This is a genomic window from Clostridium sp. C105KSO13, from assembly GCF_001517425.1.
In the GTDB taxonomy this organism is placed as follows: domain Bacteria; phylum Bacillota; class Clostridia; order Lachnospirales; family Lachnospiraceae; genus Muricomes.
Map to the genome: position 1 here is coordinate 1 of NZ_FBWL01000151.1, position 47160 is coordinate 47160.

60 protein-coding genes, 10 tRNA genes and 1 pseudogene are annotated in these 47160 nt (G+C 42.0%); 7 read left to right on the top strand and 64 right to left on the bottom strand.

Features of this window, described 5'->3' with window-relative positions; genetic code table 11:
* Positions 1 to 344: 344 nt before the first annotated feature.
* From BN3456_RS03530 to BN3456_RS03540, 3 genes are all read left to right on the top strand, one after another.
* Entirely contained in the window at positions 345 to 626 is a 282-nt protein-coding gene (locus tag BN3456_RS03530; RefSeq protein WP_089982770.1) for a hypothetical protein, read from the top strand.
* A gap of 247 nt (positions 627 to 873) precedes the next feature.
* Positions 874 to 1167, top strand: coding sequence for a hypothetical protein (locus BN3456_RS03535; RefSeq protein ID WP_089982771.1), 294 nt, complete (start codon positions 874 to 876; stop codon positions 1165 to 1167).
* Between the two features lie 8 nt (positions 1168 to 1175).
* Positions 1176 to 1670, top strand: a complete 495-nt coding sequence (locus BN3456_RS03540; RefSeq protein ID WP_089982772.1) for a site-specific integrase — start codon at positions 1176 to 1178, stop codon at positions 1668 to 1670.
* Positions 1671 to 1760: 90 nt separating this feature from the next.
* On the opposite strand, the gene BN3456_RS03545 is transcribed toward BN3456_RS03540, so the two are convergent.
* The 14 genes from BN3456_RS03545 to glf all read right to left on the bottom strand — a co-directional run bounded on the left by BN3456_RS03545 (position 1761) and on the right by glf (position 8463).
* Positions 1761 to 1841 (bottom strand) — tRNA-Leu (locus BN3456_RS03545).
* A 78-nt stretch (positions 1842 to 1919) separates the two neighbouring features.
* A tRNA-Lys gene (locus tag BN3456_RS03550) sits at positions 1920 to 1992 on the bottom strand.
* Positions 1993 to 2029: 37 nt separating this feature from the next.
* Positions 2030 to 2101, bottom strand: a tRNA-Gln gene (locus BN3456_RS03555).
* A 51-nt stretch (positions 2102 to 2152) separates the two neighbouring features.
* Positions 2153 to 2226, bottom strand: a tRNA-His gene (locus BN3456_RS03560).
* Positions 2227 to 2231: 5 nt separating this feature from the next.
* Positions 2232 to 2305 (bottom strand) — tRNA-Arg (locus tag BN3456_RS03565).
* Between the two features lie 53 nt (positions 2306 to 2358).
* Positions 2359 to 2429, bottom strand: a tRNA-Gly gene (locus tag BN3456_RS03570).
* 4 nt (positions 2430 to 2433) lie between these two features.
* Positions 2434 to 2508: transfer RNA gene (locus BN3456_RS03575), tRNA-Pro, on the bottom strand.
* A 120-nt stretch (positions 2509 to 2628) separates the two neighbouring features.
* Positions 2629 to 3111 carry a metallophosphoesterase gene (locus BN3456_RS03580; protein ID WP_089982773.1) on the bottom strand — a complete coding sequence of 161 codons (483 nt, stop codon included), beginning with the start codon at positions 3109 to 3111 and terminating at the stop codon, positions 2629 to 2631.
* 17 nt (positions 3112 to 3128) lie between these two features.
* Positions 3129 to 3737: an RdgB/HAM1 family non-canonical purine NTP pyrophosphatase gene (gene rdgB, locus BN3456_RS03585; RefSeq protein ID WP_089982828.1), complete on the bottom strand. Its 609-nt coding sequence runs from the start codon at positions 3735 to 3737 to the stop codon at positions 3129 to 3131.
* 5 nt (positions 3738 to 3742) lie between these two features.
* On the bottom strand, positions 3743 to 4897 hold the full coding sequence (locus BN3456_RS03590) for a THUMP domain-containing class I SAM-dependent RNA methyltransferase (RefSeq protein WP_089982774.1): 1155 nt from the start codon (positions 4895 to 4897) through the stop codon (positions 3743 to 3745).
* A gap of 274 nt (positions 4898 to 5171) precedes the next feature.
* Positions 5172 to 5384 carry a hypothetical protein gene (locus BN3456_RS03595; protein WP_089982775.1) on the bottom strand — a complete coding sequence of 71 codons (213 nt, stop codon included), beginning with the start codon at positions 5382 to 5384 and terminating at the stop codon, positions 5172 to 5174.
* Positions 5385 to 5659: 275 nt separating this feature from the next.
* Positions 5660 to 6130, bottom strand: coding sequence for a DUF1700 domain-containing protein (locus tag BN3456_RS03600; protein WP_089982776.1), 471 nt, complete (start codon positions 6128 to 6130; stop codon positions 5660 to 5662).
* 416 nt (positions 6131 to 6546) lie between these two features.
* Entirely contained in the window at positions 6547 to 7227 is a 681-nt protein-coding gene (locus BN3456_RS03610) for a hypothetical protein (RefSeq protein WP_141654491.1), read from the bottom strand.
* 138 nt (positions 7228 to 7365) lie between these two features.
* Positions 7366 to 8463: a UDP-galactopyranose mutase gene (gene glf, locus BN3456_RS03615; protein WP_089982779.1), complete on the bottom strand. Its 1098-nt coding sequence runs from the start codon at positions 8461 to 8463 to the stop codon at positions 7366 to 7368.
* A gap of 231 nt (positions 8464 to 8694) precedes the next feature.
* Between glf and BN3456_RS03620 the strand changes: the two genes are divergently transcribed.
* Both BN3456_RS03620 and BN3456_RS03625 read left to right on the top strand, forming a co-directional pair.
* Entirely contained in the window at positions 8695 to 9927 is a 1233-nt protein-coding gene (locus BN3456_RS03620) for a 6-phosphofructokinase (RefSeq protein WP_089982780.1), read from the top strand.
* 99 nt (positions 9928 to 10026) lie between these two features.
* Positions 10027 to 10100: transfer RNA gene (locus BN3456_RS03625), tRNA-Arg, on the top strand.
* Between the two features lie 156 nt (positions 10101 to 10256).
* Here BN3456_RS03625 and trpS read toward each other — a convergent pair.
* From trpS to BN3456_RS03670, 10 genes and pseudogenes are all read right to left on the bottom strand, one after another.
* On the bottom strand, positions 10257 to 11345 hold the full coding sequence (gene trpS, locus BN3456_RS03630; RefSeq protein WP_089982781.1) for a tryptophan--tRNA ligase: 1089 nt from the start codon (positions 11343 to 11345) through the stop codon (positions 10257 to 10259).
* A 119-nt stretch (positions 11346 to 11464) separates the two neighbouring features.
* The gene (locus BN3456_RS03635; RefSeq protein ID WP_089982782.1) at positions 11465 to 12148 is read right to left on the bottom strand and encodes a phosphatase PAP2 family protein; all 684 of its coding nucleotides are present in this window, start codon (positions 12146 to 12148) and stop codon (positions 11465 to 11467) included.
* A 102-nt stretch (positions 12149 to 12250) separates the two neighbouring features.
* A complete protein-coding gene (locus BN3456_RS03640; RefSeq protein ID WP_089982783.1) occupies positions 12251 to 12856 on the bottom strand; it encodes a TetR/AcrR family transcriptional regulator in 606 nt (201 codons plus the stop codon).
* Between the two features lie 96 nt (positions 12857 to 12952).
* The gene (gene mutY / locus BN3456_RS16545) at positions 12953 to 14026 is read right to left on the bottom strand and encodes an A/G-specific adenine glycosylase (protein WP_347457765.1); all 1074 of its coding nucleotides are present in this window, start codon (positions 14024 to 14026) and stop codon (positions 12953 to 12955) included.
* Positions 14018 to 14689: pseudogene (gene sfsA, locus BN3456_RS16550) on the bottom strand (DNA/RNA nuclease SfsA); the annotation flags it as partial. The gene mutY and the pseudogene sfsA, both read right to left, overlap by 9 nt.
* Positions 14690 to 14702: 13 nt before the next feature.
* Positions 14703 to 15449, bottom strand: a complete 747-nt coding sequence (locus BN3456_RS03650) for an amino acid ABC transporter ATP-binding protein (RefSeq protein WP_089982785.1) — start codon at positions 15447 to 15449, stop codon at positions 14703 to 14705.
* Complete coding sequence (locus BN3456_RS03655) at positions 15439 to 16131, bottom strand: amino acid ABC transporter permease (RefSeq protein ID WP_089982786.1); 693 nt, start codon at positions 16129 to 16131, stop codon at positions 15439 to 15441. Before BN3456_RS03655 ends, BN3456_RS03650 begins: the two co-directional genes overlap by 11 nt.
* A 14-nt stretch (positions 16132 to 16145) precedes the next feature.
* On the bottom strand, positions 16146 to 16925 hold the full coding sequence (locus tag BN3456_RS03660; RefSeq protein ID WP_089982787.1) for a transporter substrate-binding domain-containing protein: 780 nt from the start codon (positions 16923 to 16925) through the stop codon (positions 16146 to 16148).
* A gap of 158 nt (positions 16926 to 17083) precedes the next feature.
* Positions 17084 to 17911: an undecaprenyl-diphosphate phosphatase gene (locus tag BN3456_RS03665; RefSeq protein ID WP_089982788.1), complete on the bottom strand. Its 828-nt coding sequence runs from the start codon at positions 17909 to 17911 to the stop codon at positions 17084 to 17086.
* A gap of 13 nt (positions 17912 to 17924) precedes the next feature.
* Positions 17925 to 18755: a Cof-type HAD-IIB family hydrolase gene (locus BN3456_RS03670; protein ID WP_089982789.1), complete on the bottom strand. Its 831-nt coding sequence runs from the start codon at positions 18753 to 18755 to the stop codon at positions 17925 to 17927.
* Between the two features lie 135 nt (positions 18756 to 18890).
* Here BN3456_RS03670 and BN3456_RS03675 point away from each other — a divergent pair, with 135 nt between their 5' ends.
* Positions 18891 to 20000, top strand: coding sequence for a coiled-coil domain-containing protein (locus BN3456_RS03675; RefSeq protein ID WP_089982829.1), 1110 nt, complete (start codon positions 18891 to 18893; stop codon positions 19998 to 20000).
* 92 nt (positions 20001 to 20092) lie between these two features.
* Here BN3456_RS03675 and adhE read toward each other — a convergent pair whose 3' ends face one another.
* The 39 genes from adhE to BN3456_RS03870 all read right to left on the bottom strand — a co-directional run bounded on the left by adhE (position 20093) and on the right by BN3456_RS03870 (position 45891).
* Positions 20093 to 22711 carry a bifunctional acetaldehyde-CoA/alcohol dehydrogenase gene (gene adhE, locus BN3456_RS03680; RefSeq protein ID WP_089982790.1) on the bottom strand — a complete coding sequence of 873 codons (2619 nt, stop codon included), beginning with the start codon at positions 22709 to 22711 and terminating at the stop codon, positions 20093 to 20095.
* A gap of 280 nt (positions 22712 to 22991) precedes the next feature.
* Complete coding sequence (locus BN3456_RS03685) at positions 22992 to 23522, bottom strand: bL17 family ribosomal protein (protein ID WP_089982791.1); 531 nt, start codon at positions 23520 to 23522, stop codon at positions 22992 to 22994.
* Between the two features lie 125 nt (positions 23523 to 23647).
* Positions 23648 to 24607: a DNA-directed RNA polymerase subunit alpha gene (locus BN3456_RS03690; protein WP_089982792.1), complete on the bottom strand. Its 960-nt coding sequence runs from the start codon at positions 24605 to 24607 to the stop codon at positions 23648 to 23650.
* An 85-nt stretch (positions 24608 to 24692) separates the two neighbouring features.
* Positions 24693 to 25286 (bottom strand): 30S ribosomal protein S4, encoded by a 594-nt coding sequence (gene rpsD, locus BN3456_RS03695; RefSeq protein ID WP_089982793.1) that lies wholly within the window; start codon positions 25284 to 25286, stop codon positions 24693 to 24695.
* A gap of 100 nt (positions 25287 to 25386) precedes the next feature.
* Positions 25387 to 25782, bottom strand: a complete 396-nt coding sequence (gene rpsK / locus BN3456_RS03700; RefSeq protein WP_089982794.1) for a 30S ribosomal protein S11 — start codon at positions 25780 to 25782, stop codon at positions 25387 to 25389.
* Between the two features lie 40 nt (positions 25783 to 25822).
* Positions 25823 to 26191, bottom strand: coding sequence for a 30S ribosomal protein S13 (gene rpsM, locus BN3456_RS03705; protein WP_089982795.1), 369 nt, complete (start codon positions 26189 to 26191; stop codon positions 25823 to 25825).
* Between the two features lie 317 nt (positions 26192 to 26508).
* On the bottom strand, positions 26509 to 26622 hold the full coding sequence (gene rpmJ / locus BN3456_RS03710; RefSeq protein ID WP_089982796.1) for a 50S ribosomal protein L36: 114 nt from the start codon (positions 26620 to 26622) through the stop codon (positions 26509 to 26511).
* A 119-nt stretch (positions 26623 to 26741) separates the two neighbouring features.
* Entirely contained in the window at positions 26742 to 26960 is a 219-nt protein-coding gene (gene infA / locus BN3456_RS03715) for a translation initiation factor IF-1 (protein ID WP_089982797.1), read from the bottom strand.
* A gap of 128 nt (positions 26961 to 27088) precedes the next feature.
* Positions 27089 to 27733 carry an adenylate kinase gene (locus tag BN3456_RS03720; RefSeq protein ID WP_089982798.1) on the bottom strand — a complete coding sequence of 215 codons (645 nt, stop codon included), beginning with the start codon at positions 27731 to 27733 and terminating at the stop codon, positions 27089 to 27091.
* Between the two features lie 79 nt (positions 27734 to 27812).
* A complete protein-coding gene (gene secY / locus BN3456_RS03725) occupies positions 27813 to 29165 on the bottom strand; it encodes a preprotein translocase subunit SecY (RefSeq protein ID WP_089982799.1) in 1353 nt (450 codons plus the stop codon).
* Complete coding sequence (gene rplO / locus BN3456_RS03730) at positions 29165 to 29605, bottom strand: 50S ribosomal protein L15 (protein WP_089982800.1); 441 nt, start codon at positions 29603 to 29605, stop codon at positions 29165 to 29167. Before rplO ends, secY begins: the two co-directional genes overlap by 1 nt.
* Before the next feature lie 26 nt (positions 29606 to 29631).
* Entirely contained in the window at positions 29632 to 29811 is a 180-nt protein-coding gene (gene rpmD / locus BN3456_RS03735) for a 50S ribosomal protein L30 (protein ID WP_089982801.1), read from the bottom strand.
* A 16-nt stretch (positions 29812 to 29827) separates the two neighbouring features.
* Positions 29828 to 30337, bottom strand: coding sequence for a 30S ribosomal protein S5 (rpsE, locus tag BN3456_RS03740; RefSeq protein ID WP_089982802.1), 510 nt, complete (start codon positions 30335 to 30337; stop codon positions 29828 to 29830).
* 15 nt (positions 30338 to 30352) lie between these two features.
* Entirely contained in the window at positions 30353 to 30721 is a 369-nt protein-coding gene (rplR, locus tag BN3456_RS03745) for a 50S ribosomal protein L18 (RefSeq protein ID WP_089982803.1), read from the bottom strand.
* A 17-nt stretch (positions 30722 to 30738) separates the two neighbouring features.
* Entirely contained in the window at positions 30739 to 31281 is a 543-nt protein-coding gene (gene rplF / locus BN3456_RS03750) for a 50S ribosomal protein L6 (protein WP_089982804.1), read from the bottom strand.
* 58 nt (positions 31282 to 31339) lie between these two features.
* Positions 31340 to 31741, bottom strand: a complete 402-nt coding sequence (gene rpsH / locus BN3456_RS03755; RefSeq protein WP_089982805.1) for a 30S ribosomal protein S8 — start codon at positions 31739 to 31741, stop codon at positions 31340 to 31342.
* Between the two features lie 46 nt (positions 31742 to 31787).
* Positions 31788 to 31973 carry a type Z 30S ribosomal protein S14 gene (locus tag BN3456_RS03760; protein WP_089982806.1) on the bottom strand — a complete coding sequence of 62 codons (186 nt, stop codon included), beginning with the start codon at positions 31971 to 31973 and terminating at the stop codon, positions 31788 to 31790.
* A 13-nt stretch (positions 31974 to 31986) separates the two neighbouring features.
* Positions 31987 to 32526 (bottom strand): 50S ribosomal protein L5, encoded by a 540-nt coding sequence (gene rplE, locus BN3456_RS03765; protein WP_089982807.1) that lies wholly within the window; start codon positions 32524 to 32526, stop codon positions 31987 to 31989.
* A gap of 23 nt (positions 32527 to 32549) precedes the next feature.
* Entirely contained in the window at positions 32550 to 32861 is a 312-nt protein-coding gene (gene rplX / locus BN3456_RS03770; RefSeq protein ID WP_089982808.1) for a 50S ribosomal protein L24, read from the bottom strand.
* A 13-nt stretch (positions 32862 to 32874) separates the two neighbouring features.
* Positions 32875 to 33243 (bottom strand): 50S ribosomal protein L14, encoded by a 369-nt coding sequence (gene rplN, locus BN3456_RS03775; RefSeq protein ID WP_089982809.1) that lies wholly within the window; start codon positions 33241 to 33243, stop codon positions 32875 to 32877.
* A 70-nt stretch (positions 33244 to 33313) separates the two neighbouring features.
* Entirely contained in the window at positions 33314 to 33571 is a 258-nt protein-coding gene (rpsQ, locus tag BN3456_RS03780) for a 30S ribosomal protein S17 (protein ID WP_089982810.1), read from the bottom strand.
* 126 nt (positions 33572 to 33697) lie between these two features.
* Positions 33698 to 33898 carry a 50S ribosomal protein L29 gene (gene rpmC / locus BN3456_RS03785; protein WP_089982811.1) on the bottom strand — a complete coding sequence of 67 codons (201 nt, stop codon included), beginning with the start codon at positions 33896 to 33898 and terminating at the stop codon, positions 33698 to 33700.
* On the bottom strand, positions 33888 to 34325 hold the full coding sequence (rplP, locus tag BN3456_RS03790; protein WP_089982812.1) for a 50S ribosomal protein L16: 438 nt from the start codon (positions 34323 to 34325) through the stop codon (positions 33888 to 33890). The genes rpmC and rplP overlap by 11 nt, the downstream gene beginning before the upstream one ends.
* The gene (gene rpsC, locus BN3456_RS03795; protein WP_089982813.1) at positions 34325 to 34981 is read right to left on the bottom strand and encodes a 30S ribosomal protein S3; all 657 of its coding nucleotides are present in this window, start codon (positions 34979 to 34981) and stop codon (positions 34325 to 34327) included. The genes rplP and rpsC overlap by 1 nt, the downstream gene beginning before the upstream one ends.
* A gap of 11 nt (positions 34982 to 34992) precedes the next feature.
* Positions 34993 to 35379: a 50S ribosomal protein L22 gene (rplV, locus tag BN3456_RS03800; RefSeq protein WP_089982814.1), complete on the bottom strand. Its 387-nt coding sequence runs from the start codon at positions 35377 to 35379 to the stop codon at positions 34993 to 34995.
* 33 nt (positions 35380 to 35412) lie between these two features.
* Complete coding sequence (gene rpsS / locus BN3456_RS03805) at positions 35413 to 35694, bottom strand: 30S ribosomal protein S19 (RefSeq protein ID WP_089982815.1); 282 nt, start codon at positions 35692 to 35694, stop codon at positions 35413 to 35415.
* A 26-nt stretch (positions 35695 to 35720) separates the two neighbouring features.
* Positions 35721 to 36563, bottom strand: coding sequence for a 50S ribosomal protein L2 (gene rplB / locus BN3456_RS03810; protein ID WP_089982816.1), 843 nt, complete (start codon positions 36561 to 36563; stop codon positions 35721 to 35723).
* A 117-nt stretch (positions 36564 to 36680) separates the two neighbouring features.
* The gene (gene rplW, locus BN3456_RS03815; RefSeq protein WP_089982817.1) at positions 36681 to 36980 is read right to left on the bottom strand and encodes a 50S ribosomal protein L23; all 300 of its coding nucleotides are present in this window, start codon (positions 36978 to 36980) and stop codon (positions 36681 to 36683) included.
* A complete protein-coding gene (gene rplD, locus BN3456_RS03820) occupies positions 36980 to 37600 on the bottom strand; it encodes a 50S ribosomal protein L4 (protein ID WP_089982818.1) in 621 nt (206 codons plus the stop codon). Before rplD ends, rplW begins: the two co-directional genes overlap by 1 nt.
* Positions 37601 to 37631: 31 nt before the next feature.
* Positions 37632 to 38312 (bottom strand): 50S ribosomal protein L3, encoded by a 681-nt coding sequence (gene rplC / locus BN3456_RS03825; RefSeq protein ID WP_089982819.1) that lies wholly within the window; start codon positions 38310 to 38312, stop codon positions 37632 to 37634.
* 80 nt (positions 38313 to 38392) lie between these two features.
* Complete coding sequence (gene rpsJ / locus BN3456_RS03830) at positions 38393 to 38710, bottom strand: 30S ribosomal protein S10 (protein WP_004607300.1); 318 nt, start codon at positions 38708 to 38710, stop codon at positions 38393 to 38395.
* 702 nt (positions 38711 to 39412) lie between these two features.
* Positions 39413 to 39877 (bottom strand): glycine/sarcosine/betaine reductase component B subunit, encoded by a 465-nt coding sequence (locus BN3456_RS03835; protein WP_089982820.1) that lies wholly within the window; start codon positions 39875 to 39877, stop codon positions 39413 to 39415.
* A gap of 21 nt (positions 39878 to 39898) precedes the next feature.
* Positions 39899 to 40666, bottom strand: a complete 768-nt coding sequence (gene prdD / locus BN3456_RS03840) for a proline reductase cluster protein PrdD (protein WP_089982821.1) — start codon at positions 40664 to 40666, stop codon at positions 39899 to 39901.
* Positions 40667 to 40787: 121 nt separating this feature from the next.
* A complete protein-coding gene (gene prdB, locus BN3456_RS03845) occupies positions 40788 to 41513 on the bottom strand; it encodes a D-proline reductase (dithiol) protein PrdB (RefSeq protein WP_089982822.1) in 726 nt (241 codons plus the stop codon).
* On the bottom strand, positions 41510 to 41809 hold the full coding sequence (locus BN3456_RS03850; protein WP_089982823.1) for a CBO2463/CBO2479 domain-containing protein: 300 nt from the start codon (positions 41807 to 41809) through the stop codon (positions 41510 to 41512). The genes prdB and BN3456_RS03850 overlap by 4 nt, the downstream gene beginning before the upstream one ends.
* Positions 41810 to 43693 carry a D-proline reductase (dithiol) proprotein PrdA gene (gene prdA, locus BN3456_RS03855; protein ID WP_089982824.1) on the bottom strand — a complete coding sequence of 628 codons (1884 nt, stop codon included), beginning with the start codon at positions 43691 to 43693 and terminating at the stop codon, positions 41810 to 41812.
* 92 nt (positions 43694 to 43785) lie between these two features.
* A complete protein-coding gene (prdC, locus tag BN3456_RS03860) occupies positions 43786 to 45111 on the bottom strand; it encodes a proline reductase-associated electron transfer protein PrdC (protein WP_089982825.1) in 1326 nt (441 codons plus the stop codon).
* 81 nt (positions 45112 to 45192) lie between these two features.
* Positions 45193 to 45290: transfer RNA gene (locus BN3456_RS03865), tRNA-Sec, on the bottom strand.
* Between the two features lie 503 nt (positions 45291 to 45793).
* Positions 45794 to 45891: transfer RNA gene (locus BN3456_RS03870), tRNA-Sec, on the bottom strand.
* Positions 45892 to 46112: 221 nt separating this feature from the next.
* Between BN3456_RS03870 and BN3456_RS03875 the strand changes: the two genes are divergently transcribed.
* Entirely contained in the window at positions 46113 to 46700 is a 588-nt protein-coding gene (locus BN3456_RS03875) for a TetR/AcrR family transcriptional regulator (protein ID WP_089982826.1), read from the top strand.
* Between the two features lie 88 nt (positions 46701 to 46788).
* Here the strand turns inward: BN3456_RS03875 and BN3456_RS03880 are convergent, their stop codons facing one another.
* Entirely contained in the window at positions 46789 to 47025 is a 237-nt protein-coding gene (locus tag BN3456_RS03880; RefSeq protein WP_089982827.1) for a DUF3343 domain-containing protein, read from the bottom strand.
* Between the last annotated feature and the right edge of the window lie 135 nt (positions 47026 to 47160).

A 47160-nucleotide genomic window follows, 5' to 3' on the forward strand; every position in this document is an offset into this window, starting at 1 on the left:
AAAGAGTTATCCACCTCTTCTCCTGAATGTATTTACAGCATCCACATCAGGTGATTTTGAAAAAAATAAATTTCGTCATTTTAACGAAGAGATTTTTTGGGGTTTATGCGGGTGTGAACAGTAACATGTGGATAAAACTGCGGAAACTCAAGGTATATTTTCATTGACAATTTCATACACTGAGGTATATAATGAATACACAAAGAAGACAAAGCTCCCAGGCAGCTGGCGAGTAGTATTCATTATTAAGACCTCGTAGAAATGCGAGGTCTTTTACGTTACACAATAAAGACCGCCCCTGCGCCAACAGGAACGGAACTTTAAACCAAAAGGAGGATTGTAAAATGTTAGATGAAAAAGATTTACAGGCAATCGCCAGGCTAATGGATGCCAGCGAATCAAGAATTACAACGAAAATTGATGAAACAGAAAATCTGCTGCTAGATGAAATTGGCAGGACACAGTCATACCTTGAAAAACAGATTTCGGAAGTCAAGAAGAATATCGATGAACTAAATCAGTATTACAGGATTACAAAACTTGAAAATGACAATACTGCCCTCCTGCTGAAAATGATAGAATCTCTTCAAAAGGATGTGGAGGAATTAAAGAAAAAAACGGCATAATAAAAAAACCGCCCCTGACGGCAATCAGAAGCGGCTCAACATATCCGAAGATATGCATACCTATGACAAGGGTATTGTATCATCTTCGGGGCAACTAAGCAACCAGAACGCTCGTTTGCTTTAGGGGCTATTTTTATACTCAAAAATAAGGAGGATGAACTATGTGGGTAGAGGAAACCAAAAATGGAAAGTACAAAGCAGTAGAGCGCTACACAGACTATCTGACAGGCAAGCAGAGGAAAGTTACGTGACAAAGGAGAAAACCACTGCACAGAGCCGGAAAGTGGCTCAAAAGACACTGGAAGCAAAAATTGAGAAGGCCTTAGAGGAAAAGCCTAAGAAAAACTACACTCTTAATGAACTGGTAGGCGCGTACATGGCAGACCAAAAAGTAACAGTTAAAATGTCCACCTACCATCGAAACTATTTCGCCACCAAAACTCTAATGAGCATACTGGGGAAAGACACCCTGGTGAACCGGTTATCTGCGAAATATGTAAGGGAAAAACTATTAAAAACAGGTAAAAGGCTGGAACTCTGATCGAGCACTTGGTAAGATTAAAAGCCCTTATCCGCTGGGGATATCACAACGATCTGGTTTCCGACATATCTTTTTTAGATAAGTTAGAGCCCTGGAAGGATATTCCACACCGGGAAAAAATACAGAATAAATTTCTGGAATCCGATGAGTTAAAGGATGTATGCAAAAAAATTAAACTTCATATGCTCCAGCAGCGTCTTGCATATGGGTATACCGATTCCGGTTTGTTTTTATGCGATATAGACGGAGAGCATGTAAGCTACTATGCTTACAATAAATATCTGCGTGAAAACTCACAGAAAACATTAGGACACAAAACAACTGCCCACACACTACGGCATACACACGCATCCTTGCTTATGGAGCAAGGAGTAAATATCGGCACTATATCTCGTAGACTGGGGCATGAAAACAGCCAGGTAACCAAAGAGATATATTTGCATATTACCGGGAAGTTAAAAGAAAAAGACAATGAAGAAATTGCAAAGGCAAGAATTATGTAGTCTGCCCCTTTTCTGGCCCTTTTTCTAAAATGGTAGAAAGAAAAAGTGCTACAAGCCCCATAAAATGGGCAAGTAGCACAAATGGTAAAATGCGGATGACAGGACTTGAACCTGCACGTCGTGGACACTAGATCCTAAGTCTAGCGCGTCTGCCAATTCCGCCACATCCGCATATTTTCTTTACTGCAGTTTCCGCTGCAAGGTATAACATGATAAAAAATTAGAACAAGTGCTTCAAACTTGTTCCAGTGAGCGTGCGGGGATTCGAACCCCGGACAACTTGATTAAAAGTCAAGTGCTCTACCACCTGAGCTACACGCCCTTATAATATCTGGTTCCCCGTATTCTGTACAGGTAAACTGGGCTAGCTGGATTCGAACCAGCGAATGCAGGAGTCAAAGTCCTGTGCCTTACCGCTTGGCGATAGCCCATTAAAGACTTATGTCCGACACTGCGTTGCCAATAGTCAAAAATAAAAAGAGGGTGGGTAATGGGACTCGAACCCATGATATCCAGAACCACAATCTGGCGCGCTAACCAACTGCACCATACCCACCACAACGAGCCTGGGGGGATTCGAACCCCCGACCTACGGCTTAGAAGGCCGTTGCTCTATCCAGCTGAGCTACAGACTCTTATTGCAGCTTATCCCCTGCTCTTAATTCCTGCAATTTACAGACTGCAAGAAAGCGGGTGATGGGAATCGAACCCACGTATCTAGCTTGGAAGGCTAGTGTTCTACCATTGAACTACACCCGCAGTATCGGGGTGACAGGATTTGAACCTGCGACCTCCTGGTCCCAAACCAGGCGCTCTAGCCAAGCTGAGCCACACCCCGATATTCAATGTGTCATTTCTCCGTGACACAATAGTTATTATATAACAGGCTTGTCTCTGTGTCAATATTTATTTTTTCTTTTTGCAGCATATCTTTTTGCAGCGTTTTTGCAGCATTGTATCAGTCCAGATAGCATTGTTTAATATGGAGCTTTTCATCCTCGTCCACTTCCATAAGCATATAAGTCCCTTTGCGCCCCTCCTGCCTTGGGTATGAGAGGCTGCCGGGATTCAGGGCGATGATATCTTTATCCTCCCGAAAAAAGGGTTTATGTGTATGGCCAAACATAACAATATCATCCTGGCGCGCTTTACCCTCTTCCACAATGTATTCTGAATTCAAGGAGACATAATATCCGTGACCGTGGGTAATAAAAACCTTATATCTTCCTATGTAAAACTCTTCTTCTTTTGGAAATTCCGAAAAAAAGTCATTATTTCCCCGCACGATATGCTTCTCACAGCTTATCACCGCATTCAGATATGCCTCTGAGCCCTCCACATCTCCGAGATGGATAAACATGTCCATATCCGGGACCAGCTTAAGTACTTTATCCAGATTTTTGAGACTTCCATGTGTATCACTTACTATTAAAACCTTCATGTATTTATCTTCCCTGTTTACAGTTTAGTATATTTCTCTTTCATAATTTCACGCATTGCACTAAGCGCCTTTCCCCGATGACTGATTTCATTCTTCTTATCCGGATCCATCTGTGCAGTGGTACAGCCATATTCCGGCAAACAGAAAATTGGATCATAGCCAAACCCATGGCTGCCAGCTATATCCTGTGCAATGATTCCCTCTATTGTCCCTCTGACGGTCTCCACCGTCCCGTCCGGAAATACGGCAGCTACAGCGCACACAAAACGTGCTGTTCTCTTATCCTCCGGTACACCTTCCAATTTGTCAAGCAATGCTCGATTCTTAATATCATATGAAGTACTCTCTCCCATAAATCTGGCAGAATAAACCCCGGGCGCCTTATGCAGATAATCAATTTCAAGTCCTGAGTCATCAGCCAGCACAATATCATCGGGCAGCATTTTTGAAACTGCTTGAGCTTTAATTACTGCATTCTGCTCAAACGTATTTCCGTCTTCTACAATATCTATATCAATACCGGCTTCTTTCATAGAATAGACCGGAATGCCCAAATCTGCAAAAATCATATGGATTTCTTTCATTTTATTCTGATTGCCCGTTGCAAAAATTATTCTTTTTCCCATTTTTTTCATCCCTGCTTCTTATGTCTGGGAGGTTTGGGTCCCATAAACTGATAAAAATATGTCTTAATCATTCCATTATAGATTTTTCGGTTCTTATCTGCTTTCCTTCCAAAATACCGCTCTGCATCTTCATAGCTAGTTATCATATATGCAGACCAGCTATCCAAATTACGATAGCTTTCGCCAAACTCGCGGTACAGCTGGGGCAGCGCCTGCTTTTCCTCCAGCCGCTCTCCATATGGTGGATTCGTAATAATAAAACCATATTTTCCGGGATGTCTGAGATTCTCCACCGCACGCTGCTGGAAATGTATCATATGCTCAACGCCGGCTTCTTCTGCATTCTTCCTGGCAGTCTTCACGACCTCGGCATCTGCGTCATATCCTTGTATATCTACTTCTACTGTATCGTCAATCAGGGCATTCGCCTCATCCACTGTTTTATACCATGTACTCTTCGAAATCAGATTTTCCCAGTCTTCCGCCAGAAAAGAACGATTCATTCCAGGTGCTATATTAGCTGCCATCATAGCCGCCTCGATCGGAAATGTACCACTTCCGCAAAATGGATCTACCAGAGCACGATTTGCCCTCCATGGTGTCAGCATAATTAAGGCTGCAGCAAGAGTCTCCGTAATCGGAGCCTTGCCGGACAACTGGCGATATCCTCGCTTATGCAAAGATACACCGGAGGTGTCAATTCCCACCGTAACTATATCTTTCATCAAAAATACTCTGACAGGATATGACGCCCCGGTCTCCTCGAACCAGGACATATGATAACGAGACTTCATCCGCTCCACCATAGCTTTTTTCATAATAGACTGTATATCAGAGGTACTAAACAGCTTGCTTTTGACTGATGCCGCCTTTGCAACCCAGAACTTCCCGTCTTTCGGAATATAATTTTCCCAGGCCACAGCCCGTGTATTTTCAAACAGTTCATCAAAAGTGGCTGCCTTAAAACTTGCCACCTTCAGCAAAATTCTCTCTGCAGTGCGCAAGAAAATATTTGCCCTGGGGATAGACTGCTCGTCCCCATAAAAAGTAACTCTTCCATCTTCCACCTGTGCAATCTCGTATCCCAGATCCAAAATTTCCCGTTTTAAAACGGCCTCCAGTCCAAAATGGCAAGGTGCAATTAATTCTATTTTATCCATAAAATCTCCTATATTTTTAACGTTGTCATGCCGCTCCTCTATTCGTACGATTTATGTATCCATATGATGTAAGCCTCAAAAGATATTTTGCTCCCTGATACGTACGGATTGTTACGCACTATGGCTCCCACAATCCTATAACCTTTTGATCCTCGCATTATACATAGTACTATAAATTCGGAGCGCAGTAAAGTTGAATTTTACTGCGCCCCGAATTGAAATTAACGTGTACCAAAATAAGTTGTGCCATTTTATATATGGCTTCTCTGACTAATTAATAGTTGTTTTTCTCGTTGTAAGAATTCATATTCTGGCTGTTCTGGCTGTTTCTGTTATTGTTAGATGTTGAGTTGTTTGTAGAACTCTTAGTTGAATTTCTGTTTGCATTTTTGTTTCTGCTCTGTTCATCAGAATAAGATGAATATGAGCTGTTTGTGTTGTTTGAAGAGTTGTTTGAAGAATTATTTGTGTTATTATTCTTTGTCATGAGTGTCCCTCCTGAGAAAATTTTATTTGGTACACTTATATTGTTGCTTTCTCTTCAGCTTTTTATTCATGTTTTATAAAACTTATGGTTTATTTTTCAAACATTTTTTATATTTTTGCTTGCTTTTTCCAATTTGATATATTATACTTAGTGATGTAGGAAGGTTACTTTCTACAACCCCTTATTAATTATTTATACTCCCCTCAAAAGACCGATGGCTCCCCCATCGGTCTTTTACGTCTGGATAATTTATTCATTTACCGTACACGTTCTGGTCATCGGTACCTGTTGCCCAGTATCCGTACAATTATCATTATAATCAGCAGAGGTACAAGTATCGGGGCCAGAAAACTGACCACACCGGTTATTATAGCAACTATTCCAATAACTATCATAATGATGACCAGAGTCCAGAGCAGTTTTTTCCACCAGGTGTCAGCCGTAAATATATGGAAGCCCGAATGTTTCGCTTCTGTGGAGCCTCTCTCATTATTATAGCCGGTATAGCTTTGTCTGTCAGCTCCATTTACCTCGGACTGATCCGTGCCATTCTGGGCATCTATGACCGTACGTGCAAGCACCCATGGGTCTCCCAGCATCTGAAGTACCTCTTCTTCACTTTTCCCTTTGCTTATTTCGTCAGTAATATATTGATCATAATACCCTACATTCTCCTGGACGATACTGCCAGACAGATCATTTTCCAGTGCCCGGCGCAATTCCCGTAGAAATTCACTTCGCGTCATCCTGCCTCTCCTCCTCAAAATATGTGAAATTTACCTGTATAAATATCCATAATGCTGAAGTTTTATAAATACATCCCATCTAAGATATTCGAGTTCTGCACTTAGAATAACACAATCTGTAGTGTATTCCAACTACAGGGTTCTTAATTTTTTCTAATTTTTTCGTTCACAATTTATTCATTTATCATTCAAAAAACCTTCATTTTCTACTCATTCTTTCTTCATTTCTATTGAATATACTAAATATATCAAATGAAAAGGAAAATCATTTGATACTTCAAAAGGCAACAGATGTAATACTTTTTGAATAAACTTTTTCATAATACATGCCGGGAATCCGAAAGGGTTACCCGGCATCCTCCCTTTTAAGGTATTTTTCCGATAAATCTCTATATTATCTATATTATCTTCTTTCCTCACATACTCACTGCGAATACAATTGCCAGCAGCAATGCAACTATCAGTACGATAAGTATTATCCTTTTTTTCTGCTTTTCATAATTTTTATGGTGGCTTTTAGGTAGTTCTTTCTTAACCTGTTTCAGACTGTCAAATTTCTTCCTTGAATTTTCGCCCAGACATTTTTTGATGACTCCGGACAGAATGTACTCCTCCATTTTAGAAAGTAAAATATAGGATTCTGTGCGCGCCAATATGAATTGTATCGTTTTTCCGAAACCGTAAAAATCAAGGGACGTCTTTGTGCTCTCCCTGATGTGGATAATTGGTTTAACAAAATGCTCACGCATGGCGGGCCTCTGCATGTTCTTAAGAACAAATCCATTGCTTCCGGCACTTAAATCGAGAAGCAATATCTTTTCTTCCTCCGTAACGAGAACGCTGTACGGATTGATATATCTATAACACTGTTCTTTTTTGCATCTATGGTATTTTTCTAACTCATCGGCCAGCAGGTTAAACCAATTGAATACTATCTCTTTGGTAATTCCCTGTCTGTCATCCAGCCTGTGTACCAGAAGTCTTCCCCGCACACAGTCCATGACAACACGGCTCTTACCGTCATATTCCATAAATTTGAGAACCTCATACTTTTTCCCTGTAATCAATATTCTCCTTTCTGCAGTATTTTTATTCATTGAATTACTTATCAGAACTGATACCGAAGCAGCTCACGAGAAGACAAAAAGACTTATCAGAATAATTGTATCTTACTTGATTTACAAAAGAAATGCAAGAGCTTTCTTTTTTTGCTCCGGCATTTCCTCAGTCTGTATTTATATTTGATCCAGTCTGGTCAGAGCCGCTTCTACGACCTTGTCCATATCATAATATTTATAATTGCCCAGTCTTCCACCGAAAATCACATTCTTCTCTCCTTCTGCCAGCTCTTTATATCTGGCGAACAACTCATTGTTCTTCTCGTCATTCACCGGATAATATGGATCCATGCCCACTTCCCATTCAGAAGAATATTCTCTGGAAATCACTGTTTTTTCCTGTTTTCCAAACTCAAAGTGTTTATGCTCAATAATTCTTGTATAAGGAACTTTTCTCTCTGTATAGTTCACAACTGCGTTACCCTGATAGTTATCGCAGTCAAGCACCTCTGTCTCAAATCTTACCGAGCGGTACTCAAGTGCGCCCAGTTGATAGCCAAAGTATTCATCTATCATTCCGGTAAATATAATATTTTCCGCAATATCTGCATTTTTCTTTCTAAAATCAAAGAAATCCACCCCTGCCCTCACTTCTATGCCGGCAAGCATCTTTTCAACCACTGCAGTATAGCCCCCAATAGGGATTCCCTGATACCTGTCATTAAAATAATTATTGTCATATGTAAACCGAAACGGCAGCCTTTTAATAATGAATGCAGGAAGATCCTTGCAGTCTCTTCCCCATTGCTTTTCCGTATATCCTTTAATCAGCTTTTCATAGACATCCTTTCCCGCAAGAGACAATGCCTGCTCCTCCAGATTTGCAGGTGTGTCAGCCTTTGTCTCAGCCACCTGCTTTGCGATAATGTCTTTTGCCTCCTGCGGAGTACGAATCCCCCACATTTTACTAAATGTATTCATATTGAAAGGAAGGTTATACAGTTCATCTTTATAAACCGCTATGGGGGAATTAATGTAATTGTTAAATTCAGTGAACTGATTCATATATTTCCACACTTTTTTATTTGACGTATGGAAAATATGAGCTCCGTATTTATGTACATGAATGCCTTCTACATCCTCACAGTAAATATTCCCCGCTATGTGATCACGCCTGTCAATTACTAGGCACTTCTTTCCTCTTCTATTTAATTCATTGGCCATGACCGCACCATATAATCCGGCACCAACTATCAGATAATCATACTGATGCATTCCCTTATCCTCCTGATTTTTTATTATGCCCAGTATTATAACATTTTTAAAACAGCCTGTACATAGATGCAGGAGGAAACCATATTATTAAGCCTCTTTTTGACTATTTTTGTCATATTGTATGGTTTTGTGTACTTTCACCCAATTTTCAATTTTATTGTTTACATTCTGTGCAAAATGCACTAAAATATTGGTATGAATTAATTTAAGTTTGAGACGGAGGTAACAGACATGAAGAGAAATATTATCGTCGGACAATCCGGAGGGCCTACAGCCGCCATTAACTCAAGCCTCGCTGGTGTGTACCGCACAGCCAGGGACCGCGGCGCCGGTAAGGTTTTCGGTATGCTGCACGGAGTTCAGGGGTTATTACAGGAGAGGTATATTGATCTGTCCGATTTTATCATCACCGAACTGGATGCCGAGTTACTTAAAAGAACTCCCGCTGCATTCCTGGGTTCCTGCCGCTACAAACTTCCAGGCATTCATGAGAACAGAGAAGTTTATGAAAAGATATTTAATACCTTAGACAAACTTGATATTGAGGCATTTATTTACATTGGCGGAAATGATTCCATGGACACCATCAAGAAACTTTCTGATTATGGGATTGTCACCGGACATCCAACTAGATTTATAGGTTGTCCAAAAACTATAGACAACGATCTTGCCCTCACCGATCATACGCCGGGCTTTGGTAGTGCAGCGAAGTATATCGGCACTTCCGTCAAGGAAATTATACGTGACAGTTTCTGTCTGGAGTATGAAAAGGGCCTTGTATCTATTGTGGAGATTATGGGGCGCAACGCAGGCTGGCTGACTGGTGCGGCGGCTCTGGCGAAGGGGGAAGACTGTGCCGGCCCCGATTTGATCTATCTTCCCGAACTCCCCTTCGACATAGAGACCTTTGGGCTCAAAGTCCAGGACCTTCTGTCACGAAAGCCGTCTGTGGTTGTGGCTGTATCGGAAGGCGTACGTCTCGCCGACGGACGCTATGTATGTGAGCTGGGGGCCAGTCTTGACTTTGTAGACGCATTCGGACACAAGCAGCTTTCCGGTACGGCAAATTACCTTGCTAGCTACATTGCAGGGGAAATTGGCTGTAAGACGCGTACCATCGAACTCAGCAGTCTGCAGCGTTCCGCATCCCACTGTGCCTCCCGGGTAGATATTCTGGAAGCTTACCAGGTCGGTGGTGCAGCAGTAAAAGCAGCCGACGAAGGAGACTCGGGCAAGATGGTAATATTGAACCGCCTCTCGGATGATCCTTATCAGAGCGGTACCGAGTTGAAAGATGTTCATAAAATTGCAAATGATGAAAAACTGGTTCCGAGAGGATGGGTAAATGATGATGGAAACTACGTAACCGATGCCTTTGTCAATTATGTCCGCCCCCTTATCCAGGGCGATGTATCTCCAATCATGGTGGACGGTATTCCCCGGCATCTGTTCCGCCCGCTTTAACTCACTCATTTTAACATTAGATTTTTTTATCAAACATATTGACAAGCTTTCCATTATATTATATAATTACTTTTGCTGCGAACGATATAGTTCCAGCATGTGCGCGTAGCTCAGCTGGATAGAGCGTCTGGCTACGGACCAGAAGGCCGGGAGTTCGAATCTTCTCGCGCACGTCAAGAAGAATGCACTTTCTTAGTATAAGAGAGTGCATTTTTTATTATATAATTACTTAAAACCACTCCGGAAAAGTGAACTACACGCAAGAGAAAACAAGTCGGACAGCAATATGAAGTAATCGTATTGCTGTCCACCTATTTTGATCTCTCTGCTTATTCTTCCCGGAACCTTTCTGCCTGTGCATTAATCAATTGCATATCTTCAAAGTAATTGATCTTCATTGCCCCTTTTACTTCCCGAAGGGTTTCAGCAGCCACAGCTTCTGCCTTCTCACTGCCTTTTTTTAATATTTCATATACAAAAGGTATATCTTTCTGGTACTCTTTTCTTCTTTTTCTAATTGGTTCCAATTCTGCCTGAAGTACAGAGTTCAGAAAACGCTTCACCTTCATATCACCGAGTCCACCGCGTTTATAATGCTCCTTCAACTCATCCAAATTCTTGTAATCCGGCAAAAACTCTTCAAAGTACTGCGGTCTGCAAAATGCATCCAGATAGATAAACACTGTATTTCCCTCCAGCTTACCAGGATCTTCAACCTTGATATGGGTCGGATCCGTAAACATACTGAAAACCTTTTGTTTTACAGAATCCGAATCATCAGACAGATAGATACAGTTATGCAAAGATTTGCTCATTTTGGCTTTCCCATCTGTTCCAGGCAGCCTCTGGCATGCTTCATTATCCGGAAGCAATATCTCAGGCTCTACAAGAGTCTCCCCATAAACCGAGTTGAATTTTCGAACAATCTCTTTTGTCTGTTCCAGCATTGGAAGCTGGTCTTCCCCCACCGGCACTGTCGTGGCCTTAAAGGCCGTGATATCGGCAGCCTGACTGATAGGATAAGTGAAAAAGCCGACCGGGATGCTGGCTTCAAAGTTCCGCATCTGAATCTCTGTCTTCACAGTAGGATTACGTTGGAGCCGGGAAACGGTGACCAAGTTCATATAATAAAATGAAAGTTCACACAGTTCCGGTATCTGGGACTGTATAAACAGTGTTGACTTCTCCGGATCCAGTCCGCAGGCCAGGTAATCCAAAGCCACCTCTATTATATTCTGGCGTACTTTTTCCGGATTGTCTGCATTGTCTGTCAACGCCTGTGCATCCGCTATCATGATAAATATATCATCAAACTCTCCGGTATTCTGCAGTTCTACTCTCCGCTTTAAAGAACCCACATAATGACCTACATGTAATCTCCCTGTAGGCCTGTCTCCTGTCAATATAATCTTTCCCATAACTTTTGTATGTTTCCTCCTAATTCATTGTCTTTCCTAATATTACGATGTAAGGTACAAAAGGTATTTTGCACCCTGATACCTGTGGATTGCTATGACCTTTTGCGCATGGTATCATATTATCTGCCCCAGGAGGCTATTTCCTGTCTCGCTGTCTTTGGGACCTTTTTCTTATTTGCTTCATATACAAACTGGTAAAGCGTATATGCCATCAATCCACCTGCCATCACATCTATAACAGAGTGCTGCTTCAAAAACATTGTGGCTAAAATAATCAAGACTGTCAGGGCATAAGCACTCCAGCTGATAAACTTATGCTTTTGCAAAGCTTCACTGTCCCTGATTGCAATACAGGCGCTTATAGAGTTAAACACATGCAGACTTGGGAGAACATTCGTAGGAGTATCTGCAAGATAAAGTGCCTTTACCAGATTCGTAAAAATATTATTCCGCGGGAAATACGACGGGCGCAGATTAACACCGTTTGGAATCAGAGTGGATATAATCAGGAAAATAGTCATCCCAGTAAACATTAGCTTTGCCAGTTTATAAAATCCTTCTACATCAGTGAAGAAGAAATATAAAAAAATAGCGGCAATAAAAATAAACCACAGCAGATATGGAACAATAAAGTATTCTACAAATGGTATCTTATCATCTATTGCAATATGAATCACGTGGTAGTTTGATGTTACATGCTTTTCAAGATACATAAACCAGGGCATATAAATCAGGATATATCCAAATACCCATGCATGTTTATACTTCTTTATGAGACCGGCAGCTTTCTCTTTAAGACTCATACGGGTTTCTCCCTTTTCGAATACAAATCTATTATAACTCTCTCGATTATAGCACGAATGAGGTCTCTCAACAATATGCTTTAGAAAACCTTAACAAAGTTTTCACTTAAAAATTACGCTGTCCAGATACTTTCCTAATGACCGCCTCATATTCCCCTCAAAATCGGTTTCTCCGCCGTGCAGACACCACTCAAATACATTTCCGATTACAATCATCCGTATATCTGTAGTGAATTTTTCTATCTCTACATTCAAGTGAATAATATGTTCCTGGACTGCCCTTTCCACATAAGTCTGCACCGTTACAATGGGGTAAGGGCGTTCTGTACGGCTGTCAGGATTTAATGCCTGGTTTTTCGTATCATAGTAAGCAGACATAAATTCTACACCCAGATCACGGCAATACCGGACATAATTCAAATATACATATATGATTGCCGTCTTTGCCCCGTCTGCACTGTCCGGGAGATCCAGCAAGTCAGGATTAATGCCGGGCTGTTCCTCAATATAATAGGATAGCAGATCATCCTTAGTCTTAAAATGATGATAAAAGCTGCCGTTAGACACCCCTGCTTCCTCGCAGATATTCTTTATGGAAAGTTCTGCATAGCCTTTTTTCCTCAAGATTGTTTTTGCTGCCAGGAATATCCGTTCTTTTGTCTCCCGTGACTTCTGCTGCTGCCTTGATAATTCCGTCTTTTTTCCCATAGCTGCATGCTCCTTCTATCCGGTTAATCTTCGATTCAGTATATCACAAACCTTCTGATCATACAACAAAACAGAGCGAACTCTAAAACAAGTTTGTTACTGTTTCAAAGCCGCTCCCCTGTAAGCCTCAAATGCAGAGGGTATAGAATACTTTTCCTCTATTTCTGATCTGGGCGCAAATATCATGTTAGAACTACAGTTTTTTTCCAGTTCATCTATTTTTATCTCATACCCTATCATATGCCACTCTATGTGACTGAAAACATGCTTTGCACCTTTCGTCTTTTTTATATGAAGAGGTGACAATCCGATAGAATGGCAGTACTCTATCACTTCTTTTTTGTTTAGATGCCCTTCCAGATTGGGCAGTTCATACAAGCCGGCGAGAAGCCCCTTCGATGGGCGTTTCTTTATCGCCACAGTGTTTTCGTCTTTCAAAATCAAAACTGTTCTTTTCTCAATTTTTCTTGCTTTTGGCTTTGTCCTCACAGGCAGTTCCTTTTCTATGCCCAGAAGCCTTGCACGGCAGAGATGAGCGACAGGACATTCCTCACATTTTGGGCCTCTGCCCGGCAGGCAGACCATGGCTCCAAGTTCAATCAGTCCCTGATTAAAATCTGAGGCCGCAGCAGGGGGTATCACTTCCTCCACTTCTGCCTCTATCCGTGTCCTGACTCCCGCCTTCATAATATCATCCGGGCTGGCTGTGAGTCTTGATACTACCCGCAGTACATTGCCGTCAACAGCAGCTTTTGCCATGCCATAGGCAAAAGAACTGACAGCCCCTGCTGTATAATTGCCAATACCCTTAAGAGAACGTATCTCCTCATAAGTATGTGGGAATTCCCCTTGATAATCAATCATAATCTGCCGGGCAGCCTTCTGCATATTTCTGACCCTGTTATAATATCCAAGTCCTTCCCACAGCTTCAGCAGCTTATCCTCCTGGATTTCTGCAAGGTCACTAACAGTGGGCAGTTCTTTTAAAAACCTTTCATAGTAAGGTTTGACAGCTTCTACCTTTGTCTGCTGCAGCATAATTTCAGAAACCCAGATGTGATACGCACTTGTATCATGCCTCCAGGGTAAATCCCTCTTATTTGTCCGGTACCAGCTGACAACTGGATCTGCTGCCTCTTTAAGAATGGGACTGCCCAGCACTACAGGCACCGCCTGGTTCAGCTCAATGCTGTCCGATGTCACATTGCAGTCATAGGCCAGAACTCTGACCCCTGCCTTTCTTGCTTTCTTCAAAGCTTCACCAAATGCGGGATGCGTATCTACATTAGGTGTGAAATAACGGACCCCTTTCATCTGTACAACAAATATCACATAGGCACCGTAGCCCTCTTTTACCGCACTGCCCAGCTCTTCTACATGTTTTACAGCACGTTCACTGGGAGCATCGGGAAAACGGACAACCCTATTCTCCTCTAAAGTTACACCTTTTACTTCAACAAAAATTTTTCTTCCCTGAGCTTCTACATAGAAATCAAATCTGGAGTTCTTGTAGGTCGTCTCAGGCCTTACGTAAGGTTCATGGCCAAATAAGTTTCCCGCCTCGATCCATTCCTGAACAACCTTATTCGGAATCTGGGAGTCCATGTTAATCAGACGCGCTCCCTTTTCCACCGCAATTAGATCCCAGCCAGTCTTTCGTGCTGGATTATCACTCCTTTGTACATAAATAACAGCTCCCGGTATAAGCAGTTCTGCACATCGCCCAGTGTTTTTCACATGTATAATTTCACGTTTGCCGTTCAATTTGGCATATGCAATAAATCTGTTCGGGCGTTCCAGAAATATTGCTTTTTCTATTCTTTCATATTTCATCAGTTATTCTCTGCTACAATATTTTTGATAAAAATTCTCTTAATCTTGGTTCTCTCGGATTGCCAAAAAATTCTTCCGGTGTTCCCTGTTCCTTAATCTTCCCTTCATCCATAAAAATAACCCTTGAGGCCACTTCTTTTGCAAACCCCATCTCATGGGTCACCACAACCATTGTCATTCCGTCCCTGGCCAGCTTTTTCATCAGCTCCAGCACCTCACCGACCATTTCCGGATCAAGTGCAGAGGTTGGTTCGTCAAACAGCATAACCTCAGGATTCATTGCCAGTGATCGTATAATTGCAATACGCTGCTTTTGCCCCCCCGACAGCTGAGATGGGTAAGCATTTGCCTTTTCCTCCAATCCCACCAGCTTCAGCAGTTCCATAGCATGCTTCTCGGCCTCTTCTTTGCTCTTTTTCAAGAGCTTGATGGGGGCCAGTGTAATGTTCTCCAGTATGGTTTTGTGAGGAAACAGGTTGAAGTGCTGAAATACCATCCCCATTTTTCTGCGGTGCAGGTCTATATCCGTCTCCTTGCTTGTGATATCAACACCCTCAAAAAATACATGTCCCTTTGTGGGCATTTCAAGCAGATTCAGAGAGCGGAGGAAAGTTGATTTTCCGGAGCCGGACGGCCCAACGATAACAACAACCTCCCCTTTGCGGATTTCCTCGGAAACCCCGTCCAATGCATGAAGCCTGCTGTTATAAACTTTATATAAATCTTCCACTTTTATTAATACTTCTCCATTAGTGGTCACTGCTTCTCAGCCTCCTCTCCAGTATATTTACAAGCTTTGTAAATATCATTACCATGACAAGGTAAATCAGTGCTACAGCTATAAGAGGCATAAAAGCATCCCAAGTCTGACTTCGGATAATATCTCCGCCCTTTGTGAGATCCTGCAGTGCAATATAGCCGGAAACAGAGGTTTCCTTTAGAAGCACAATAAACTCATTGCCCAGGGCCGGCAGGACATTCTTGAATGCCTGAGGCATGATAATGTATATCATAGTCTGCACGTAGTTGAAACCAAGACTGCGCCCCGCCTCGAACTGCCCACTATCTACGGCCATGATACCGGAACGGAAAATCTCAGCAACATAGGCTCCCGAATTCAGACCAAAGGCCATGATTGCCACCACAACCTTGCTGATATCCGTACTGCTAAAAATAACGAAATAAATAATCATTAATTGTACAACAACCGGGGTACCCCTGATAACAGTAAGATACACCTTGCACAGAGCATTAAGTATTTTCAATTTTCCCGTCTTATCATAGGTGGAACGTACGATTGCAATCAGAAATCCAAGTACAATACCTATAATAACCGCAAAGAAGGTCACTTCTAAAGTGACCCCCAGCCCGGCCAGAATATACTCCCAGCGGTCTTTTTCTATAAAATTCCCATAAAACTTATCCTGCAATGTCTGCAACATTCTTTTATCCTCTTCTACTGATCACTGTCGCTGTTAATGTATTTTGCTACAATTTCATCCAGTTTTCCGGAATCTTTTAAGTCCGCCAGTGCATCGTTAATCTTGTTCTTTAATTCGTCATTGCCTTTCTTCACAGCGATAGCATATTCTTCTTCTGTAAATGCTTCATCCAGGATTTTCAGCCCCTCCGCTTCTTTTACAAACTTCTTGGCGGGCTCTCCATCGATGATGACTGCATCAACTTTACCCTGCTGCATTGCCTGCACAGCCTCAAAACCTTTATTGTAGCGCTCTACAGAGGCATCTTCAATGTCATCCGCATAGATATCGCCTGTTGTTCCCAACTGCACACCGATCTTCTTACCTGCCAGATCATCGGGCCCTGCAATTTTGCTGTCTTCTTTAACAATGATTACCTGGGTAGCTTTTGCATAGGTGTTTGTGAAATCAACATTTTTTACACGATCCTCTGTCACCGTCATGCCTGCAGCCCCAATATCCGCCTTCTTGCTGGACACCGCTGTGATGATAGAATCAAACGCCATGTCCTCAATTTTCAGTGTCATACCAAGCTCTTCAGCTACAGCTGCTGCAATATCAGCATCGATACCCACTACCTCTTTTCCTTCATAATATTCATAGGGCGGAAACTCCGCATTGGTAGCCATGACTAATGTATCTTCTTTCTTATTTCCACTGTCTGCCGAATTGCTGTCCTCTTTCTTAGAACCACATGCCGCCAGGGAAAATACGCATGCTGTCGCCAATAGTAAACTCAAAACTTTCTTCTTCATCTTTCTATTCCTCCAAACTTATCTTGTCTTTGCATATTCATACACAATACCTTTATATTTTATCATATTTTCTTTAAAAAACAAGGGGTTATACACATTTTTATGCATATTTTTTGTTTTCATATGCATACGCTGACAGGACTCGCATGGCTGAACTATTATGCAAACAGTGCACTCATACCAAAATAGAGGAGAACAATGATTCCCATTACAATTCTATAGTATCCAAATGCCTTAAAATCATGTCCTTTGATATACTGCATCAGGAACTTAATAGCAAATATGGCTACCGCAAAGGAAACTGCACAGCCAAGCAGAAGGAGAAAACTTTCCATACCTGTAAAGTGAAAACCAAATTTTACAATTTTTAATAAACTTGCTCCAAACATAACAGGAATGGCGAGGAAAAATGTAAACTCTGCAGCTACAGCTCTCGATGCACCGATTAGCAGTCCGCCTATAATGGTTGCGCCGGACCGGGAGGTTCCCGGAATCAGGGCGAGCACTTGAAATCCTCCGATCATCAGGGCCATAGGGATTGTAAGATCTGACAGCCTCCTCACCGACGGCCTTACATGTTCGTTGCGCTTTTCTACCACAATAAATATGACACCATAGAGTATCAGCATAATTGCTACAACTACATAATTCATCAAGTATGCATCAAGAAGGTCATCAAACAGCAGGCCTATGACCGCAGCGGGTACAGCCGCTGCTATAACCTTCACCCATAGTTGCAGCGTAAGTTTCTTCTGTTTATCTGTCTTGGTTCTTGAAAATGGATTCAACTTGTGGAAATATATCACAACAACAGCAAGAATTGCTCCCAGCTGGATCACCACATTAAACATGGACATGAAATCATCACTCATCTTGAGTTTTACAAACTCTTCTACCAGTATTAGATGTCCCGTACTGCTGATTGGCAGCCATTCGGTAATCCCCTCCACAATTCCCAGTATAATTACTTTTAAAGCTTCTAACATACTTCTCCTCCTTTTAGCTTAGTGCGAACTGCTCGATCGCCTTTGCTGCTCCTTCTTCTATATTCGATAAAGTTATGTAATCCGCAGCGTTTTTCACTTCTTCCTCTGCATTTCCCATGGCGACTCCCAGACCGGCCTCCTTGAGCATGTCGATATCATTGTCTCTGTCCCCACATGCCATAATCTCTTCCCGTCTGATGCCAAGCATCTTTCCCAGTTCCACAAGTGCTGTACCCTTGTTCACCCCGGATGCATTAATCTCTATATTATACCCCAGAGAGGTGACCAATACGATGCCTTCCTGCTTTTCCAGTTCCGCCCATGCCGCCTTTTGTTCCTCACTGTCCGCAAAAATGGCCTGGACTTTATCCATATCCTTATTCTCATGCTCAATCAATGCCATAATACTTTGTACAGGCTTCCTGCTCTTAAGTACATACTCCCACATGTTTGGGTCATGATGATAGTGACCTATGTTTCTCAGTTTCTGCTCTGGGGCATAGCCCTGGCCATCAAAATATACCTCTTGTAATGTATCATATTTTCTGAATGTTTCCAATGCTTTCTTTCCCCTTTCTATCGGAAGAAGCCTTTCAATCAGCGGCTTGTTTTCTTTTATATCCATCACCCTCGCCCCATTGGACGTAATAGCATAGCGGATATCGGGGTAGAACCTTAGTTCTTCCGGTATCCCTGTAAGAGGCCTGCCGGTGGCCGCCAGTACAATAATCCCCCGTTCTATAGCGTGATTTAAAATCCGCCTTGTATATGGAAGAATTTCTTTCTTTTCATTTAAAAGTGTGCCATCCAAATCCAGCCCTATCATTTTTATCTGATGCTTCATGAATTGCCAATCCTCCTGCTTTATGTAAAACCATTCTTTATAAAAATTTTCTAACTTATTCTATCAAAATTTGCTTAATAAAGCAATTTATAGTATAATAGCAAAGCACAACTATTAAGAAAGGAATTAATGATTATGAAATTGCGCTTAAAACGTGGAGGACAAGTCCTTGTTTCTCTTGCCTGCTCTCTCGCATTAGTGCTTTCCGTAGTTCCGGTTCACGCCGAAGACAAGAAGAGTCTGGAAAGCAAAACTTCTGATTTAAAGGGTCAGCTTGCAGGCATCAATAATGAGCTTCTCTCCATAAGTGATGAGATTTCCACGAATGAAATGCAGGTCGAAGTTACCAATGGCGAAATTCAAAGGACAAAAGATTCCTTAGCCGAGGCAGAGGCGAACGAAGCAAAGCAATATGAGGATATGAAGTCCCGTATTAAGTATATGTATGAGACCGGCAACTCCAGCTTGCTGGAGATACTTTTTTCAGCGGAGGATATGTCAGACTTCCTGAATAAAGCTGACTTTATACAAAATATCAGCGATTATGACCGGGACATGCTTCTTGAACTACAAAAAATCCAGAAAAAAATTTCTGATCAGAAAGATACCTTGGAAGCTCAGCAGGACTCTATGCAGCAGCTCCAGGCAAACCTCAAAAAACGACAGGCTGAGTTAGTTAAAAAGGCAGCGGCCACATCCACGGATCTGAGCGCTTACAATACAAAGTTAGAAAAGCTCCGTGCCGAAGAAGCCGCAAGGCTCGCAGCGGAGGCAGAAGCCGCAGCAACAGCGCAGGCAAAGGCCCAGGAAGCCGCAGCTGTGAATGTACCTGCGAATACCTCCGGAGGCAGTTCGGGCGGTACTGTTGTCAATACAGATGGCACAAGCATATCCGGAAGCGAACTGGATGTATTTGCCGCAATATTAGACTGTGAGGCAATGCATGACTACAATTCTATGCTGGCTGTGGCAACGGTCATTATGAATCGAGTACAGAGTCCTTCATTTCCAGGTTCGGTTTCAGATGTGGTTTACGCCAGCGGACAATTTGAACCTGTATGGACCGGACGTCTTGAATCCGTACTATCAAATGGTCCCAGCAACCTTGCGTATACCGTGGCTCAGGACGCAATCAATGGAACTCGTCTGGCGGAAGTAGCTGACTGTTACTATTTCCTCTATGCAGGAGCAACAGACAGACCGGGAGTGAACATTGGAAATAATCTTTTCTTCCCAAGCTGGTAGGCAGGACAAGCTTGTTAAAAAATGAGGATATCGCAAAGAGCAATATCCTCATTTTTATTTACTGATTTGGCTTTTAATTGATACTCCATTAATTATTTTCCGTAATAACACTTCAAATAAATCTCTTTTATCTCTTTCAACAATGGATACCTGGGATTAGCTCCGGTACACTGATCGTTAAATGCCTGCTCCACCATGTCATCCACCGTATCAAGGAAGTATTTTTCATCAACGCCATACTCCTTGATGGACTTTTTAATCCCTATCTTTTCCTTCAATGTTTCCAGCTTCCCAATAAAGTCTTCAAACACTTCATTATCATCCCTGCCTGTGCAGCCTGCAAATCGACCCAGCTCAGCATATCTTGCCAAAGCATCCGGGTATGGATACTGAGAGAAAGTTCCCATCTTCGCCGGAACTTCTGCTGCATTATATCTCATAACTTCTGTAAGCAGGACCGCATTTGCAACACCGTGGGGCAGATGATGAAAAGCACCCAGTTTATGTGCCATGGAATGGTTAACTCCCAGGAACGCATTTGCAAATGCCATACCCGCCATACAGGATGCATCGGCCATCTTTTCGCGGGCAATCGGATCGTCTGCTCCGTTGTCATAGGCAGAAGGCAGATAGTCGAATACTGTCTTTACAGCCTTCATTGACAGTGGCTGAGTAAAATCTGTAGCCATAATGGAAACATAGGACTCAATTGCATGAGTCATAACATCAATACCGGAAGCACTGGTCAATCCTTTGGGCTGTGTCATCATATTGTCAACGTCCACAATTGCCATATTGGGAAGAAGTTCATAGTCCGCCAGGGGCCATTTTACGCCTGTATCTGCGTCCGTAATGATTGCAAACGGTGTCACCTCAGAGCCTGTTCCCGCAGAAGTAGGAATCGCTACAAAATATGCCTTCTCGCCCATTTTCGGGAAAGTAAATACTCTTTTCCGAATATCCATAAAATCCATGGCCAAATCTTCAAAGTTTACCTCCGGATGTTCATACATAAGCCACATAATCTTTCCTGCATCCATTGCAGAACCGCCGCCTAGGGCAATGATTGTATCCGGTTCGAAAGCCGAAAGCATCTCTGCTCCTTTTCTTGCACACTGAAGAGTCGGATCAGGCGCAACCTCAAAGAAGCATGAATGCTGAATTCCCATCTCATCCAGTTTTGCCTCAACAGCATCTACATAACCGTTCTTGTACAAGAAGGAATCTGTTATGATAAAAGCTTTCTTTTTATGCATAATCGTTCCAAGTTCGTCAAGTGCTACCGGCATACAGCCTTTTTTAAAGTAAACTTTCTCTGGTACTCTAAACCAAAGCATATTTTCTCTCCTCTCGGCAACTGTCTTTATATTCAGCAAATGCTTCACCCCTACGTTCTCCGACACAGAGTTACCGCCCCAGGAACCGCAGCCAAGTGTAAGAGAAGGAATCATTTTAAAGTTGTAGAGGTCGCCGATACCGCCCTGGGAAGAAGGGGTATTGACCAATACACGTCCGGTCTTCATCGCCTCTGCATGCCTTGCCATCTTTTCCTTTTGACTCGGGTGTACATAAAGAGAAGATGTGTGTCCATACCCGCCATCAGCTACAAGCTTCTCCGCCTTATGTAAGGCCTCGTCAAAAGTTTTTGCTTTGTACATCGCAAGAACAGGGGATAGCTTTTCATGAGCAAATTCTTCTGAAGGCTCTACAGATTCCACTTCACCGATTAAAATCTTTGTATCTGCAGGAACCTCCACCCCCGCCATTTTTGCAATAGCATATGCCGACATTCCCGGGATTTTTGAATTAAGTGCACCATCAATGATAATCGTCTTGCGCACCTTATCAAGCTCATCTCCCTTTTTTAGAAAATAGCACCCACGATAAGCAAATTCCTTCTTCACTTCCTCGTATATGCTTTCAAGCACCGTTACAGACTGTTCGGAAGCACATATCATACCATTGTCAAATGTCTTAGAATGAATGATTGAACTGACAGCTACTTTTATGTCCGCAGTATCATCAATAATAACAGGTGTATTCCCTGAGCCTACCCCCAGTGCAGGTTTCCCTGATGAATATGCCGATTTTACCATCCCGGGTCCGCCTGTGGCAAGAATAACATCTGACTCCTGCATAACCTGCGTTGTAAGGTTAAGTGACGGTTCATCTATCCATCCGATGATTCCTTCCGGTGCCCCCGCTTTTACCGCAGCATCCAGGACAACTTTAGCTGCCTCAATAGTACACTTTTTTGCAGCCGGATGAGGACTGATAATGATGGCATTTCTTGTTTTCAAACTAATCAATGTCTTAAAAATAGCCGTTGAAGTAGGGTTCGTAGTAGGAATAACTGCCGCAATCAGCCCGAGAGGTTCTGCAATTTTTTTTATTCCATACGCCGGGTCCTCCTCAATAACACCACAGGTCTTCGTATGCCTATATGCATTATAAATATACTCAGCCGCATAATGATTCTTAATCACCTTATCTTCCACAACCCCACGCTGTGTCTCTTCCACTGCCAGTTTAGCAAGGGGAATACGCTGTTTATTCGCTGCCATAGCTGCTTCAAAGAAAATCTTATCTACCTGCTCCTGGTTATATGTGGCAAATACCTTCTGTGCATTTCGCATTGCCCGCATCTTGGCTTCAAGGGTTTCTGCGCTGTTCACAATATCAGGTACAACTGTCTTATCCTTTTTTACCATTTCTGTTTTTCCTCCTGTTGTTGAATTATGTTTTTGTTTCATTCCTGACATGTGAATAGTTTAACTTATTGTGAATTATTTGTCAATAAATTAACGTTATATATTTAACGTTAATTTATTGACATTCTTTGTAAAAAATGCACATAATAGAGGACTTAATAGGGGACTGACCCTTTTGAGCACCGTTTTCAGAATTGTTTTACAATTAAAAAACAGAAAACGTAAATGTGGTCGATAACCATATTTTCGTTTCCTGTTTTTCTATAAAATATTAATAAATTTATACTAATTCAATGAGCACTTCAAGCGCAGCATCACCCTTACGCTGTCCAATTTTTACGATTCGAGTATATCCGCCGTTGCGATCAGCATATTTCGGAGCAATCTCAGAAAATAATTTGTCAACCAAATCAATTTCTTTCATATTTTTCTTCTTTCCTTTAGCCGGAACTTCCATTACCGGATAAAGAACTTTTATCATTTCTCTTCTTGTATGAAGTCTGCTCGGTGCATCTTTCTTGATTGTTTTGTCAACTTCATCATATACAGTAACTTTCTTACCGTCAACGATTTCTTTGACTCTTTTTCCATCCTTATCTTTGCGTGCAACTTTTGCTTTTACAGTTACTTCTTCAAAGTTGTCCTTTTCCCGTACTGCTGCGGCAATTAGTCCTTCTGTAATTTTGCGGATTTCTTTTGCCTTAGCCTCTGTAGTAACAATCTTGCCGTTGCTCAGCAGTGCAGTTACTTGATTTCTGAGCAGAGCTTTTCTCTGGCTGGATGTTCTGCCAAGTTTTCTATATTTTGCCATTGTTTTAATCCTCCATTGTGAAACATTTGGTTATGCATCTTCGGGCTTATTAATCAAATGCCCTGTCATGCGCATCGGGCTTACTGACAGGAAAATTCAATAAATAATTCACAGGCAGGCGACGCTTACTCATCACCCTGATTCAGTTCAAGGTTCAATTCCTTTAACTTAGCCAATACTTCTTCTAATGACTTGCGTCCAAGATTACGCACCTTCATCATGTCTTCCGGTGTTTTATTCGTTAGTTCCTCTACGGTGTTAATACCAGCTCTCTTCAGACAGTTATAAGAACGGACAGAAAGTTCAAGTTCATCAATACTCATTTCCAAAACTTTTTCTTTCTCGTCATCTTCCTTCTCAATCATCACTTCCGCAGCCTGGGCTACTTCTGATAAATCGATAAACAGCTTCAAATGCTCACTGAGCACTTTTGCCGCCAGACTGACAGCCTCATCAGGAATCAATGTGCCTTTTGTCCATACATCTAATGTAAGTTTGTCATAGTCTGTAATCTGTCCCACACGTGTGTTCTGAATTGTGAGATTCACACGTTCTACTGGTGTATAAATAGAATCAATCGGAATAACACCAATCGGCAAGTCTTCATTTTTGTTCTTGTCTGCGCTTACGTATCCTCTGCCTTTTGTAATGGTAAGCTCCATGTACAGTTTGCTGTCCTTACCGCCGCTTAAAGTGGCAATGACCTGGTCAGGATTCATAATCTCAATATCGGAATCCGCTTGGATGTCAGCACCTGTCACAACGCCTTCACCGTCAAATTCGATATATGCAGTCTTTACTTCGTCTGATTCTGATGTATTCTTGATTGCCAGTGATTTCAGATTCATGATAATCTCGGTTACATCTTCTTTTACACCCGGAATGGAACTAAACTCATGCAGAACTCCCTCAATCTTAACAGAACTGATTGCAGCTCCTGGAAGAGAAGAAAGCATGATTCTCCTCAAGGAATTTCCAAGAGTTGTTCCATATCCTCTCTCCAGAGGCTCCACAACAAACTGTCCATACTTTTTATCTTCTGAAATTTCAGTAATTTCAATATTAGGTTTATTAAAATCAAACACTACACAGACCCTCCTTATGGGTTAAAATATGTTGAGGGGTACTCATGTTAAATGTCAAGCTTAAACCAGCTAAATCCATCAGGGATTATTTAGAATATAACTCGACGATTAACACTTCATCAACAGGCACATCAATTACCTCTCTCTTGGGAAGTTCTTTTACTGTAGCTTTTAGATTTTCAGCATCTACTTCCAACCAGTCGGGAATCATATTTCCGCCTGTTACTTCGAGAATATCTTTGTACCTCTGACTTCCTTTGTGCTTTTCTTTGATTTCAATTGTATCTCCGGCTTTTACAAGGTAAGACGGAATATTCACCTGCTTGCCGTTTACCATCACATGCTTGTGATCAACGATCTGCCTTGCTTCTTTTCTTGTTCTTGCGAATCCCATACGGAACATTACATTGTCCAGTCTGCTCTCCAGAAGAATCATCAGGTTCTCACCTGTCATACCTTCCATCTTTTTTGCTTTTGCATAATAGTTTCTGAAAGGTTTTTCCAGTACACCATAGATAAATTTAGCTTTCTGTTTCTCACGTAACTGCAAACCATACTCGCTCATTTTTCTATTTGATCTTTTTAACTGTCTGTTAGATTTTTTACTAATTCCTAAATAGATTGGATCCATACCTAAGGAACGGCATCTTTTAAGAACCGGAACTCTATTTACTGCCATATTTAGCTTCCTCCTAATTATTATCCGCGGAATTTTTACCCTCGGGTACAGCATCCGCGCCTTACGTTTCTCATGGTAAATGTCCAAAACACCTCAGAGACTAAACTCTTCTGCGCTTCGGGGGACGACATCCATTGTGCGGTACCGGCGTTACGTCTCTGATGCTTGTTACATCAATGCCGTTTGCCTGAAGGGCACGGATTGCTGCTTCTCTTCCTGAACCAGGTCCCTTTACAAAAACATCTACGGTCTTCAGACCATGAACTAATGCTGCCTTTGCTGCTGTCTCAGCTGCCATCTGTGCTGCATATGGAGTAGATTTCCTTGAACCTCTAAATCCCAGACCACCCGCACTTGCCCATGAAAGAGCATTTCCCTGTGCATCTGTCAATGTAACAATTGTATTGTTAAAAGATGACTGGATATGTGCTTGTCCTCGTTCAACGTTTTTCTTGACACGTTTTTTTGTCACTTTTTTGGTAACTTTCTTAGCCATTTAAACTAACCTACTTTCTCAAATTATCAATTAATATTTCCTATTTTTTCTTGTTAGCTACAGTTCTCTTCGGACCCTTGCATGTTCTTGCATTAGTCTTTGTCTTCTGACCACGCACCGGAAGACCTTTTCTATGACGTATTCCACGGTAGCAGCCAATTTCCTTCAGTCTCTTAATATTCAGCTGAATCTCTCTTCTCAGATCACCTTCTACAGTCTGAGTCTCATCAATTACCTCGCTGATTTTCTTTACATCTTCACTAGTTAAATCTCTCACACGAGTATCAGGATTCACTCCTGCCTCTGCAAGAATACGGTTTGAACTTGTTCTGCCTATTCCATAGATATAAGTCAAACCGATTTCTACACGTTTGTCTCTTGGTAAGTCTACACCTGCAATACGAGCCATGTGTCTTTCCTCCATTTCAAATCTGTTGTTATATTGTCCCTAACTGGGATGTCCTTCAGCTTCCGGAAAGGTGCTTCCTTCCTCCTGGTGAACATCCAGACATACATTCATGTATGCCCTTTCCCGACCTGCGTAAATACTCTAAAAAATGCCGGGTATTACAAGCAATATACAGGATAAAAACCCACCACTCTCGGTACCTGCCGCTTCAGCAGTATGGTGTATCCTTACTGTATATTAAACAGCCCCACACACCTCCTGGTGTATCGCGCTGTCAGCCGCCTAATTCATACACAAGCTATTCATCGAGCTATATATTAACCCTGTCTTTGTTTGTGTTTCGGATTCTCACAGATTACTCTGACGCTTCCTTTTCTTCTAATAACCTTGCATTTTTCACAAATTGGTTTTACTGATGATCTAACCTTCATGTCAAATCCTCCTTCCATCCTTTGCTCAGCCGTATGTTACGAACTGATTTTGGGCACACCTATCCAAAAACAGCCATTCCATAGTATAACACTATACTTTAATAAATGTCAATACCTTTTTACTTATCTCTCCAAACAATTCTGCCTTTGCTCAAGTCATATGGGGACATTTCCAATGTCACCTTGTCTCCCGGCAAAATCTTAATGAAATTCATACGAAGTTTTCCGCTGATATGTGCCAATACAATATGGCCATTTTCCAATTTTACCTTAAACATTGCATTTGGCAGCTTTTCAGCCACTATCCCTTCAATTTCAATCACGTCAGTTTTCGACATACTTAATCCTCCTGCGGATGCTTTCCTTTTTTTTGGCAGATGGTTATATTTCCAGCATCTGCCAAATATATATATTCATAATTAACAACAATTATAACATCTATACAATATTTATCAGACTATTTCTGCTATTCTCCCAATATCCTCACAGTCTCAGAAAAAACATCGTCTATGTCCATAGTTCCGTCTACCTCTTTGAGAATCCCTGCAGATTTATAGTAATCAATAAGAGGCTGTGTCTGTTCATGATAAACATCCAGACGTTTCTTTACTGTATCCGGTTTATCATCATCTCTCAAAATCAGGGTGCCTTTGCACTTATCACAGACACCTTCCTTTTTTGACGGTGCATACACCATATGGTATGTCGCACCGCAATCCACACATGCACGTCTTCCCGACATACGTTTGATGATGTTTTCATCAGGCACATCAACATCAATTGCGTAGTCTACTTTCTGTTCCAGCTTCTCAAGTTCTTTATCCAGCGCTTCGGCCTGGGGAATTGTTCTGGGAAATCCATCCAGCACATACCCTGAGTTGCAGTCTGCCTGATTCACTCTGTCAACAACAAGGTCAACAACAAGGTCATCCGGCACCAGCAGTCCCTGATCCATGTATGTTTTGGCTTTCTGTCCCAGCTCTGTATTGTTTTTAATATTTGCCCTGAATATATCTCCTGTAGAAATATGTGGCACTTTATATTTTTCTGCAATCTTCTTTGCCTGGGTTCCTTTACCTGCTCCTGGGGCGCCCAACATAATTATCTTCATATGTGTTCCTCCATATAGTACATTAACCCGCCTGTTTCATCTGTGAAAGATGAAACTCAAGCGAGCTAAGTAATTTAAATTAATAGCCAAGGTAACTGTTTTTCATACTGCTTCCCTTATTGTTCAAAAATCCTGTGTAATTTCGTACAAGCATCTGTGACTCGACCTGCTTTAGCGTATCCAGAACAACACCTACAATAATAATCAAAGATGTACCGCCGAAAGATACGTTCGCATTGAACACACCATTGAAGAAGAACGGAATTATCTGTACAATGACAAGTCCGCATGCACCAATAAATATGATATAATTCAATATTTTCTGCAAATAATCAACTGTCGGCCTGCCCGGACGGATTCCGGGAATAAAACCGCCGCTCTTTTTCATATTGTTTGCCACTTCCATAGGATTGAATGTAATAGATGTATAGAAATATGCAAAAAATATACTCAGTACAATATACACAATCAAGCCAAGTGAATAAATCGGGTTATCCGGATCACACCAGTTATTAGAGCTCATTCCTTTTAAAATCTGGCTTCCAATTCCTGTGCCGCCGCCCTTTCCTAAGAAAGATGCAATGACCACTGGAAACTGCATCAGTGAAGATGCAAAAATAACCGGAATTACACCTGCGGTATTAACTTTTAGGGGAATATGCGTGGATTGTCCCCCATAAGTTCTTCTTCCCTGCACTTTCTGTGAATATTGAACAGCAATTCTTCTTTCACCGCCCTGAAGTATGATAACAAACACAATAACGAGTAATAATACAGCAATAATTATAATTGCTGCCAGGCCTCCGCTGGCAATAGTCTGTCCTTTTATAAACTGTTCATAAAGAGTAACGAAGTCATTTGGCACACGGGAAATAATATTGATAAGCAGGACAATGGAAATCCCGTTTCCCACGCCCTTTTCTGTGATACGCTCACCAATCCACATCAGAAATGCAGACCCCGCTGTGAGTGTACATACTACAACAGCAGCATTCACAAAATTATAATTCACAAGTAGTCCCTGACGTCCAAAACCAACTGACATAGCAATAGATTCAATCAGAGCCAGAGCTACTGTGACATAGCGGGTGATTGCTGCAATTTTCTTTCTCCCATCTTCTCCGTCTTTTTGCATCTCTTCCAGTTTCGGAATAGCAATGGTCAGTAGCTGCATGATAATTGAAGATGTGATATATGGTGTAATACTCAGTGCAAACACAGACATCTGTGTAAAGGAACCTCCGGTAAATGCATCAAAAAAATTGAATGCATCACCGGTCTGGTTCGCGAAAAAATTCTGGATGTAAGTCGGATCGACGCCAGGCGTAGGCAGTTCGGAACCAAATCTCACAACGACCAACATTAAAAAGGTATAGAATAGTCTCTTACGGATATCTTCTATCTGAAATGCTCTCCGCACTGTCTCTAGCATTAGATCACCTCTGCTTTTCCACCAAGTGCCTCTATCTTTTCAGCTGCTTTTGCACTAAATGCATTGGCCTGAACATTAAGCTTCTTAGTTAACTCTCCGTTTCCAAGAATTTTTACACCGTCTTTTGGGTTTTTAACAATGCCGCTTTCGATTAAAGTCTCAACTGAAACTGTAGCGCCATCTTCGAATATTTCTAATGCGTTTAAATTAATACCAACGATTTCCTTAGAGTTTCTGCAAGTGAAACCTCTCTTTGGTATTCTTCTGTATAAAGGCATCTGGCCGCCTTCAAAGCCCGGCCTTGGTGCCCCTGAACGAGCTTTCTGACCTTTGTGGCCCTTACCGGCTGTCTTACCATTTCCAGAACCGTGTCCACGGCCTCTTCTGAAATTATCACTCTGCTTAGAACCGTCTGCTGGTCTCAAGTTTGATAAGTCCATGCTATTACCTCCTTATCTTCTTTTATTTAAGCTTCTTCCACTTTCACTAAATGTCTAACCTGCTGTACCATACCTCTGGTAGCTGCATTATCAGGTAACACGACTGTCTTGTTGAGTTTCTTAAGCCCCAACGCTTCAACAGTTTTCCTGTGCTTTGGTACTGAGCCGATTGTAGACTTTGTCAGTGTAACTTTTAAATTTGCCATTATAACTTACCTCCTATTAGCCTACGATCTCTTCTACTGATTTGCCACGAAGTTTTGCGACTTCTTCCGGAGTCTTTATTTCTTTCAGTCCTTCAATTGTAGCAAGAATAACGTTCTGCTTATTGTTGGATCCCAAAGATTTTGTACGGATATTCTTAATGCCTGCCAGCTCGATTACCGCACGTGCCGGGCCTCCGGCAATAACACCGGTACCATCCGGAGCTTTCTTTAACAATACAGAAGCACTTCCGAATTTTCCAATAGTATCATGTGTAACACTATCATTTTCATCTAACGCAACCTTAATTAACTTCTTAGCTGCATCTTCTTTCCCTTTGCGGATAGCTTCGGGGATCTCAGTAGCTTTTCCCAAACCTGCACCAACATGGCCATTGCCATCACCAACAACCACTAAAGCTGTGAATCTGAAGTTACGACCACCTTTAACAACCTTGGTAACACGTTTGATTGATACTACTCTTTCGTTTAATTCCATCTGTCCAGCATCAATACGTTCCTGTCTCATATGTGTTCTCCCTTCCTAGAAATTCAGCCCGGCTTCTCTGGCTGCCTCTGCTAATGCTTTAACTTTTCCCTGGTATATAAAGCCGCCTCTGTCAAAGACAACATCTGTAATACCTTTTTCCTTTGCTTTCTCAGCAATTACTTTTCCTAAATATGCCGCTGCTTCGACGTTGTTAGTCTTTTCCAGTTCTGCTTTCACATCATTTTGAAGAGTGGAAGCTGCAACCAAAGTGTTTCCGACTGTATCGTCAACGATCTGTGCATACATATGCGTATTACTTCTAAACACAGCCAAACGTGGTCTTTCGGCCGTACCGCTGAAGCGGTTGCGTAATTTTATATGTTTTTTTCTACGAACTTCGCTTCTTGATTTCTTACTAACCATTTTCACACCCTCCTTATTTATTTCTTACCAGTCTTACCAACTTTACGTCTGATAGTTTCATCAGCATACTTAATACCTTTGCCCTTGTATGGTTCCGGTCTTCTCTTGTTTCTGATTTCAGCTGCAAATTGGCCTACTTTTTCTTTATCGATACCTGATACGGTGATTTTGTTCTGACCTTCCAGTGTCGTCTCAACGCCCTCCGGATCCATCATTTCCACCGGATGAGAATAGCCTAAGCTAAGTGTCAGTTTATTTCCTGCTTTTGCAGCTCTGTAGCCAACACCGTTGACTTCCAGAACCTTCTTATATCCTTCTGTTACACCAACAACCATGTTGTTGATTAATGTTCTTGTCAGACCGTGTAAAGATTTCATTCTTTTTAAATCATTCGGTCTTGTAACGATAATTTCTTCGCCCTCATGTTTGATTTCCATTTCAACCGGAAGCTCTTTTACAAGAGTTCCCTTAGGACCTTTTACAGTCACTACGTTATTTTCCGCAATATCCACAGTTACACCTGCTGGAACTGCGACTGGCAGTCTTCCTATACGTGACATACCTTACCTCCTATAACTTAAATTCTCGGAGAAGCAGCTAAGGCTCCTCTGTTTTCAGTTACCATACAAAGCACAGTACCTCTCCGCCTACGCCGAGTTTTCTTGCTTCTTTGTCTGTAATAACACCTTTGTTTGTAGAAACAATAGCTGTTCCAAGTCCGCCTAATACTTTCGGGATGTCTGCGCTGTTGGCATACACACGAAGTCCAGGTTTTGATATTCTCTTCAGACCGGAAATAACTTTTTCATTCTTGTCTGCACCATACTTTAATGTGATGTGGATTGTCTTGAAGCTTCCGTCTTCTATAATGTCATACTTTACAATATAACCTTCGTCGAGCAGAATATTGGCAATCGCGATTTTCATCTTAGATGCAGGAACATCAACTGTATCATGTTTAGCAGTATTTGCATTACGGATTCTTGTAAGCATATCTGCGATTGGATCACTCATAGTCATTGATTATTGACCTCCTTAATTTCTTTATCGGTTAAATGCGGGAAAGTTACCAGCTAGCCTTCCTAACACCTGGAATTTGTCCTTTATACGCCAGTTCCCGGAAGCAAATACGGCAGATTCCATATTTTCTTAAGTAGGAATGCGGACGTCCGCAGATTCTGCAACGGCTGTACTCTCTTGTGGAGTATTTTGGTTTACGCTGCTGTTTAATTTTCATTGATGTCTTTGCCATGAATTTCCCTCCTTTACTTAGTGAATGGCATATTGAACTGTGTCAATAATTCACGGGCTTCTTCGTCAGTCTTGGCTGTTGTAACAAAAATTACATCCATACCTCTGACCTTATCTACCTTATCGTACTCAATCTCGGGGAAGATAAGCTGCTCTTTGATGCCGAGTGCATAATTTCCTCTGCCGTCGAATGCGTTCGGATTCACGCCCCTGAAGTCACGTACACGGGGCAGTGCCAGATTTACCAGACGATCAACGAATTCATACATTCTCTCGCCTCTTAAGGTAACCTTACATCCAATCGGCATATCTTCTCTGATCTTGAAGTTCGCGACTGAATTCTTAGCCCTTGTAAGAACTGCTTTCTGTCCCGAAATTTTCTCCATATCAGCAACAGCTGACTCTAATACCTTCGCGTTTTCTTTTGCTTCGCCGACACCCATATTGATAACGACTTTGTCAAGCTTCGGCACTTCCATAATATTTTTATATCCAAATTTCTTAATCATTGCGTCAATGATCTCATTCTGATATTGTTCTTTCAGTCTACTCAAAGTCCTGGACCTCCTTCCTAGAATTAATCAATGATGTCACCTGTAGATTTAGCAACACGTACCTTCTTATCTCCGTCCATCTTGAAGCCTATTCTTGTAACTTCTCCTTTGTGCACATACATTACATTGGAAATATCAATCTGACCTTCCTGATGGATGATACCGCCATTTTGATTAGCAGCGCTTGGTTTTGTGTGCTTTGTAAGCATGTTGACACCTTCAACCAGAACTTTTCCTTCTTTTTTGTTTACGGCAATAACCTTGCCTTCTTTATCTTTATCTTTTCCAGCGATAACTTTTACAGTGTCGCCCTTTTTAATTTTCATTGTTGACATCTTAAACACCTCCCTAGAGTACTTCCGGAGCCAAAGAAACAATTTTCATAAAATGCTTGTCTCTAAGCTCTCTGGCTACTGGCCCAAAAATACGTGTTCCACGCGGGTTCAAATCGTCTTTTATAATAACAGCAGCATTCTCGTCAAATCTGATATAGGAGCCATCTTTACGACGTGCGCCCTTAACAGTGCGGACAACTACAGCTTTAACAATGTCACCCTTTTTTACAACGCCGCCTGGTGTTGCATCTTTAACGCTGGCAACGATTACGTCTCCGATGTTGGCATATCTTCTTGTAGAACCGCCAAGTACACGGATACACAGTAACTCTCTGGCCCCTGTGTTGTCTGCTACTTTAAGTCTACTTTCTTGTTGTATCATGCAGGTAAACCTCCTTTAATATATATGACAGCCTTTCCGGCTATCTGATGCCTGCAAAAAATGCAGTCGCTTATTTTGCTTTTTCCATAATTTCCACAAGTCTCCATCTCTTGTCTTTAGAGAGTGGTCTTGTTTCCATAACTTTTACTGTATCTCCAACGTTACACTCATTGTTTTCATCATGAGCTTTCAACTTATATGTCTTTTTCATGATTTTCTTATAGAGTGGATGCTTAACGTGGTCTTCAACTGCAACAACGATTGTTTTTTCCATTTTATCACTAACAACCTTGCCTGTACGGATTTTTCTAAGATTTCTTTCTTCCACAGCTTTACTCCTTTCAAACGGGTTCATTATAATGAAGTTCTTTTCGCTAAGCTCGAAAGAACCTCGCTAATCTCAAAGAACGGCCTACGTGCTAAGTTCGGAAAAACCTCACTAATCACTATCGGCCTATCGGCTGACCTCAGTTATCACTGTCTGGATACGAGCGATATTTTTTCTCACTTCTCTGATTCTGCTTGTGTTATCTAATTGATTCGTTGCATTCTGGAATCTTAAATTAAAAAGTTCCTTTTTAGCAGCTACTAATTCTTCATTTAATTCTTCTACAGATTTTTCTCTTAATTCTTCTACAAATGTATTAATTTTCACTGTTATCACCGCCTTCTAAGTCTGCGCGAGAAACGATTTTGCATTTGCAGGGTAACTTGTGAATTGCAAGACGAAGCGCCTCTTTAGCTGTCTCCTCAGGTACTCCTGCGATTTCAAACATTACACGGCCTGGTTTTACTACTGCTACCCAGTACTCCAATGCGCCTTTTCCTTTACCCATACGAGTTTCTGCTGGTTTTGCTGTTACCGGCTTATCTGGGAAGATTTTAATCCAGACTTTACCACCACGCTTAATGTAACGTGTCATAGCAACACGGGCTGCCTCAATCTGATTAGACCGAATCCAGCACGGCTCTGTTGCAATGATACCATACTCACCGTATGAAATCGTGTTACCTCTCATAGCCTTGCCCTTCATGGTACCACGAAATTGTTTACGACGTTTTACTCTTTTTGGCATTAACATTATTTATCGCTCCCTTCCTTATCTCCTTTAGTCGGAAGAACTTCGCCTTTGTAAATCCAAACCTTTACACCGACCTTTCCGTAAGTTGTGTCAGCTTCTGCGAATCCATAATCAATGTCAGCTCTAAGTGTCTGCAGCGGAATCGTTCCTTCACTGTAGAACTCTGTACGAGCCATATCAGCACCGCCAAGACGTCCTGAAACAGATGTTTTCACGCCAAGTGCTCCGGACTTCATTGTTCTTGACATACTGGATTTCATAGCACGTCTGAATGAAATACGGTTCTCAAGCTGCTGTGCGATATTCTCAGCTACTAACTGAGCATCTTTGTCCGGTCTCTTGACTTCTTTGATATCTACGATTAACTTCTTGTCTGTAAACTGTCTCAGCTCTGCCTTTACTTTTTCAATCTCAGAACCGCCTTTTCCGATTACTACACCGGGTTTTGCTGTATAAATAACAATTTTAATACGCTCAGATGCTCTTTCAATTTCTATACTGGAAATACCTGCGCTGTATAATCTCTTTTTAAGAAATTTTCTGATTGCATAGTCTTCTACCAGGTTATCTGCAAAATCTTTTTCTGCATACCATTTAGAATCCCAATCTTTAATAACGCCGACTCTTAAGCCATGAGGATTAACCTTCTGTCCCATTATTTCCCTCCTTATCTTTCATTAAGCACAATGGTGATATGACTCATTCTCTTCTCAATTCTGTAAGCCCTTCCCTGTGCTCTTGGTTTAATTCTCTTCATTGTTGGTCCTTTATTAGCGAAGCACTCTTCAACATAAAGGTTCTCAACATTCATACCATTGTTGTTCTCAGCATTTGCAATTGCTGATTTTAATAACTTTTCTATTACACTTGAAGCGTATCTTGGGTTATAAGTTAAAATACCAAGTGCTGTTTGTACGTCCTTACCTCTGATGGCATCCAATACGAAGCAAGCTTTCTGAACTGACACCCTTGCGTAAGAAATCTTAGCTGACGGTCTTGTGTCTTTCTGCTCGTTTCTTTCTCTCTTGATTTGGGATCTATGTCCTTTTGCCATGGATGAACCCTCCTTTCGAATATCTTAAATGATTTATCTTATTCTTGACTTTTTCTCGTCCTTGCCGTGTCCTCTGTATGTCCTGGTTGCGACAAACTCTCCGAGTTTGTGTCCTACCATATCTTCTGTGACGTATACAGGCACATGTTTTCTTCCGTCATGGACAGCAAATGTGTGTCCGATAAATGACGGAAAGATTGTAGAACGACGTGACCATGTCTTAATAACTGATTTATCACCTGCAGTATTCATAGCATCTACTTTTTTCAGTAAGCTTTCATCTGCAAATGGTCCTTTTTTAAGTGAGCGAGCCATATGTTCTAACCTCCTTGTAATCTGAATTATTTAATCGTTTTCCCATTTCTTCTTCTTACAATCATGTTGTTAGAAGCTTTATTTTTCTTGCGAGTCTTAAGCCCCAGTGCAGGTTTGCCCCAAGGTGTTGACGGACCTGGAAGACCGATACCCGTCTTACCTTCACCACCACCATGGGGATGGTCATTTGGATTCATGACAGAACCACGTACTGTAGGTCTAAAGCCCATATGACGCTTACGGCCGGCTTTACCAATACTAATCAGACTGTGGTCACCGTTGCCTACTGCACCTACGGTTGCCCTGCAAATAATCGGTACCATTCTCATCTCACCGGAGGGAAGCCTGAGTGTGGCATACTTTCCTTCTTTCGCCATCAGCTGTGCGCTGTTTCCCGCTGAACGAACGAGCTGTCCGCCTTTTCCGGGATACATCTCTATATTATGAATCTGAGTACCAACCGGAATCTCAGAAAGAGGCAGGCAGTTTCCTATTCTTACCTCTGCTTCTGGTCCGTTCATTAACTTCATCCCATCCTTTAGTCCTTCCGGAGCAAGGATATATGCTTTCTCACCGTCTGCATAACTAATCAATGCGATGTTTGCACTTCTGTTCGGATCATATTCAATTCCGACTACAGTTGCGGGGACACCGTCTTTTCTTCTTTTAAAGTCTATAACTCTGTATTTTTTCTTAGCTCCGCCTCCGCGGTGTCTAACTGTGATTTTACCCTGATTATTGCGGCCGGCTTTTCTGCTCTTGGATTCTAACAGAGATTTCTCGGGAGCGGTCTTCGTGATTTCAGAGAAATCAGAGCCAGTCATCTGTCTTCTGGAAGGTGTATATGGGTTATATGTTTTGATTCCCATTACTTTCTCTCCTTTCGTTTCTTCATTAATTTGTTGTCACGGAATTGCACCGTATATTTTTAATTTAAGGAACGGCCTCGTACTAAACTCGAAAAGACCTCGTTAAGTACTTCCGGCCTACAGTCCCTGGAATATTTCAATCTCAGTGCTGTTTTCTGTCAGCTGAACAATCGCTTTCTTTGTCTTGGCTGTCTTCCCGTAAGTCATACCACGTCTCTTTGTCTTTCCATCAAGATTCATAGTATTTACACTTTTTACCTTTGTTCCAGCGAACATTTTTTCAACAGCTTCTTTAACCTGTGATTTTGTAGCTTCTGGGTGGACAAGGAAAGTATATTTTTTGTCAGCCATCAGCTCCATTGACTTTTCTGTAATTACCGGTTTAAGGATTACATCATAATATTGAACGTTAGCCATTATGCGTACACCTCCTCGATACTTGCAACAGCAGCTTTAGTAGCGATCACTGTGTTGTATTTTAAGACATCGTATACATTGATTGTGTTTGACTTAGCTGTCTTCACATCCGGGATGTTCCTTGCAGAGATCTCAACGTTTTTATTTCCGTCTTCCAGAACAACCAGTGCCTTATTAATATTCAGGTTTTTCAAAACTTCCTGGAATTTCTTTGTCTTAATCTCATCAAAGTTCAGTTCATCAACCACAATAAATTTTTTATCTTCTACTGCAGAAGAAAGAGCGGATTTCAGTGCTGCTCTTTTTTCTTTTCTGTTCATTTTGAATGAATAGTCTCTCGGTACCGGAGCAAATACAACTCCGCCGCCTGTCCACTGTGGAGCTCTTGTTGAACCTTGTCTTGCATGACCTGTTCCCTTTTGTCTCCATGGTTTTCTTCCGCCTCCGGAAACTTCGGAGCGAGTCTTCGCTTTCTGTGTTCCCTGGCGATTATTTGCAAGCTGGTTTACTACTGCCATGTGTACAAGATGTTCATTTACCTCAACACCAAATACAGCATCGTTCAAATCGATTGTACCAACTTCTTTACCTTCGATATTATAAACAGATACATTTGCCATCTGTGTGTTCCTCCTTTCTATATCAGTCAGACTAGTTAGCCTTTACAGTTTCTTTGATTGTCACCAGGCATTTCTTCGGTCCCGGAACTGAACCCTTTACTAAAAGCAGGTTGTTTTCAGCGTCAACTCTGACAATTTCAAGATTTTGCACTGTAATTTTCTTGTTACCCATCTGACCAGGCATCTTTTTGCCCTTAAACACTTTACTCGGGTCAGATGCTGAACCATTGGAACCAGCGTGACGGTGGAACTTAGAACCGTGAGTCATAGGTCCTCTGCTCTGATTATGACGCTTGATCGCACCCTGGAAACCTTTACCTTTTGAGACTGCAGTAGCATCAATCTTGTCCCCTGCCGTAAAAATGTCTGCCTTGATTTCCTGAGCCAGTGTATATTCTTCAGCGTTTTCAAGTCTGAATTCCTTTACAAATCTTTTCCCGGAAACACCCGCTTTTTCAAAGTGTCCCTTTTCTGCTTTTGTGACACCGTTTCTGTGTGCGATTTCTTTCTTGCCACTCTTATCTTTTGTGACAATCTTTTCCTTTTTGTCGACAAAGCCGAACTGCACTGCACTGTAGCCGTCATTGTCAGCTGTCTTAACCTGTGTTACAACACAAGGCCCTGCCTGCAATACAGTTACCGGAGTCAGTAATCCGTCTTCGTTGAAGATTTGAGTCATTCCGACTTTCGTAGCTAAAATAGCTTTCTTCATTATAAATACCTCCTGTGATTTACAGCGGAACGCTCGCGCGCTCATCCTAAATTTTAGGAATACTGCATGTTTACTAAAACTTACTTGTTTTTCATTTTGATATCGATATAGACACCTGCAGGCATTTCCAGTCTGGACAATGCATCCACAGTCTTCTGTGTTGGTGTGATGATATCAATGAGTCTCTTATGAGTTCTCTGTTCGAACTGCTCTCTGGAGTCTTTGTACTTGTGTACAGCTCTCAAAATTGTCACTACTTCCTTCTTAGTCGGAAGTGGCACTGGTCCACTCACTTGTGATCCGTTCTTCTTTACAGTTTCGATGATTTTCTTTGCAGATGCATCAACCAATTGGTGATCATATGCTTTCAATGTGATTCTCATTACTTGACTTGCCATAAAAAAAGTCGCCTCCTTTTCGTACTATTTAACCCAAGTACGACAAGCGGTGACTGTACACTCTCCCGTGTGTGTCGTGAGAAACTCACACGTTGTTTCCTACCCTTATCCCTGTCTATTGATAAATGGTAATCAGTTTTGATTCGTACAGTGACTTGTCGCCAGTTTCCTAACTTGACATTCGCTCCGCGGAAAACCTGCCATCCTGCTTCACGCACTTGGCAGCAACCTCACGCTTCACAGCTATCATGTCACAGCTTTATTAGTATATAGTATTTACCCAATTATTTCAAGCGGTTTTTTTCAATAATTGTATTTTTTTTGGTACAATCTTTTCATCTTGACATCAGCGTGGTAAAGTGATATAGTAAGTTTAGCTTAAAAACTTGTAATTAAAGGCGGTTTCCCAAGATCAGGAAAGCGCCTTTTATAAAATAAATGCTGCGGCTCTCTAAAGCGGGCCGCTCTCAACCATACTTGGTTGCTATTGCAGTTATATCATCGCTGAGTGTTTTCCCCAAGAGCCCTCTTGCGACGATGAACTCCAATTAATATACACATCCTCATTGAAGGACATTCCCCAGATTTGTATATAATACAAACTGCAATGCAACGAGGAAAACCTCTCAATGACATACCAAAAACGAAAAACACGGCAGCGGTCGTGTTTTTCGTTTGCACGAGGCTTTTTGGCGTATTTGGCTATTTTTTCCTCATTTTTAGCTTCAGCATCGCGGTAACAGCTCTTGCATCCAGCTCTGTAGCATTATTTTCTCCGACAATGCAGGATTCCAGCCCTTCCGGATTCTTGCTGATATCCCTGATTGCTGATAGATATTTGTTTTCCACAACAAATCCACCGTTTTTTCCGCTGAATTTTAATCCTGTTACTACAATATCGCGTATTCCCAATTGTTCACAGGTATTGGCATAATCCACGTCACTGTTTCCCCAGCCATCCGACGAAATGATCACACCGTCCGCACGCATGCATTCTGCCATGGCCGCTGCACGTGTTCCAACAAAAATCTTATCTTCGTTGTCATCCGGTGTTCCCACCACTACAATTCCAAGCAGGTCCAGGTCCTCATCTGCAGAGACCACGTCCAGCAGAGGATCTCTGAAATGGTGAAGTGTTGTTTCTTTCGTAGATGGACCGATTCCCATATGCGCATCTCCCTTCCGTTGTTATTGCATCGAACGTATAATACCATCCCTATATTCATTAGGTGTCAGGAGGACTGGCATATTTCCTATGTCTATAATAGACCGTCCGCCTTCAACTCCTGATGGCTCATGGGGGAACAGCCATGTGTCATACATAGCCCCCTGTCCGGCCACCTGCTTTATAATAAGAACCTTTTTCTTCCCGGGGCGCGCGACGTCATAATACTCATGCCTTTCTGTGCAAAGATTGCCTTTCATTTTTTTAAGTTTATTGCGATAGATCTGAATAAACTTATCACATGCCCGGTGAGCTGCCATGGGACCCGGCCGTTCCTGACCCATTCCTGCTTTCAAGGTAACATCAAAGGATATAATGTAATCCTGATCCGACGGTGTCCCCGCCCGATTCAAGTACAGCTGATCTTTCAAAGTTCCCTCCGAGGAACCAAACTCATGAGTCTGCCTGCCAACTGTATCCACGCCGGTCAATATCACATACACACCAGTAAGCGTATGGGTAATGCCCTCCCCTAGTTTTCCCAGAACTTTTGTAGAAACAGGTATAATATCCATAATAGTGTTAGTCCAGACATCATGTTTCCCCGGCTCAATAATTTTAATATTGATATCCTCAATCAGTGGTTCTTCCTTAAGGAACTCCTCACAAAAGCTCTCATTCACAGAAAGAGCTCCATCCAAAGTTACATCATTTTCCGGCCCCTCGTGAACGTCACTTATATGGAACGCCTTGATCACAAGGCGGCGAAGCTGCTTTTCTTTTTCTTCCAATTACAAACATCTCCTTAAAAGGGGACAGTCCCCTTTGAAGCTCGTTTTTGCTGTTGTTTGAAACAAAAGGGACAATTCCTGCCGGAATGTCCCCTTTGTTAAATTATAAGATAAATTTATATTATATTTTTGCATTGTACTCAAAAGGCAGCGGTACAATTTTTCCCGGTGTGTCAATCTTGGTAAGCTGCTCAAGAGCTGCCCTTACGATATTTGTCTGCATCTCCACATCATGGGGAGCACCTGCATTGGCACCCATAGGTACCAGTGGAGCTACGGCACGAGGTGTACCAGTCTGACGAACAACCGGTGGAAGAGCTGCAATAATGATTGTAGGTATTCCAGCTTCTTCAATCGCTCTCTGCACCAATACTGCAGAGCGGTGACAAGTTCCTCAGCCAGCGGTCAGAATTACCGCATCTACATCTTCCTCTTTGAACATTTGTGCAATAGCAGGTCCTGTTTCATGTTTGAATTTTTCCTGGTCTCCGCCCCCTCCCATAAACCCTGCATGTACCGGTGCACAGGCTCTTATGAAACCTTCTTTTGCCAGCTCATGAATCCTGTCGATGGGAAACATACAGTTGATGTCTTTGTTTACATCACTGTTGTCATATCCGCCATGGGATACCATCAAATCACCTGACGGTGTTGTATTTGTTATCTTTCTCCAAGTAGAGTCACCCGCAAGATTAAATCTTTCCTGACTCTTTAAGTGCACTCCTGCTGCAGTAGCAAGGGCAATGGACATATCCTTCAGTTCTTTTTTTACTGGTGCCCAAACTGCCGGAGGGGTAATTGGAACATAAATTTCCGATTGTAAACCTTTTGTGGTTACCAAACTCATTCTTCTGCCTCCTTGTTATTTGCGTTTGCTTTACGCATTTCTTCCTGTCGTCTGTTATAGATATCAAGATTACTTACATATTTATCGTTGACTTCCGAACCAAGCTGTTCTATAAAACTCATGTTCCAGGCAACTTCCTGTCCCACTACAAGCGGATAATCTGAAATCAGCATACGCATCGGTATCTTAAGATAGCCAAGTCTGCCTTTTAAGTCGATTCCGACACAGCCGTCATGAACCTCCACGATTATCCCTTCCATACGTATAATCTTATCACCAAACTGTAATTCTTTCATTTAGTCGTATTTCTCTTTTCTCTTCTGGCTCATGGGCAGTGATTGCTCATTTTTTACCAGCTCAACCGGTCTGCCTGTCACATTAGAAATCAGCTCTACATTTGTAGACTTAACATTTGGATTCCATTTTCTTTCCGGAGCTTTTACATCTTCACCTGCCATTGCGTTCTTCAGCATAGCAAGAGCTCTGAGAGCATCTTCAGGGCAAAGTGTATTGCAGGCAAGTACTTCATTTTCAATACCGGATTCAGATTTATTATTGTCTATCATGGTGGTCATATACTTATTTCCAACAACCAATGCGCCCTGAACTGCACAGAATGACAGTCCGACAACAGGAACTCCGCGCATTCCAATCTGCTCGTGATGACTTGCAAAATCAATGTGGTTGTTTCCGAATCCTTCTGTTGTGACAAATGCTCCATCTACGTCCATCATCTCTACCATCATGCCTACACGTTTGGAAACATAGAATTTTTCTGTATTAATCTGCGGGCTTCCTACAAATATGACTCCGCAAAGATCCACTTCCGGATCATGGAGTACTTCCAGAACCAGAGGCTCTCTCCAGTAATGTCTGGACATCTCCTTAGAAGCAGGCCCGATACAGGTTAACGCATGGATGCAGCCATCCAGAACTTCCAGCGGAGATACACAGATTGGGACGTTTCCGAGGTCTACATTTGGTTTAGCGCCAAGTACGCCGACCGGCTCTACAGGGAGAACCAGATTGTCATGCATAGCACCCTGTCCCATGATTTCCTTTACAATGACTACTTTTTTCTTTCCAGGTCTTCTAACCTGATCAAAGTTTTCTGTATCTGTCACAAGAGAATCATCCAGCTCTTTCATCGCTTCTCTGATTTCCTGTGTTATGTGATCTGTTGCCTTGTGAGCAGCAAGCGGTCCGGGTCTTTCCATGTTGGTTCCTTCTTTGACCGTTACCTGAGTTTTAATAAATATCTCACCCTTGTCAGGTGCTCCGGGACGATTCCACATGATATTCTCATCTAGGTATCCCTCTGAAGAGCCGAATTCCCCAATCTGCACTCCGTTGGCATCAGTTCCTGTAACCATCATGATAACGCCGTCCAAAACTTTTGTTACGCCACTTCCAAGTTCGGATTCCCCTTCCTTGCATGCAATAGGCTGTACATCCATAATTGTTTCAGAATATGTGTGATACTGCTCCGGTGTAATGACATCAACCTTAAGATCCATTACCAGTTTTTCTGAATCAACGCATTCCTTCTCTATACCCTCCCGGATATATAGTGTAGTTCCTTCGATTTTTGTCTCGGGTCCACGTTTTACTTCTGTGATTGTATAATGTTTTCTTTGAAGGCTTCTTATCAGCTTCTCATCAGCTGCTTTTAAAGAATCCTCCGCTAAGGCAGGTTCCTCTCCGGTCTTAGCCTGTGCGGTTGGAAGGGCCGGGATAACAGCGCTGCCGCCTAAGCCTGTCGGAAGCTCAATATCAATGTCTTTTCCTTCCCCAATATGAATCTTGAGTACTCCACCGGGCACAGTCTGTGCTGCAGGTATTATTGTTGCCTGGGGCCCCGTTACTGTCGGTGCAGATACATCTTCTTTTTCTTCCGCTTTTTTCTCTGCGGGTATAGATTCTTCTATTTCTTTTATTCCTTCCAAAGCATCGGCTGTCAAAGGACACAGTGAATCACAGGTCTTTGTAAGCTTAGCACCCAACACCTGCTCGATTGTCAGTACACCATCCAAATCCAAAAGACCAGAATCCACCAAATCATCAAAGATGGCTGGATCTTCCAGATTAGATGCCTGAATTACAGTGCCTTCTTCGGCTCTGCAGCAGAGCACTGCAGGGTCTTTTGCATGTTCTTTAGCTGTTTCAGCTGTAATTGACATACTTTCTTTCCTCCTTAAATCTTACATGAAACGAATTTTACATCGAATCAAATAGTAACATGAGTTAATTTATTTTCCACCAGATACGCAGTTTACTTTCCATTCGGCAACTGTGGCACCTGTTTAGAAACAGTTAATCTTCGGTACAAAGGATGACCAATGGTTCTCATGACATGGTCCGTCTGATGGAACACTTTCAGTTTCATCTTGGGTGCAGAACCCATAACCGTATTGGAGCAGTCTGAACAGTTCCCAATAATGATATACTCTGCCTTATCTTTTTTGAACTGCAGGCACTTCTGTGCTTGTCCGGGACAATTTCCCGGATCCTTACATTTTAATGAGCCGTTCTTCATCTCAACAGCATTCTTGCATGTAGCAACGGATACTACTTTTCCGTTCATCTTTTTACAAACTTCCCGCATACGTGCCTCGTCAGCGCTGCAGGCACATACCAGGAGTCCTACCGAAGCGCCGTGCAAATCCGGAAATTCCATTGTCACAATAACTCCTCCGGTAGTCTTGGTAATGGGTGCATCCATTGTTGTGGAGTGACCGGTAAACGGACCGCCCATAATAACCTCTCCATACACTCCATCAATTCCGCCGGAACGCTCAACTAGTTCTTCCACACTGGTTCCTATCGGAACATCCATATAAACATGAGGCACATTACCTCCATTAAGCTTTCCAATCACGGTCAGATTTTTGCTGAAAGACGGCTTCCTCAACTCAATTGCCTCAGCTACCCGCAGTACTGTTTCCACATTGATGACAATAGCATCGGCAGCTGAGGGAAGCTGAGTTGGATCAAGAAGTTTCCCCAGAACTTCTCTGACTACGGCACGCTCCTCGCCCATCGGGTAAATATCAGGAAGCAGATGTATGGAAATATTATCTTCATCACGGAGGGCTTTTTGAAGCGTCTCTACTGCTTTCTTGTTCTTTGTTTTAATCGCAAATACTGCCTTTGCCGCATTGGAAATTTCCATACAGTATTTTACGCCCTTGAGGGTCATATCTATATTGTCCTCAACTTGCCGGATATTATGACACAATCCGGGTTCGCACTCAACAGCATTGACCAGAATATATCCTCCGTTCAGATCCGCACCAAGCTTTACTCCTGTCGGAAACCCTGCGCCTCCCATGCCGACAATGCCCGCTTCTTTTATCATATCAAGAAGGCTGCCTTCTTTGATTGGTTCAAACTCTTCCTTCTGAATCTCATCGGGCTCGATAACGATTCGATCCTTGAGAACATTCTGCACAGTTCCATATACACTGGAAAAGATATTAGCACCCAATCCGGTCGGGGCCGCGATCAAAGTACCTTTTCTTACTTTATCCCCACTTTTGACAACTGGTTCGCAAGGTGCGCCCACGTGTTGCCGCAGTAAAAACTGTAAATTTCCCATGTCACTTTTCTCCTTCTTAAATTTCATCTATTGATAAGTTCTATAACGTATTGGTTGAGAAATATTTCACAAATCGACTTTTGGCGGAGGCATGTGGGAATCGAACCCACCCAGGACGCTACGAACGCCCAACACTGGTTTTGAAGACCAGGAGGCACACCAGTTACCCTTCTACCCCCATGCACCTGTCCGCGTCTATATATTAACAAATACTTGGCGGTTTTTCAAGTGTTTTATGCATAATTGGCACTAAAAAATAAACTCTATACTAGAATGTGGTCTATCCGTTTACTTTCAATCAATTCATCCGAATTCCACACTTGAATTACCTTTTTTTCAGAGCACCTAAAGGCAGTCTGTATAGCACACCCCTCTCTGTTTTTATAGTTATTTTCTATAAATCCTTATATATGGAGTTTCCTAGATCAATCTGTTTATGAAAAAAGGATAACCTTTTAAGCCCATTTTATACTATTTTTCACATAGTCATCACTTTAAACTTATGCTTTACCCCGTGTTTGACAGCCGGCAAATAGAAAAAGACTCAGAAGTGTCGTGAATTAAACGTTTCTGAGCCTTTGTTGCTATTCTAAAGTGTAGTTTTCATAATTTTTTTGAAACACAATCTGACGGTCTGTTCTGAAACCAGATGTCTCATGTAAATGTTTCGCAAATCAACTTTTGGCGGAGGCATGTGGGAATCGAACCCACCCAGGACGCTACGAACGCCCAACACTGGTTTTGAAGACCAGGAGGCACACCAGTTACCCTTCTACCCCCATGTACCTGTTCGCGTTTATATATTAACAAATACTTTACGGTTTTTCAAGTGCATTTTTTATAGACACCTTGCAGTGTGATTTATCTGTTGATGAACAAAGGAGAAACCTTTAAGCCCGGGTTATACCATTTTTCACATAGTCATCACTTTAAACTTATGCTATACTACTAAGGACACTAGGAATATTAGATTTAAATTAGATAAGGAAGAGAGTATTTTTATGCCAAGAAAAAAACCGAAAACGAAAGACAGAATCGTGAAAGCTGCCTGGACATTATTTTATAAAAATGGATATGATAATACAACTGTGGAGGACATTCTCAAACTTTCCAAAACCTCCAAGGGCACTTTCTATCATTACTTTAAAGGAAAGGATGCCCTTCTCTCCACACTTTCGGTCCTTTTTGATCAAAAATATGAAGAAATCAATTCCGCAATGGACCCTGCACTTTCCGCAAAGGATAAACTGCTCCTTTTGAACCATGAGTTATTTTACATGATTGAGAACAGTATTGACCTGAATTTGCTGGCATCGCTGCTCTCATCGCAGCTGGTCACCAAGGATAGCCGTTCCCTTCTGGACACGGATCGTTATTATTTTCAAATAGTAACAGAGATTATCGCGACCGGCATTGAATCCGGTGAATACAAGGCTACTTCTTCAGTAGAGGAGCTTGTTAAAATCTATGCCATGTATGAAAGAGCTTTACTTTATGACTGGGCCCTTTGTGCTGGGAATTATTCTCTGTCAAAATACAGTGATAAACTGCTGCCCCACGTGCTGGATAACTTTAGGCGGGGAATCTAATATAATCTACCGCAGCCGCTAGGCATTAATGAGCAGCTGATGGCGTATCTGCAGCTCGGACAACGTCCTTATACATTTTTTATCCCCGTCAGACCATGCACTCCTTAACTGCCTCCGCTTTTATACCGGCACGCTTCATTCCCGCACTGATCATACCTCTTTGACCTGGCGCGGCACACCATGAAAGCCCGCACCCGGCTGAGAGTGCGCGTGGCACTGGAATCAGCCGTCCGGGAATATTTTGTTCCTTGCACATTTTTTCCATTGCCATCGCATCTGTGGTCGTATGAAATGTGACGATTAATTTCAATTCTTTTTCTCTCATATTTATATTCCGCCTTTCTGCGAAAGGCACCCATGGGGTTATGAAACCCATGATCCACTTTTCGCTTTCTAATCTCTTTTCTTTTTGATATAGTTTCTTTATAAGACTGACACACTACAGAACACGTGGAGGTGA

Excerpts from the sequence above, each read along its gene's own strand:
- rplN (WP_089982809.1), bottom strand. The coding sequence starts at position 33,243 with ATGATACAACAAGAAAGTAGACTTAAAGTAGCAGACAACACAGGGGCC.
- rplC (WP_089982819.1), bottom strand. The coding sequence starts at position 38,312 with ATGAAGAAAGCTATTTTAGCTACGAAAGTCGGAATGACTCAAATCTTC.
- infA (WP_089982797.1), bottom strand. The coding sequence starts at position 26,960 with ATGTCGAAAACTGACGTGATTGAAATTGAAGGGATAGTGGCTGAAAAG.
- BN3456_RS03610 (WP_141654491.1), bottom strand. The coding sequence starts at position 7,227 with ATGAATAAAAATACTGCAGAAAGGAGAATATTGATTACAGGGAAAAAG.
- BN3456_RS03760 (WP_089982806.1), bottom strand. The coding sequence starts at position 31,973 with ATGGCAAAGACATCAATGAAAATTAAACAGCAGCGTAAACCAAAATAC.
- rplX (WP_089982808.1), bottom strand. The coding sequence starts at position 32,861 with ATGTCAACAATGAAAATTAAAAAGGGCGACACTGTAAAAGTTATCGCT.
- BN3456_RS03635 (WP_089982782.1), bottom strand. The coding sequence starts at position 12,148 with ATGAGTCTTAAAGAGAAAGCTGCCGGTCTCATAAAGAAGTATAAACAT.
- BN3456_RS03530 (WP_089982770.1), top strand. The coding sequence starts at position 345 with ATGTTAGATGAAAAAGATTTACAGGCAATCGCCAGGCTAATGGATGCC.
- rplP (WP_089982812.1), bottom strand. The coding sequence starts at position 34,325 with ATGTTAATGCCAAAAAGAGTAAAACGTCGTAAACAATTTCGTGGTACC.
- adhE (WP_089982790.1), bottom strand. The coding sequence starts at position 22,711 with ATGGTAAAAAAGGATAAGACAGTTGTACCTGATATTGTGAACAGCGCA.
- rplF (WP_089982804.1), bottom strand. The coding sequence starts at position 31,281 with ATGTCACGTATAGGAAGACTGCCAGTCGCAGTTCCAGCAGGTGTAACT.
- BN3456_RS03595 (WP_089982775.1), bottom strand. The coding sequence starts at position 5,384 with ATGACAAAGAATAATAACACAAATAATTCTTCAAACAACTCTTCAAAC.
- rplD (WP_089982818.1), bottom strand. The coding sequence starts at position 37,600 with ATGGCAAATGTATCTGTTTATAATATCGAAGGTAAAGAAGTTGGTACA.
- secY (WP_089982799.1), bottom strand. The coding sequence starts at position 29,165 with ATGCTAGAGACAGTGCGGAGAGCATTTCAGATAGAAGATATCCGTAAG.
- BN3456_RS03880 (WP_089982827.1), bottom strand. The coding sequence starts at position 47,025 with ATGAGAGAAAAAGAATTGAAATTAATCGTCACATTTCATACGACCACA.
- rpsC (WP_089982813.1), bottom strand. The coding sequence starts at position 34,981 with ATGGGACAGAAGGTTAATCCTCATGGCTTAAGAGTCGGCGTTATTAAA.
- BN3456_RS03720 (WP_089982798.1), bottom strand. The coding sequence starts at position 27,733 with ATGAAGATAATTATGTTGGGCGCCCCAGGAGCAGGTAAAGGAACCCAG.
- rplW (WP_089982817.1), bottom strand. The coding sequence starts at position 36,980 with ATGGCTAACGTTCAATATTATGATGTAATCCTTAAACCGGTAATTACA.
- BN3456_RS03670 (WP_089982789.1), bottom strand. The coding sequence starts at position 18,755 with ATGAAGCATCAGATAAAAATGATAGGGCTGGATTTGGATGGCACACTT.
- BN3456_RS03685 (WP_089982791.1), bottom strand. The coding sequence starts at position 23,522 with ATGGCAAAATATAGAAAACTTGGCAGAACATCCAGCCAGAGAAAAGCT.
- rpmJ (WP_089982796.1), bottom strand. The coding sequence starts at position 26,622 with ATGAAGGTTAGATCATCAGTAAAACCAATTTGTGAAAAATGCAAGGTT.
- BN3456_RS03600 (WP_089982776.1), bottom strand. The coding sequence starts at position 6,130 with ATGACGCGAAGTGAATTTCTACGGGAATTGCGCCGGGCACTGGAAAAT.
- BN3456_RS03850 (WP_089982823.1), bottom strand. The coding sequence starts at position 41,809 with ATGAAAGAATTACAGTTTGGTGATAAGATTATACGTATGGAAGGGATA.
- rpsM (WP_089982795.1), bottom strand. The coding sequence starts at position 26,191 with ATGGCTCGTATTGCAGGTGTAGACTTACCAAGAGACAAACGTGTAGAA.
- rpsS (WP_089982815.1), bottom strand. The coding sequence starts at position 35,694 with ATGGCTCGCTCACTTAAAAAAGGACCATTTGCAGATGAAAGCTTACTG.
- BN3456_RS03655 (WP_089982786.1), bottom strand. The coding sequence starts at position 16,131 with ATGTTGCAGACATTGCAGGATAAGTTTTATGGGAATTTTATAGAAAAA.
- BN3456_RS03580 (WP_089982773.1), bottom strand. The coding sequence starts at position 3,111 with ATGAAGGTTTTAATAGTAAGTGATACACATGGAAGTCTCAAAAATCTG.
- rdgB (WP_089982828.1), bottom strand. The coding sequence starts at position 3,737 with ATGGGAAAAAGAATAATTTTTGCAACGGGCAATCAGAATAAAATGAAA.
- rplR (WP_089982803.1), bottom strand. The coding sequence starts at position 30,721 with ATGGTTAGTAAGAAATCAAGAAGCGAAGTTCGTAGAAAAAAACATATA.
- rplV (WP_089982814.1), bottom strand. The coding sequence starts at position 35,379 with ATGGCAAAAGGACATAGATCCCAAATCAAGAGAGAAAGAAACGAGCAG.
- BN3456_RS03590 (WP_089982774.1), bottom strand. The coding sequence starts at position 4,897 with ATGGATAAAATAGAATTAATTGCACCTTGCCATTTTGGACTGGAGGCC.
- BN3456_RS03640 (WP_089982783.1), bottom strand. The coding sequence starts at position 12,856 with ATGGGAAAAAAGACGGAATTATCAAGGCAGCAGCAGAAGTCACGGGAG.
- BN3456_RS03675 (WP_089982829.1), top strand. The coding sequence starts at position 18,891 with ATGAAATTGCGCTTAAAACGTGGAGGACAAGTCCTTGTTTCTCTTGCC.
- BN3456_RS03620 (WP_089982780.1), top strand. The coding sequence starts at position 8,695 with ATGAAGAGAAATATTATCGTCGGACAATCCGGAGGGCCTACAGCCGCC.
- BN3456_RS03835 (WP_089982820.1), bottom strand. The coding sequence starts at position 39,877 with ATGGGAATCGGTCCATCTACGAAAGAAACAACACTTCACCATTTCAGA.
- rpsH (WP_089982805.1), bottom strand. The coding sequence starts at position 31,741 with ATGACTATGAGTGATCCAATCGCAGATATGCTTACAAGAATCCGTAAT.
- rpsJ (WP_004607300.1), bottom strand. The coding sequence starts at position 38,710 with ATGGCAAGTCAAGTAATGAGAATCACATTGAAAGCATATGATCACCAA.
- prdA (WP_089982824.1), bottom strand. The coding sequence starts at position 43,693 with ATGTCAATTACAGCTGAAACAGCTAAAGAACATGCAAAAGACCCTGCA.
- rplO (WP_089982800.1), bottom strand. The coding sequence starts at position 29,605 with ATGGACTTATCAAACTTGAGACCAGCAGACGGTTCTAAGCAGAGTGAT.
- BN3456_RS03665 (WP_089982788.1), bottom strand. The coding sequence starts at position 17,911 with ATGTTAGAAGCTTTAAAAGTAATTATACTGGGAATTGTGGAGGGGATT.
- trpS (WP_089982781.1), bottom strand. The coding sequence starts at position 11,345 with ATGGGAAAGATTATATTGACAGGAGACAGGCCTACAGGGAGATTACAT.
- rpsD (WP_089982793.1), bottom strand. The coding sequence starts at position 25,286 with ATGGCAGTAAATAGAGTTCCGGTTCTTAAAAGATGCCGTTCCTTAGGT.
- rpmD (WP_089982801.1), bottom strand. The coding sequence starts at position 29,811 with ATGGCAAATTTAAAAGTTACACTGACAAAGTCTACAATCGGCTCAGTA.
- BN3456_RS03660 (WP_089982787.1), bottom strand. The coding sequence starts at position 16,925 with ATGAAGAAGAAAGTTTTGAGTTTACTATTGGCGACAGCATGCGTATTT.
- BN3456_RS03875 (WP_089982826.1), top strand. The coding sequence starts at position 46,113 with ATGCCAAGAAAAAAACCGAAAACGAAAGACAGAATCGTGAAAGCTGCC.
- rpsE (WP_089982802.1), bottom strand. The coding sequence starts at position 30,337 with ATGAGACAGGAACGTATTGATGCTGGACAGATGGAATTAAACGAAAGA.
- glf (WP_089982779.1), bottom strand. The coding sequence starts at position 8,463 with ATGCATCAGTATGATTATCTGATAGTTGGTGCCGGATTATATGGTGCG.
- rplB (WP_089982816.1), bottom strand. The coding sequence starts at position 36,563 with ATGGGAATCAAAACATATAACCCATATACACCTTCCAGAAGACAGATG.
- prdC (WP_089982825.1), bottom strand. The coding sequence starts at position 45,111 with ATGGGAAATTTACAGTTTTTACTGCGGCAACACGTGGGCGCACCTTGC.
- rpsK (WP_089982794.1), bottom strand. The coding sequence starts at position 25,782 with ATGGCTAAGAAAGTTACCAAAAAAGTGACAAAAAAACGTGTCAAGAAA.